The sequence below is a fragment of the Flavobacterium sp. genome, from assembly GCF_028689845.1.
In the GTDB taxonomy this organism is placed as follows: domain Bacteria; phylum Bacteroidota; class Bacteroidia; order Flavobacteriales; family Flavobacteriaceae; genus Flavobacterium.
Window position 1 is genome coordinate 57672 of record NZ_JAQVCH010000007.1, and the last position, 44061, is coordinate 101732.

32 protein-coding genes and 1 tRNA gene (1 of these 33 cut by a window edge) are annotated in these 44061 nt (G+C 34.4%); 25 read left to right on the forward strand and 8 right to left on the reverse strand.

Going from position 1 to position 44061, the window contains the following annotated elements; translation table 11 throughout:
* A protein-coding gene (locus tag PHR76_RS04525) for a DUF2723 domain-containing protein (RefSeq protein WP_300059006.1) crosses the window boundary here: on the reverse strand, positions 1-958 show its 5' end (the start). 2240 nt of this gene lie to the left of the window's left edge; the window shows 958 of its 3198 coding nt (coding positions 1-958); the start codon lies at positions 956-958; its stop codon lies off the left edge, out of view.
* A 235-nt stretch (positions 959-1193) separates the two neighbouring features.
* On the opposite strand from PHR76_RS04525, the gene PHR76_RS04530 reads away from it, so the two are divergent.
* Positions 1194-1264: transfer RNA gene (locus tag PHR76_RS04530), tRNA-Gln, on the forward strand.
* A 95-nt stretch (positions 1265-1359) separates the two neighbouring features.
* Here PHR76_RS04530 and PHR76_RS04535 read toward each other — a convergent pair.
* Positions 1360-2184: a universal stress protein gene (locus PHR76_RS04535; protein WP_300059008.1), complete on the reverse strand. Its 825-nt coding sequence runs from the start codon at positions 2182-2184 to the stop codon at positions 1360-1362.
* Positions 2185-2362: 178 nt separating this feature from the next.
* On the opposite strand from PHR76_RS04535, the gene rimP reads away from it, so the two are divergent.
* Genes rimP through infB form a run of 3 tightly spaced genes read left to right on the forward strand, consistent with a single transcriptional unit; the run spans position 2363 to position 6925 of the window.
* Positions 2363-2827 (forward strand): ribosome assembly cofactor RimP, encoded by a 465-nt coding sequence (gene rimP, locus PHR76_RS04540; protein WP_300059010.1) that lies wholly within the window; start codon positions 2363-2365, stop codon positions 2825-2827.
* Positions 2828-2846: 19 nt separating this feature from the next.
* A complete protein-coding gene (gene nusA, locus PHR76_RS04545) occupies positions 2847-4091 on the forward strand; it encodes a transcription termination factor NusA (RefSeq protein ID WP_300059012.1) in 1245 nt (414 codons plus the stop codon).
* A 35-nt stretch (positions 4092-4126) separates the two neighbouring features.
* On the forward strand, positions 4127-6925 hold the full coding sequence (infB, locus tag PHR76_RS04550) for a translation initiation factor IF-2 (RefSeq protein ID WP_300059014.1): 2799 nt from the start codon (positions 4127-4129) through the stop codon (positions 6923-6925).
* 234 nt (positions 6926-7159) lie between these two features.
* Here infB and PHR76_RS04555 read toward each other — a convergent pair whose 3' ends face one another.
* Entirely contained in the window at positions 7160-7549 is a 390-nt protein-coding gene (locus PHR76_RS04555; RefSeq protein WP_300059016.1) for an SPOR domain-containing protein, read from the reverse strand.
* Between the two features lie 221 nt (positions 7550-7770).
* Here PHR76_RS04555 and PHR76_RS04560 point away from each other — a divergent pair, with 221 nt between their 5' ends.
* The 11 genes from PHR76_RS04560 to queG all read left to right on the forward strand — a co-directional run bounded on the left by PHR76_RS04560 (position 7771) and on the right by queG (position 22494).
* The gene (locus PHR76_RS04560) at positions 7771-9042 is read left to right on the forward strand and encodes a c-type cytochrome (protein WP_300059018.1); all 1272 of its coding nucleotides are present in this window, start codon (positions 7771-7773) and stop codon (positions 9040-9042) included.
* Between the two features lie 26 nt (positions 9043-9068).
* Positions 9069-12134 carry a TAT-variant-translocated molybdopterin oxidoreductase gene (locus tag PHR76_RS04565; RefSeq protein WP_300059020.1) on the forward strand — a complete coding sequence of 1022 codons (3066 nt, stop codon included), beginning with the start codon at positions 9069-9071 and terminating at the stop codon, positions 12132-12134.
* A 35-nt stretch (positions 12135-12169) separates the two neighbouring features.
* On the forward strand, positions 12170-13567 hold the full coding sequence (gene nrfD, locus PHR76_RS04570) for an NrfD/PsrC family molybdoenzyme membrane anchor subunit (RefSeq protein ID WP_300059022.1): 1398 nt from the start codon (positions 12170-12172) through the stop codon (positions 13565-13567).
* Between the two features lie 21 nt (positions 13568-13588).
* On the forward strand, positions 13589-14113 hold the full coding sequence (locus tag PHR76_RS04575; protein ID WP_300059024.1) for a DUF3341 domain-containing protein: 525 nt from the start codon (positions 13589-13591) through the stop codon (positions 14111-14113).
* A gap of 9 nt (positions 14114-14122) precedes the next feature.
* The gene (locus tag PHR76_RS04580; RefSeq protein WP_300059026.1) at positions 14123-14686 is read left to right on the forward strand and encodes a cytochrome c; all 564 of its coding nucleotides are present in this window, start codon (positions 14123-14125) and stop codon (positions 14684-14686) included.
* A gap of 25 nt (positions 14687-14711) precedes the next feature.
* Positions 14712-16049: a quinol:cytochrome C oxidoreductase gene (locus PHR76_RS04585; RefSeq protein ID WP_300059027.1), complete on the forward strand. Its 1338-nt coding sequence runs from the start codon at positions 14712-14714 to the stop codon at positions 16047-16049.
* A 19-nt stretch (positions 16050-16068) separates the two neighbouring features.
* Positions 16069-17223, forward strand: a complete 1155-nt coding sequence (locus PHR76_RS04590) for a cytochrome c oxidase subunit II (RefSeq protein WP_300059029.1) — start codon at positions 16069-16071, stop codon at positions 17221-17223.
* Between the two features lie 23 nt (positions 17224-17246).
* Complete coding sequence (locus PHR76_RS04595) at positions 17247-19049, forward strand: cbb3-type cytochrome c oxidase subunit I (RefSeq protein ID WP_300059031.1); 1803 nt, start codon at positions 17247-17249, stop codon at positions 19047-19049.
* Positions 19050-19169: 120 nt separating this feature from the next.
* The gene (gene ruvB / locus PHR76_RS04600; protein WP_300059033.1) at positions 19170-20192 is read left to right on the forward strand and encodes a Holliday junction branch migration DNA helicase RuvB; all 1023 of its coding nucleotides are present in this window, start codon (positions 19170-19172) and stop codon (positions 20190-20192) included.
* Positions 20193-20228: 36 nt separating this feature from the next.
* A complete protein-coding gene (locus tag PHR76_RS04605) occupies positions 20229-21569 on the forward strand; it encodes a cytochrome P450 (protein WP_300059035.1) in 1341 nt (446 codons plus the stop codon).
* Entirely contained in the window at positions 21562-22494 is a 933-nt protein-coding gene (gene queG / locus PHR76_RS04610; RefSeq protein ID WP_300059037.1) for a tRNA epoxyqueuosine(34) reductase QueG, read from the forward strand. Before PHR76_RS04605 ends, queG begins: the two co-directional genes overlap by 8 nt.
* Before the next feature lie 132 nt (positions 22495-22626).
* Here the strand turns inward: queG and PHR76_RS04615 are convergent, their stop codons facing one another.
* The 5 genes from PHR76_RS04615 to PHR76_RS04635 form a co-directional block, all read right to left on the reverse strand.
* The gene (locus tag PHR76_RS04615; protein WP_300059038.1) at positions 22627-23046 is read right to left on the reverse strand and encodes a hypothetical protein; all 420 of its coding nucleotides are present in this window, start codon (positions 23044-23046) and stop codon (positions 22627-22629) included.
* Positions 23047-23056: 10 nt separating this feature from the next.
* Positions 23057-23449 carry a GreA/GreB family elongation factor gene (locus PHR76_RS04620; protein ID WP_300059040.1) on the reverse strand — a complete coding sequence of 131 codons (393 nt, stop codon included), beginning with the start codon at positions 23447-23449 and terminating at the stop codon, positions 23057-23059.
* An 18-nt stretch (positions 23450-23467) separates the two neighbouring features.
* Positions 23468-24748, reverse strand: a complete 1281-nt coding sequence (locus tag PHR76_RS04625) for a Glu/Leu/Phe/Val dehydrogenase (protein WP_300059042.1) — start codon at positions 24746-24748, stop codon at positions 23468-23470.
* A gap of 360 nt (positions 24749-25108) precedes the next feature.
* Positions 25109-26434, reverse strand: a complete 1326-nt coding sequence (locus PHR76_RS04630) for a sigma-54 dependent transcriptional regulator (RefSeq protein WP_300059044.1) — start codon at positions 26432-26434, stop codon at positions 25109-25111.
* A 6-nt stretch (positions 26435-26440) separates the two neighbouring features.
* Positions 26441-27532, reverse strand: coding sequence for a HAMP domain-containing sensor histidine kinase (locus tag PHR76_RS04635; RefSeq protein ID WP_300059046.1), 1092 nt, complete (start codon positions 27530-27532; stop codon positions 26441-26443).
* Positions 27533-27773: 241 nt separating this feature from the next.
* Between PHR76_RS04635 and PHR76_RS04640 the strand changes: the two genes are divergently transcribed.
* The 10 genes from PHR76_RS04640 (at position 27774) to PHR76_RS04685 (ending at position 43961) form a co-directional block, all read left to right on the forward strand.
* On the forward strand, positions 27774-30071 hold the full coding sequence (locus tag PHR76_RS04640; RefSeq protein WP_300059048.1) for an NADP-dependent malic enzyme: 2298 nt from the start codon (positions 27774-27776) through the stop codon (positions 30069-30071).
* A 79-nt stretch (positions 30072-30150) separates the two neighbouring features.
* Entirely contained in the window at positions 30151-30732 is a 582-nt protein-coding gene (gene ruvA, locus PHR76_RS04645) for a Holliday junction branch migration protein RuvA (RefSeq protein WP_300059050.1), read from the forward strand.
* 63 nt (positions 30733-30795) lie between these two features.
* Positions 30796-38004 carry a cell surface protein SprA gene (gene sprA, locus PHR76_RS04650; RefSeq protein ID WP_300059052.1) on the forward strand — a complete coding sequence of 2403 codons (7209 nt, stop codon included), beginning with the start codon at positions 30796-30798 and terminating at the stop codon, positions 38002-38004.
* Between the two features lie 68 nt (positions 38005-38072).
* Complete coding sequence (gcvH, locus tag PHR76_RS04655) at positions 38073-38453, forward strand: glycine cleavage system protein GcvH (RefSeq protein ID WP_300059054.1); 381 nt, start codon at positions 38073-38075, stop codon at positions 38451-38453.
* Between the two features lie 67 nt (positions 38454-38520).
* Entirely contained in the window at positions 38521-38820 is a 300-nt protein-coding gene (locus PHR76_RS04660) for a VanZ family protein (RefSeq protein WP_300059056.1), read from the forward strand.
* Between the two features lie 49 nt (positions 38821-38869).
* Positions 38870-39592 carry an energy transducer TonB gene (locus tag PHR76_RS04665; RefSeq protein ID WP_300059058.1) on the forward strand — a complete coding sequence of 241 codons (723 nt, stop codon included), beginning with the start codon at positions 38870-38872 and terminating at the stop codon, positions 39590-39592.
* A 153-nt stretch (positions 39593-39745) separates the two neighbouring features.
* Positions 39746-40489, forward strand: a complete 744-nt coding sequence (gene deoC, locus PHR76_RS04670) for a deoxyribose-phosphate aldolase (protein ID WP_300059060.1) — start codon at positions 39746-39748, stop codon at positions 40487-40489.
* A 17-nt stretch (positions 40490-40506) separates the two neighbouring features.
* Complete coding sequence (locus PHR76_RS04675; RefSeq protein ID WP_300059062.1) at positions 40507-42618, forward strand: gliding motility protein RemB; 2112 nt, start codon at positions 40507-40509, stop codon at positions 42616-42618.
* A 106-nt stretch (positions 42619-42724) separates the two neighbouring features.
* On the forward strand, positions 42725-43639 hold the full coding sequence (gene cyoE / locus PHR76_RS04680) for a heme o synthase (RefSeq protein WP_300059064.1): 915 nt from the start codon (positions 42725-42727) through the stop codon (positions 43637-43639).
* 4 nt (positions 43640-43643) lie between these two features.
* Positions 43644-43961, forward strand: coding sequence for a hypothetical protein (locus PHR76_RS04685; RefSeq protein ID WP_366143568.1), 318 nt, complete (start codon positions 43644-43646; stop codon positions 43959-43961).
* Positions 43962-44061: the final 100 nt, after the last annotated feature.

Genomic DNA, 44061 nt, shown 5'->3' on the forward strand with positions numbered 1-44061 from the left:
TAACAACATTGGCATTTGCACGTATTGGTAACATCATCCACGTTGAAAAACCGATAAAAACAAAAAGAATGCCTAGCAAAATCGTGTTAAATTGAGGCAATGCTTTTTTCTTGGTATATTTTAAACCAAAATAGAAAAATGCAATTAATACAAGAGCGGTAAAAATCGTCCCTGAATCAAAAGGCATTCCTAGACTGTTGACCATGAATACTTCTGTTTTTCCAAACAATGCCATCGTTAAAGGCAATAATAATTTGAAAATAAATAAAAGGATAGCGACTACGACTACATTGGCAAGAATGAAGCTCTTTATTGTAATGGTTTTATAATTTTTAAAGAAGTATAATAATCCAATAGAAGGAATGGTTAATAACGCCATAAAGTGAACACCAAAAGAAAGCCCAACCACTAGACAGATTAGCAAGAGCCATTTATTTCCGCGAGGCGTGTGCATTTCTTGTTCCCATCGTAATCCAAGCCAAAAAAGCAAAGCAATAAATAAACTGGCCATGGCGTATACCTCTGCTTCAACGGCATTATACCAGAAGCTGTCGGTAAAAGTAAAAGCCAATGCACCAATGAAGGAAGTTGCTAAGATGGCTATTTCTTCAATAACGGAAATCTCTTTTACAGCAAAAAGCACTTTTTTTAATAAAATGGTAGAAGACCAAAATAAAAACAAAATAGTAAAAGCACTAGAAAAAACGGACATCATATTGACCATTAGAGCCACTTTAGAAGCATCTGGTGCAAATAGTGCAAAAAATGCACCCATCATTTGAAATAATGGAGCTCCAGGAGGGTGGCCAACTTGCAACTTTGCAGAAGTAGCAATGTATTCTCCACAATCCCAGAAGCTTAGAGTAGGTTCAACGGTTAAGGTAAAAGTAATTAAAGCAATGGTAAAAACGATCCATCCTGTAATAGTATTCCATTTTTTGAAATCAAATGTCCTCATTTACGAAATTTGTTTGTGCATAGTATAAGTTACAAAGAAACTATTTTTTTATGGAAAGAACATTGGGTTAACAAAATATTCTCATAATGCTCAGTTCTTTTTAAAAGGCTTAAAAAAATCAACTGATTGAGATTGAGCATTTATGAGGTGTTACTAAAAAATATTCCATAAAAAACGAAGAAATATTTGTATTAAATAAAAAAAGGTATAAATTTGCACCCGCATTCAAGCATATTGGTCTATGGTGTAATGGTAACACAACTGTTTTTGGTGCAGTCTTTCTAGGTTCGAGTCCTAGTAGACCAACAAGCAAAGCCACTCTTAGGAGTGGCTTTTTTGTTTTTAGACCAAAAAAAATCCCGATTTCTAGAACCGGGATTGATATAATATAGAGAGCGTGCTTATATTTTGAAAGTCACCACTGGACGAACTGCGTGATTTACTAAGTCTTCACTGATGCTTCCGTTAAAGAAGTGAGCTAGTCCTTTTCTACCGTGTGTACACATTCCAATCAAATCAGCATTGATACTATTTGAGAAATTTAAAATTCCTTTTTCAACGTTAGCGTCATTAAAAATATGAGTAGAGAATCGTTTAATATCAAACTGAGCGGTAAAGTTATCCATGATTTCTTGAGCCACTAGAGTTGATTTAAAGCTATTTGGAGTATTAATCATCACCAAGTGTAATTTTGCATTGAATTCATTGGCAAAATTAACAACTTTAGCAAAAGGAGCTTTTATTTCGTCTGAAAAATCAGAAGCGAAAACAAATTTTTCTACCTCAAAATTCTCAATCTCTTTCTTGATGATTAAGACGGGTACTTCAGAATATCGCACTACTTTTTCGGCATTTGAACCAATAAACATATCCTTGAATCCGCTTGCACCATGTGAGCCCATTACAATTAAGTCAATGTCATTTATCTCAATTAATTTAAGGATGCCTTCAAAAGCTAATTCAAATTGAACAATTCTAGACACGTTTAGTCCGTCTAAAAAATCAGAGTCCATAATGCTTTCTAGCTTTGCTAAAGCAGCATTTTTGAAAAACATAATTTCTGGCAAAGCATGTCCGCTTGAAACAGCATCACCCGTTTGATTGGGCAATTCTAACATGTGAAGTAAAATAATTTCGCCATCATGTTTTCTGGCAATTTGAGCAGCCACTTTTAGAGCATGTTCTGCATGTTCAGAAAAATCGGTAGGAATTAAAATTTTTTTCATAAAAAAAGTAGTATAAATAAGTTTATTATTTGTTAGTTTTTTAAGAATATAAAGATACAAATATTTTCATCATTTTTCAATGTATTTTCAAATATAAAAAAAATCACTATATTTGCACCGTTATTTGATTAAAATGTGAATAATGAGGGGAGCTGTGCTCCCCTCTTTTTATAAAAATATGATATTCAGAGAAAAAGTAGAAGCATTGGTAAGCCAAGGTATAGCAGACAAACCTGCTATTTTCCTGATTGATTTAACGATTTCGGAAAGTCAAAAAATAATGGTAACTTTAGATGGTGATCAAGGGGTTTCCTTGCAAGATTGTATTGATATAAGTAAAGTAATTGATAACAATCTTGATCGCGAAGAGCATGATTATTCATTAGAAGTTGCTTCAGCAGGTGTTTCAACACCCTTAAAATTAGTTAGACAGTACAAAAAAAATATAGGCAGAGTGCTCAAAGTGAAAACAAACGCCGAAAAATTTGAAGCAAAATTGGAAAACGCAAATGACGAGTTTATTACTTTAACGTGGTCTGCGAGAGAGCCCAAAAAAGTTGGAAAAGGAAAAGAAACGGTTGAAAAAAAAATCGACATTCCTTATTCAGAGATTAAAGAAGCAATGGTAACAATTACATTTTAAATTATATAAGATAGATTACATGGAAAATATAGCATTAATAGAATCATTTTCAGAATTTAAAGACGATAAATTAATCGATCGTGTGACCCTTATGGCCATTTTAGAAGATGTATTTAGAAATGCCTTGAAAAAGAAGTATGGTTCAGATGATAATTTTGACATCATTATCAATCCTGATAAAGGAGATATGGAGATATGGAGAAATAGAATCGTAGTAGCGGACGGAGAAGTAGAAGATGAAAATTCTGAGATTTCTTTAACTGAAGCTAGAAAAATTGAACCGGATTTTGAAGTAGGTGAAGACGTTTCTGAAGAAGTGAAATTAATTGACTTAGGAAGAAGAGCAATTTTAGCCTTACGTCAAAATTTAATTTCTAAAATCCACGAACATGATAGCACCAATCTTTACAAACAATTTAAAGATTTAATTGGTGAAATTTATACGGCCGAAGTACACCATGTTCGTCCAAGAGTTGTAATTTTGGTAGATGATGACGGAAATGAAATTGTTTTGCCAAAAGAAAACCAAATTCCATCTGATTTTTTCCGTAAAGGCGATAATGTAAGAGGAATTATTGAAAATGTAGAATTAAAAGGAAATAAACCTCAAATTGTGATGTCTAGAACTTCGGAGAAGTTTTTAGAAAAATTATTTGAACAAGAAATTCCTGAGATTTTTGACGGATTAATCATGATTAAAAAAGTGGTTCGAATTCCAGGAGAAAAAGCAAAAGTTGCTGTAGATTCCTATGATGACCGAATTGATCCTGTGGGAGCATGTGTTGGAATGAAAGGATCTCGGATTCACGGAATTGTTCGTGAATTGGGTAATGAAAATATTGATGTAATTAATTACACGAGTAATATTCAATTATTAATTACAAGAGCATTAAGTCCGGCCAAAGTGTCAAGCATTAAAATTGATGAAGAACGTAAAAGAGCCGAGGTTTATTTGAAATTAGAAGAAGTATCTAAAGCAATCGGAAGAGGTGGTCATAACATTAAATTAGCAGGCTTATTAACGGGCTATGAATTAGATGTAATTAGAGAAGGAAACGTTGCCGAAGAAGATGATGATGTTGAATTAACAGAATTTTCAGATGAAATCGATGGCTGGGTCATTGATGAATTTGCTAAAATTGGATTAGACACCGCTAGAAGTATCCTTAAACATTCGGTAGAAGATTTAGTTAGAAGAACAGATTTAGAAGAAGAAACCGTACAAGAGGTAATGAAAATATTAAAGTCTGAGTTTGAAGGCTAATTTACAAACAAACAAGAACACACTAAAAAAGGTATATGTCTGAAGAAAAGAATATAAGAATTAATAAAGTTTTAAGGGAATTAAATATTTCTTTAGAAAGAGCTGTCGAATTTTTAAAAGACGGTGGTATTTCTATTGAGGCAAGTCCAAACACCAAAATTTCTGAGGATGTATATTCAACTCTTTGTAACGAATTTGCTGGTGATAAAGGCAAAAAAGACGCTTCAAAAGAGGTAGGTGAAGAAAAAAGAAAAGAAAAAGAAGCTTTGCGAATTGAGAGAGAGAAAGAACTTGAAGCAATCAAAAAGCAAGAAGAAGATCTTCAAAGACAACAAGAAGTAATTAAAGCTAAAGCAGTAATTTCAGGGCCAAAACAAATTGGTAAAATTGATTTAAACCCTAAAAAAACAGTGGTTCCTCAACCGGAAAAACTAATTGAAACAAAGCCAGAGCCTGTTGCTGAAGTAGAAAAAGTGGAGCCTGTAATAATAGCTAAGCCAGAGGTTAAAGAAACTAAACCAGTTGTAGAAACCAAGGCAAGTGAACCAAAAATTGTGGCTCCAAAAGCAGATGTTCCCAAAAAAGTAGAGCCAAAACCTGTTGTTGAAACTCCTGCTCCAATTGCCGACGAGAAAATTAAAACTCAATATCAAAAGTTATCTGGTACAACTGTAACGGGTCAAAAAATTGACTTATCGCAGTTTGAAAAGCCAAAAAAGAAAAAGGAAGAACCAAAAATTCAACCTCGATCGGCTACGCAAGGTAACAATGCAGATGCTAATAAAAATAAGCGAAAACGAATTCCGACTAAACCAGGTGCTCCAGGTGCACCGGGTGCTCCACAAAGCGGTGGTGCTAGATCCGGACAAGTAATTAGACCAGGTTTTAATAAAGGTACTCGACCAGCTATTGTTGCAAAAGTAGAGCCAACGGAGGAAGAAGTTCAAAAACAAATCCGTGAAACCCTCGAAAAATTACAAGGAAAAGGAAGTAAAAGTAAAGCGGCTAAGTACCGTAGAGATAAAAGAGATTCGCATCGTCAACGTTCTGATGATGAATTAAAAGCAATTGAAGAAGGAAGTAAAATCATCAAAGTAACAGAATTTGTTACAGTTGGTGAGGTTGCAACGATGATGGATGTGCCAATTACAAAAGTGATCGGAACGTGTATGTCCTTAGGAATCATGGTTACGATGAACCAACGTTTAGATGCAGAAACCTTATCAATTGTAGCAGATGAATTTGGTTTTGAAGTCGAATTTATTACTACTGATATTGAAGAATCTATTCAGATTATTGAAGATAAAGCAGAAGATTTAACACATCGTGCTCCGATTGTAACCGTAATGGGTCACGTCGATCACGGTAAAACCTCTTTATTAGATTATGTTCGTAAAGCAAATGTAATTGCTGGCGAATCAGGAGGAATTACACAACATATTGGTGCTTATGGTGTTACGCTAGAAAACGGTCAAAAAATCGCCTTTCTAGATACGCCTGGTCACGAAGCATTTACCGCGATGAGAGCCCGTGGTGCTCAGGTAACTGACATCGCAATTATTGTGATTGCGGCCGATGACGACATTATGCCACAAACTAAAGAAGCCATTAGCCATGCTCAAGCAGCCGGTGTTCCAATGATTTTTGCTATCAACAAAGTGGATAAACCAAATGCTAATCCAGAAAAAATAAAAGAAAGATTAGCGGGCATGAACCTTTTAGTTGAAGATTGGGGTGGAAAAATTCAATCACATGACATTTCTGCTAAAACAGGAATTGGAATGAAAGAATTATTAGAAAAAGTATTACTAGAAGCAGAATTATTAGATTTAAAAGCTAATCCAGATAAAGCTGCCGTAGGAACTGTTGTTGAAGCGTTCTTAGATAAAGGAAAAGGTTATATTTCTACCGTTTTAGTACAAGCAGGAACACTTAAAATAGGTGATTATGTATTGGCAGGAAAAAATCACGGTAAAATTAAAGCCATGCATGACGAACGCGGAAATAGTGTATTGTCTGCTGGACCTTCTACGCCAATCTCTATTTTAGGATTAGATGGAGCTCCAACAGCAGGTGACAAATTTAGTGTTTTTGATGACGAAAGAGAGGCAAAACAAATCGCTTCAAAACGTTCGCAATTAATGCGTGAGCAATCAGTTAGAACGCAAAAGCACATCACGCTTGCAGAAATTGGACGTCGAATTGCTTTGGGTCAATTTAAAGAATTAAACATTATCCTAAAAGGTGACGTTGATGGTTCCGTAGAAGCACTTTCGGATTCGTTCTCTAATTTATCAACAGAAGAAATCCAAATTAAGATTATTCATAAAGGTGTAGGTGCGATTACTGAATCTGACGTTTTGTTGGCTTCTGCTTCTGACGCCATTATTATCGGATTTAATGTTCGTCCTGCTGGAAATGCAAAACAACTTGCCGATAAAGAAGAAATTGACATCAAAACATACTCCATTATTTATGATGCCATCGATGATTTAAAAGATGCTATGGAAGGAATGTTGTCGCCAGAATTGAAAGAAGAAATTTCTGGAACAGCCGAGATTCGAGAAACCTTTAAAATTTCAAAAGTAGGAACAATTGCTGGATGTATGGTAATTGAAGGAAAAATTATTAGAAGTTCTAAAATTAGATTAATTCGTGAAGGTGTGGTCATTTACACAGGTGATTTGACTGCTTTAAAGCGTTTTAAAGACGATGTAAAAGAAGTTTCTAAAGGATATGATTGTGGTATCCAAATTAAAGGTTACAACGACATTGAAGTGAACGATTTAATAGAATCTTTCAGCCAAGTAGAGGTGAAGAAGAAACTAAAATAAAATTCTCTTTTAGACTGAATGTTCTAAATAAGGATGGTTATATAAAAATGAGCTCGATACTATATCGAGCTCATTTTTTTTTTGAAGATTGTATTTATTTCGATTTCTAAAATTTAAAAGACCGAAAAAGAAAACGGCATTCCAAAATCTTTCTATCTTCTTTAAAAGTTTACTCAAAAAAATTACGAGAATAAAGCAATCTTTTTTGAGTAAATAAAATATAAAAAAAGTTGACTATTTAACAGGTTTGATTAAAAAAGAATTGGGGTATTTTAATTTAATTTCTTTTAAATTTCGTTCAGCTTCAACACGGGTTTTAAAATTTCCAACCCAAACTTTATAAACGGGCGTGTGAAAAAAAATAGAAGCATCTATATCTTTATATTCTTTTTTAAAAGCAATCAATGTTTTTTTAGAATTTTCATTATCACCCGTAAAAATTTGAATTTTCCATCGGTCATTCGTGATGACAGAAGCGTTTACCTTTCTTTTTTCATTTAACAGCTGTTCAAATTTTGGATCTTGCTCAATACTACTGTTTTGAGCCAAAAGCGTTAAATTTGAAACAAATAGAACTATTATTAATAAGGACTTAAACGGTTTTTTTCTTTTTAGAAACAGCATAATGAATTGATTTTAATGCAAATGTATGTGATATAAAGTAAAACAAAAAGCATAATATTATTTAGAATTAATATAAATTACTATTTAAGAGTATTTTAAGGTTTTTAGAATAGTTCATAAATCGTATTTTTGTCCGAAGTTTAAAATAAGCCTAATAGTTTATTGTTTTAAACTATAGAAAAAATCATACCAAATCAAAGGACAATTTATATTCTATATATATGAAAAAGGTGGGTAACCCTAATTCGATTTCAAGAATTTTCAAATTCAGCTTAGCATTTGTGCTAGCTTTCTCATTTCAACTTTTTGCACAAGATGCAGCTGCTGGTAAAGCATTATTTAACGCTCAATGTGCGGCTTGTCACAAGTTAGACGGAAAAATGACAGGTCCGGCCTTGAGAGATGTTGGTAATAAGTATGAAAAAGAATGGTTGTATAAGTGGATTCGAAACAGTGCAGACTTGATTAAGTCGGGTGACGAAAGAGCAAACAAGATTTTTAATGAGTACAATAAGTCGCCAATGTCTGCTTTTCCGCAGTTGTCAGATGCCGATTTAGACAATATCATTGCGTATACAGTTGAGCCAAAAGCAGAGCCAGTAGTGGCAGTAGCTGCTGGTGGTGCTGCTAATGCACAAGGTTCGGGTGGTGGAATTTCAAATGAAGTAATTCTTGGTGCTTTAGCCTTAGTTTTAGCAATGTTGGTCGTAATGTTGTTCCTAGTGCGAAATGTACTTGAGAAAATTGCAACCGCAAACGGACTTGATGCATTAAGAAAAGAGCCAAGTATGCCAATTTGGAAAGCTTTTGCTAAAAATCAATTTTTAGTTTTAGTGACTTCAATCTTCTTATTATTAGCTAGTGCTTTTTTTGCTTATGGTTGGATGATGCAAATTGGAGTAGATCAAGGATATGAACCAATTCAGCCAATTCATTATTCGCACAAAATCCACGCAGGTGACAATGGTATTGATTGTAAATACTGTCACTCTGCAGCTCGAGATAGTAAGCATTCTAATATTCCTTCGCTTAATGTTTGTATGAACTGTCATAAAAACATTGCTGAAGTTGCAGAATCGACTGCGACAGAGGAGTACAGCAAAGAGTTTTATGATTTAGAAATTCAAAAATTATATGATGCGGTTGGTTGGGATAAAGCAAATCAAAAATATACAGGTAAAACTAAGCCAGTAAAATGGGTTCGCATTCACAATCTTCCAGATTTAGTTTATTTTAACCATTCACAACACGTTACAGTGGGTGGAATTGAATGTCAAACTTGTCACGGTCCTGTTGAGGAAATGGAAATCATGAAACAACATGCACCTTTGACTATGGGATGGTGTATCAATTGTCACCGAGATACAGAAGTGAAGTTAAAAGACAATGATTATTACAAAAAAATACACGAAGAACTTTCTAAAAAATATGGCAAAGACAAATTGACTGTTGCCGATATGGGAGGTTTAGAATGTGGAAAATGTCACTATTAATTAATTAAGAAGCTAATATATACAGTATGTCATCAAACAAAAAATACTGGAAAAGTGTTGAAGAACTAAATGAAAATAGTTCTGTTGTTGAGGCGTTAAGAAATAACGAATTCGTAGAGCCAATTCCTACAGATGAATTTTTAGGAGATAAAGAAAATTTGTCGAATTCCTCTACTTCAAGACGTGATTTCTTAAAGTACGTTGGTTTTAGCACGGCAGCTGCCTCATTGGCTGCATGTGAAGGACCGGTTATCAAATCAATTCCATACGTTGTTCAACCTGAGCAAATAATTCCAGGTATTGCAGATTATTATGCAACATCGATGTTTGACGGTTTTGATTTTGCTAACATTCTAGTAAAAACACGTGAAGGTCGTCCAATTAAGATTGAGAACAACACTATTGAAGGAGCAAAATTTGCAGCTAATGCCCGTGTTCATGCGTCGGTTTTATCGATGTATGATAACTTGCGTTTAAAGCAACCTAAAATGAACCAAAAAGAAGTTACTTGGTCTGAGGTGGATGCCAAAGTAAAAGCAAGTTTAGCTGAAGCAGCCGCAACGGGTGGTCAAATCGTTTTGGTTACAGGTACGTTGGCAAGCCCTTCTACAGAAAAATTAATAAACGAATTTATTACAGCTAATCCAACCGCTAAACATGTAATATATGATGCGGTTTCTTCGTCAACAGCTTTAGATGCTTTTGAAGCGACTTATGGAGAAAGAGCCTTAGCAGAATATAACTTTGACAAAGCAGCAACTATCGTTTCAATTGGAGCTGATTTTCTTGGTGACTGGCAAGGTGGTGGTTTCGATAAAGGATATACGCAGGGCAGAGTTCCTAAACAAGGAAAAATGTCTAAGCATATTCAGCTAGAAGCCAACATGACTTTGTCTGGTGCCGCTGCTGATAAACGAATTCCAATGTCTGTAGCACAACAAAAACAAGCTTTATTAAAAATTTTCAGTATTATTACGGGAACACCTGTTTCTGTTGGGAAATTAGCAAATGAAGCTGAAATCGTAAATATTGCAGAACAATTAAATCAATCTGGATCTAAAGGTGTTTTAGTTTCAGGTATTGATGATACCAATGCTCAATTATTAGTTTTAGCAGTAAATGCAAAATTAAATAGTGAAGCATTTGATCCAAATCATACAAGACAAATTCGCAAAGGTTCCAACCAAGCAGTAACTCAATTAGTGGCTGACTTAAATGGGGGAAAAATTCATACACTTATCATGAGTGGCGTGAATCCTGTATATACTTTAGCAGACGGGAAAGCCTTTGCTGATGGATTGAAAAAAGCAAAACTATCGGTGGCAATCTCTATGAAAGAAGATGAAACGGCTAGTTTAACCAACATCGCTGCTCCAGCACCACATTATTTAGAATCTTGGGGTGATGTTCAGTTTATTAAAGGAACATACGGAATAACGCAACCTACAATTCGTCCTCTATTTAATTCGAGACAACTTCAAGATAATCTTTTGGTTTGGACAGGTAATCAACAAATGTATTTTGATTATTTGAAAGAAATGTGGTCTACTTCAATTTTATCAGGTAAATCATGGAATCAAATAGTCCACGACGGATTATTTGTAACCGATGCATTGTTAACCAATACAGCTACAACTGTTGATTTTTCTGCTGCAGCTTCTGCATTAAGTCAGTCAAAAGGAAGTGGTTTAGAATTAAATTTATATACAAAAACTGGAATGGGTGATGGTCAGCAAGCCAATAACCCTTGGTTACAAGAATTTCCAGATCCAATCACAAGAGCTTCTTGGGATAATTATTTAACCATTTCAAAAGCAGATGCTGAGGAATATAAGATAATCAACCATAATGTAGCAAACGGTGGTTTAAATGGTAGTTATGTTACAGTTACTGTTGGTAGCACCAAAATAGAAAAGGTTCCTGTTATGATTCAACCGGGTCAAGCAAAAGGAACGGTCGGTTTAGCTTTAGGATATGGTAAAAAAGCTGCTTTAAAAGAGGCCATGCAAGTTGGTGTAAATGCTTATGCTTTTTATAAAGGATTTAATACTACGCAGTCGGCTACTATTGCTTTAGAAAGTGGAGAGCATGAATTTGCTTGTGTTCAGTTGCAAAAAACATTGATGGGTCGTGGAGATATTATTAAAGAAACTACTTTAGCTATTTTCAATTCAGAAACCGATGCTAAAATTTGGAATCCACCACCAATGGTTTCAATTGATCATAAACCAATTGAAGCAACAAAAATAGATTTATGGGATAGTTTTGATAGAACCATAGGTCATCATTTTAACTTATCTATCGACTTGAATTCTTGTACAGGTTGTGGAGCCTGCGTGATTGCATGTCATGCAGAAAACAATGTGCCAGTTGTTGGAAAATCAGAAGTTAGAAGAAGTAGAGATATGCACTGGTTGCGTATTGATAGATACTATTCTTCTGAAGATACTTTTGCTGGAGATAATAAGAAGAAAGATGAATTTGATGGTTTAACAGGTGAAAAAGGATCATTAAGTGGGTTTGGCGAATTAGAGCATCCTGCAGATAATCCGCAAGTTGCTTTCCAACCTGTAATGTGTCAACATTGTAACCATGCACCGTGTGAAACAGTTTGTCCCGTAGCGGCAACTTCTCATGGCCGACAAGGTCAAAATCACATGGCTTATAACAGATGTGTGGGTACACGTTATTGTGCAAATAACTGTCCATATAAAGTACGTCGTTTTAACTGGTTCTTATATAATAAAAATGAAGAATTTGATTTCCATATGAACGATGATTTAGGTCGTATGGTAATTAATCCAGATGTGAATGTTCGTTCAAGAGGGGTTATGGAAAAATGTTCTATGTGTATTCAAATGACACAAGCAACTATTTTGAAAGCGAAAAAAGAAGGTCGTCCTGTGAATAATGACGAATTCCAAACCGCATGTTCAAGTGCTTGTTCAACAGGAGCTTTAGCTTTTGGTGATGTGAATAACAAAGAAAGTGAAGTAGCTCAACTTGTTGAAGATGATCGGATGTATCATTTACTAGAACATGTTGGAACAAAGCCAAATGTATTCTATCACGTAAAGGTTAGAAATACATAATTAAAATATATTAATAAGAAATACTATAAAGGATTATGTCGTCTCACTACGAAGCACCCATTAGAAAACCTTTAATTATTGGTGATAAATCTTATCACGATATTACAGTAGATGTTGCTGCCCCTGTTGAAGGGAGAGCCAATAAACAATGGTGGATTGTTTTTTCAATCGCATTAGCCGCTTTCCTTTGGGGAGTTGGTTGTATGATATACACTATTTCTACCGGTATTGGAACCTGGGGATTAAACAAAACAGTCGGTTGGGCTTGGGATATTACTAACTTCGTTTGGTGGGTTGGTATTGGTCACGCTGGAACACTGATTTCTGCCGTACTTTTATTATTCCGTCAAAAATGGAGAATGGCCATTAACCGTTCTGCAGAAGCAATGACCATTTTCTCGGTTATGCAAGCGGGATTGTTTCCAATTATTCACATGGGTCGCCCTTGGTTAGGATATTGGGTATTACCAATTCCAAATCAATTCGGATCATTATGGGTGAATTTTAACTCGCCTTTACTATGGGACGTGTTCGCAATTTCTACCTATTTATCGGTATCCTTAGTTTTCTGGTGGACAGGCTTACTTCCTGACTTTGCGATGTTAAGAGACCGTGCGATTACTCCTTTTACCAAAAGAGTTTATTCAATTTTATCCTTCGGATGGAGTGGTAGAGCTAAAGATTGGCAACGTTTTGAAGAAGTTTCTTTAGTTTTAGCTGGTTTAGCCACACCTCTTGTACTTTCTGTACATACAATTGTATCTTTTGACTTTGCTACGTCGGTTATTCCAGGATGGCATACAACTATATTCCCTCCTTATTTTGTGGCCGGTGCGGTATTCTCAGGATTTGCAATGGTAAACACCTTGTTGATTATCATGCGTAAGGTATCTAATTTAGAAGCTTATATTACCGTTCAACATATTGAATTAATGAACATTGTAATTATGATTACAGGTTCTATTGTGGGCGTTGCCTATATCACCGAGTTATTTGTGGCTTGGTATTCTGGAGTAGAATATGAACAATACGCTTTCTTAAACAGAGCAACAGGACCTTATGCATGGGCATATTGGGCAATGATGACCTGTAATGTTTTTTCCCCTCAATTTATGTGGTTCAAAAAATTAAGAACGAGTATTATGTTCTCTTTTGTTATCTCGATTGTGGTAAACATCGGAATGTGGTTTGAACGATTTGTAATTATCGTTACTTCGTTACACCGTGATTATCTTCCATCTTCTTGGACAATGTTCTCACCAACATTCGTAGATATCGGAATTTATATCGGAACTATTGGATTCTTCTTTGTGTTATTCTTATTATACGCTCGTTCATTCCCAGTGATTGCTCAAGCAGAGGTTAAGACAATTTTGAAATCTTCTGGAGAGTTTTATAAGAAAAAGAGAGAAGCTGAATCACACAATCATTAAGATAATTAGTAGCAAGAAATTATGAGTACTAAAGTTATACAAGCACTATATAATGATGATGATATCCTGATGGATGCCGTTAAAGCATCGCGTAAAGCCCATCATCATATTGAAGAAATATACACTCCTTTTCCCGTACACGGATTAGATAAAGCGATGGGACTAGCTCCAACTCGCCTTGCAATTGCCTCTTTTATGTACGGTGTAGTGGGTCTAGCATTTTCTGTTTGGATGATGAATTATATTATGATTCAAGATTGGCCACAAGATATTGGAGGTAAACCAAGTTTTAGTTACCTTGAAAACATGCCTGCGTTTGTTCCAATTATGTTTGAGCTTACCGTCTTTTTTGCAGCTCACTTAATGGTCATTACTTTTTATATGAGAAGTAAACTTTGGCCATTCAAACAAGCAGAAAATCCAGATGTAAGAACAACCGATGACCATTTTTTAATGGAAATTGTAGTGAATAACAATGAGGATGAATTGAAATCCTTTTTAGAACAAACCGGAGCAGTAGAAATTAAAGTAGTTGAAAAGCATTAATATAAAACTATGAAAAGCTTAGTTAAAATAACATTATTATTTGGTTTAGCCGTTTCGGTGACTTCTTGTTTCGACAAGAAGAGTCCAAATTATCAATTTTTTCCAAATATGTATGAATCTGCTGGATATGAAACCTTTGCAGAATCGGAATCATTTAATGGAATTCATCAAATTCAAGGTCAAACTGCACAATTGCCACCGGATGGTACTGTAAAAAGAGGTTTTGAAATCTATGATTATGAAAACTCAACTGCTGGTTATGAATTGGCTAAAGCTAATTTAGTTTCGCCTATTGATAGTATTTCAGAGAAAGAATTAGCCAAAGGAAAAGAATTATACGGAATTTATTGTGCCATTTGTCACGGGGATTCAGGAAATGGTAAAGGAAAATTAGTAGAACGCGAAAAGTTTTTAGGTGTACCTAGTTATGCTGATAGAGTAATTACGGAAGGCAGTATATTTCATGTAATCACTTTCGGATTAAATTCAATGGGTTCACATGCGAATCAACTATCTCAACACGAGCGTTGGTTAGTAACTGATTACGTTCTCCAATTAAAAAGCAAATTATAATTATTGACAACTAGATTGTATAGATATGTATACCCTTTCAAGTAAATTAAAAGTTTTTTCCATTGTACTCATGTTAGTTGGGTTATTGGGAATTGGATATAGTTTTATTTCTGCACCCAAAACAATTGCAGAGGTAGAAAACATTCTTAAAGCGGATGAACATGCAAATCACGACGCTGCTCATGCAACTCCTGCACATGGTGCAGATTCGCATGATGCAAAAGCTCATGAAGCAGAACATCAAGAACATTTAGAACACGTTTTGCACCAATTGCAAAATAAACCTTGGGCTGCATTATATGTTGCTGCAATTTTCTTCATGTTAATTTCACTTGGAGTGTTGGCTTTTTATGCCATTCAAATCGTATCTCAAGCAGGATGGTCTCCCGTTTTATTTCGTGTTATGCAAGGAATAACTGCTTATTTGCCAGTAGGTTCAATACTATTTTTTGTATTGTTACTGATGTCTGCCTTCCATTTTAATCATTTGTTTGTGTGGATGGATCCTGAATTAGTTGATGTTACTAGTCCAAAATTCGATAAATTACTTGCTGGTAAACAAGGCTATTTAAATGAATATGCTTGGTTAATTCGTGCGGCCATTTTCTTAATTGGTTGGAATTTATACCGATATTTTTCTAGAAAAAATTGTTTAGCTCAAGATGAAGCATCTGATAATTTATATTACAAAAAGAATTTTAAAATTTCTGCTGCATTCTTAGTGTTTTTCATTGTTACCGAATCTATTATGTCGTGGGATTGGATTATGTCGGTTGACCCTCACTGGTTTTCAACTTTATTCGGATGGTATGTGTTTGCATCCTTCTTTGTAAGTGGCATTACTGTTATCGCATTAGTTGCTTTATATTTAAAATCTAAAGGTTATTTAGAGTATGTTAATACTAGCCATATCCATGATTTAGCTAAATTTATGTTCGGAATGAGTATTTTCTGGGCTTATTTATGGTTTTCTCAATATATGTTAATTTGGTATTCTAATATTCCAGAAGAAGTAACTTATTTTGTAACTAGAATTGAACAATACAACCTTCCATTTTTTGGAATGTTAGCAATAAACTTTATTTTCCCATTTCTTATTTTAATCAATACTGATTTTAAACGAATCACTTGGATTATTGTAATGGGCGGTGTTGTGATTTTATTTGGTCATTATGTCGACTTCTTCACCATGATTATGCCTGCAACTGTTGGTGACCAATGGTTTATTGGAGTTGGAGAAATAGGTTCCTTATTATTCTTCTCCGGATTGTTTATTTTAGTTGTATTCACTGCTTTAACTAAGGCTCCGTTACTTCCAAAAAGAAACCCTTTGATAGAAGAGAGTAAACATTTTCATTATTAATATTTAAAGATTTAAACAGATGACAAGTTTGTTAGTTCTAATTGTTTTAGTTTTTGTATCGGTTGCTATTTGGCAATTAACCAAGATTTTTGATTTAACTCAAATTGGTAATAGTGCGAATAATACTCAAGTAGCAAATGATAATGATAATAGTGTCAATGGTTATTTAATGTTTGCCTTTTTGGTATTCATCTATTTAACTACTATTTTCTGTGTTGTAGAATATGGTCATTTTCCATTAATGAGTAATGCCGCTTCAGAACATGGAGAGGATGTTGACCGTTTGATGTGGATTTCGATGATTTTGATTTTTATCGTTCAGACCATAACACAAGGATTATTGCATTATTTTGCTTTTAAATATCGTGGGAAAAAAGGGAAAATAGCTCTTTATTTTGCAGATAATAATAAATTAGAAGCGGTTTGGAGTATTATTCCTGCGATTACTTTAGCTGGTTTAATTCTTTATGGATTATATGCATGGACAAATATTATGTTTGTTGATGAGGAAACAGAAAACCCAATGGTAGTTGAAATTTATGCAAAACAGTTTGGATGGGAAGTTCGTTATGCTGGGGAAGATAATGTGTTAGGAAAAGCGAATGTACGTTATATTGAAGGAATCAATACTTTAGGGGTTGATTTAGCCGATCCAAATGCTCAAGATGATAAACAAGCTTCCGAATTACACTTGCCAAAAGGAGTAAAAGTAGTTTTTAAAATTCGTTCACAAGATGTTTTGCACTCTGCTTATATGCCTCATTTTAGAGCACAAATGAACTGTGTTCCAGGTATGGTTACCCAATTTGCGTTTACACCTACGGTGACTACAGACGAAATGCGTAACACCAAGGAAATGAAAGAGAAAGTTGATGTTATCAATAAAATTAGAGCAGATAAAAGCAAAGAATTAGTAGCTCTTGGCCAAGAAGCTTTAGATCCTTATACTTTTGATTACTTGTTGCTTTGTAATAAGATTTGTGGAAAATCACATTATAACATGCAAATGAAAATTATAGTAGAAAGCCCAGAAGATTTCAAAAAATGGCTTAAAGGACAAACGACTTTAGTACAAAATATTAAAGCACAAGAAAAACCAGTAGAAACTGCTCCTGTATTAATGGATTCTACTGCGACTATTAAAGATTCAACTTTGGTTGCACAAATAAAATAATTAGAAAATTATAATTTAATACTATGTCAGCACAAGATCACTCAAACGAATTAGATCACGGACACGAGCACGAACATCACCATAAAGATACTTTTATCACAAAGTATATCTTTAGTATTGACCATAAAATGATTGCCAAACAATACCTTCTTACTGGTATGATAATGGGTATCATTGGTGTGAGTATGTCGTTGTTGTTTAGAATGCAATTGGCATGGCCAGAAGAGTCTTTTCAAATATTTAATATTCTTTTAGGAGATAATTATGCTCCAGGAGGTGTGATGCGTAACGATATTTATTTAGCGTTAGTAACCATTCACGGAACAATCATGGTTTTCTTTGTGTTAACCGCGGGACTCAGTGGAACATTTAGTAACCTCTTAATTCCATTTCAAATTGGAGCTAGAGATATGGCCTCAGGATTCTTGAACATGATTTCATATTGGCTATTTTTCTTATCAGCCGTAATTATGTTGAGTTCATTGTTTGTTGAATCTGGACCTGCATCTGCAGGATGGACAATTTATCCTCCGTTAAGTGCCTTGCCTCAAGCAATTCCAGGCTCTGGGACAGGTATGACTCTTTGGTTAATTTCAATGGCTATATTTATTGCTTCTTCATTAATGGGGTCTTTAAATTATATCGTTACCGTAATTAACTTAAGAACAAAAGGAATGTCTATGACTAGACTTCCGCTTACAATTTGGACATTCTTTGTTACCGCTATAATTGGTGTGGTTTCTTTCCCAGTATTATTATCTGCTGCATTATTATTAATTTTTGATAGAAGTTTTGGTACTTCTTTCTTCTTGTCTGATATATATATAGCCGGTGAAGTATTACATTATCAAGGTGGTTCGCCTGTTTTATTCGAGCATTTATTCTGGTTCTTAGGTCACCCTGAGGTATATATTGTAATTTTACCTGCAATGGGTATCGTTTCTGAAGTGATGGCAACTAATTCTCGCAAACCAATTTTTGGTTATCGAGCGATGATTATGTCCGTAATTGCAATTGCATTTTTATCTACAATTGTTTGGGGACACCATATGTTCGTTTCTGGGATGAATCCATTCTTAGGTTCTGTATTTACATTTACCACTTTATTGATTGCTATTCCATCTGCGGTTAAAGCCTTTAACTGGATAACTACACTTTGGAAAGGGAATCTGCAATTAAACCCTGCAATGTTATTCTCTATTGGTATGGTTTCTACTTTTATTACTGGAGGTTTAACTGGAATTATTTTAGGAGATAGTACTTTAGATATTAACGTTCATGATACTTATTTCGTAATTGCTCACTTTCACTTAGTAATGGGTATTTCTGCTCTTTATGGAATGTTTGCAGGAATCTATCATTGGTTCCCAAGAATGTTCGGTAGAATGTTAAATAAAAATTTAGGATATGTTCATTTCTGGATAACAGCGATTTGTGCTTATGGTGTTTTCTTTCCAATGCACTTTATCGGAATGGCTGGTTTACCAAGAAGATATTATACCAATACAGCATTCCCATTGTTTGATGATTTACAAAACGTAAATGTCATTATTACTTTGTTCGCCTTAGTGGGTGGAGCTTTCCAATTGGTGTTTATCTGGAATTTTTTCCACAGTATGTTCTATGGAGAAAAAGCCGTTCAAAACCCTTGGAAATCTAATACGTTAGAATGGACTGCACCAGTAGAACACATACATGGAAACTGGCCTGGAGCTATTCCAGAAGTACACAGATGGCCTTATGATTATAGTAAGCCTGGTTTTGAAGAAGATTTTATTCCTCAAACAGTACCAATGGGTCCAGATGAAGAAAAATTACATCATTAATCTATATTTTATTAATTCATATTTAAAGTCCTTTCATCTTCTTGAAAGGGCTTTTTTATTTATCTTTATCCAAGTAGATAAATCAATCCATTCTCTTATAACTATTCCTATCTTTGTGACATGAATGAAAATTTAGACCCTTCCAAAAATAATTATAACCCAGAAGAGTTAGATATTGAGAGAAAGCTTCGGCCTCTCTCTTTTGACGATTTTTCCGGACAAGATCAAGTACTCGAAAATTTAAAAGTATTTGTTGAAGCCGCTAACCAAAGGGAGGAAGCGTTAGATCATACTTTATTTCATGGTCCGCCCGGTTTAGGAAAAACTACTTTGGCAAATATTCTTGCCAATGAATTAGGAGTTGGAATTAAAATCACTTCTGGTCCTGTATTGGACAAACCGGGTGATTTAGCAGGATTATTAACTAATTTAGAAGAAAGAGACGTCCTTTTTATTGATGAGATTCATCGATTAAGCCCAATTGTAGAAGAATATTTATATTCTGCTATGGAAGATTTTAAAATTGATATTATGATTGAATCGGGTCCAAATGCTCGAAGCGTTCAAATCAACCTCAATCCGTTTACTCTTGTTGGTGCGACTACTCGTTCTGGTTTATTAACCGCTCCTATGAGAGCTCGATTCGGAATTCAAAGTCGCCTACAATATTATAATACCGAACTACTAACCACTATCGTTCAACGAAGTGCTTCAATTTTAAAAGTTCCCATTTCGATGGAAGCTGCTATTGAAATCGCTGGAAGAAGTCGTGGAACACCTCGAATTGCCAATGCACTATTGCGTCGCGTTAGAGATTTTGCTCAAATTAAAGGGAATGGAACTATTGATATTGAAATAGCACGCTATGCTTTAAAAGCCCTGCATGTTGATGCCCATGGTTTAGATGAAATGGATAACAAAATTCTAATTACAATCATTGACAAGTTTAAAGGAGGACCAGTTGGATTATCTACTTTGGCTACTGCCGTTTCTGAAAGCGGCGAAACTATCGAAGAAGTTTATGAACCTTTTTTAATTCAAGAAGGATTTATTATGCGAACACCTAGAGGTCGTGAAGTGACTGATAAAGCGTATAAACATTTGGGTAAAATAAGAACAAATATACAAGGTGGATTATTCTAGCCTGGAGTATTTTTCGGCTAAAAATATGCTTTAACAATGAATGAAAGTCAAAAAATACCTGAAGTTTCGTTTTTAAAGTTTCTCAATCATGCCGGTAGTATTTTAAAAAATCCTTTGCCCTTTCATGAAAAAAACTTTAATAAATTGGGAGATATCTTCCGATTAAAAATTGGTTTTGGAAAGTCCGTTTTGTTTTGTCGAGATGCTATTTTGCTCAACCATGTTTTACAAAAAAATCAAAAGAACTATACAAAATCTTCTATTCAAACCAAAGACGTTGCTAAATATGTAGGAAAGGGTTTGCTAACGGCAGAAGGTGAAGTATGGCAAAAACAACGGAAACTTATTCAACCCGCTTTTCATAAAAGTCAATTAATGCTTTTGTTGGATACCATCCAAAATACAATTAGTGCAGAATTAGAAAATATTCAAACAGATAGACCAATTGATATTTTTCCAGTTTTTAATGACCTAGCTTTTCAAACGGTAGTGAAATCTATTTTTAATATCGAGATGGAAGCCAAAGACGTCAAAGTATTACAACATACAACAGAGGCAACTCAAAGTATGTTGGTACAAGAATTGAGACAGCCATTTCTAGTTTGGTGGTTCGAGCTTTCTGGCAAAACCAAACGTCATTTAGATATGACAGATAATTCTCGAGCTATTTTAAGACGATTAGTTGCCGAACGAATACAGAGCAAAGATAGACGTGATGATTTATTAGATATGCTTTTAGATGCCAAATATGAAGATGGCTCTACCATGGAAGAAAGTCAGTTAATCGATGAAATTCTTATTCTTTTTGCAGCTGGACATGAAACCACCTCTAACGCATTGACGTTTTGTACTGAACTTTTAGCAAGACACCCAGCGGTTCAAAATAAGATTTTTGAAGAAGTAAGAAACATCAAACAAGAAACGAATAATTTAATGGAACGCATTAAAATGGCTTCTTATACTAAACAAGTGATTGAAGAAGCAATGCGGCTCTATCCACCGGCTTATTTTATAGATCGGGTGAATAAAGAAAATGACGAATGTAATGGTGTTTTCTTACCAAAAGGCTCTAATTTGTTATTTTCGGTTTATGAAATTCATCGGCATAAAGATTTTTGGGAGGATCCTACTGCTTTTAAACCTGAACGCTTTGCAAAAGAAAATGCATTAAAACTTTCTAAACATTATTATCCTTTTGGAGCAGGTCCACGGATGTGTATTGGTAATAATTTTGCCATGTATGAGATGGTTCTTGCGATACTCTCGCTTGTAGAAAAATATGAAATTGTTGAGAAAAAAAGCCCAATTGAAATCAAGCCCTTAATTACTTTAAAGCCTAAAAATGCTATTTTAGAATTTAAGTTGCGTTATGAATAGTAAAGAACAATATACTTATTTAATTAAACAAGAGGCCAAACGGCTTGGGTTTTTGTCGTGTGGGATTGCTAAAGCAGGTTTTTTGGAAGAGGAAGCACCTCGTCTAGAAAATTGGTTAAATCAACAAATGAATGGTAAAATGCAGTACATGGAAAACCATTTTGACAAACGGTTAAACCCTACTTTGCTTGTAGATGATGCCAAAAGTGTCATTTCGTTACTCTTGAACTATTATCCTTCTGATTTTCAGAATGAAGAAAGTTATAAAATTTCGAAATATGCATATGGAGAAGATTATCATTTTATAATTAAAGAAAAATTAAAAGAACTTTTGTCGTTTATTCAAACTGAAATTGGCGAAGTTTCTGGACGAGCTTTTGTTGATTCAGCTCCAGTTTTAGATAAAGCTTGGGCTGCCAAAAGCGGCTTGGGTTGGATAGGAAAAAACAGTAATCTCATCACACAAAAAGTTGGTTCATTCTATTTTATTGCAGAGTTAATTGTGGATATTGAACTTGATTACGATGCTCCAACTACCGATCATTGTGGTTCGTGTACCGCTTGCATTGATGCGTGTCCTACCGAAGCTATTGTTTCTCCGTATGTGGTTGATGGTAGCAAATGCATTTCTTATTTTACAATTGAATTAAAAGAAGCTATTCCATCAGAAATGAACGGAAAATTTGACGATTGGATTTTTGGTTGTGATATTTGTCAAGATGTTTGTCCTTGGAATCGGTTTTCTAAAGCACATCAAGAACCGCTTTTTCAGGCCAAACCAGAATTGTTATCCTATACCAAGAAAGATTGGGAAGAAATTACCGAGGATGTTTTTAAAGCCGTTTTTAAAAATTCTGCCGTTAAACGAACAAAATTAGAAGGTTTTAAAAGAAATGTTTCGTTTTTATTGAACACTAAAAAATAGGAATAAAAAAACACCGGCGAACCGGTGTTAAAACTGCAATTGTATCAAACGAAAATAGTCTATGCCTTACAGATTACAAAGCATGAAAAATTTTCAATTGCTTTTTTTTGAAGTGAAAAAAATGAAAAAAAACTAAATAGAATCTGTTTTCTTTAATTCCTTATTAATTTTGGAAATCATATTTTTCTTAAGTTTTCTGTATTGAGATAAAAAAGACTCCATCAGAAACTTAAATTCAATGTAATCGTTTAAATAAAACGTTTCACATTCTAGATTATCACATTCATTAATGCCTTGTAATTTTACAGTATAGTTGGTCAGTTTAGATATAAAGGCATTATTTTCTAACTGTTTAGCATCTAATTTTAGAATAAGTTTCTTTACAGATTCTTGTTCTTTTTCGGAGTGTTTCTGCTTTTTTAGCAATGTCTTAAAGAAACTTACTTCTTCCTTTATGACTAATAATTCTTCTCTCCAATGTTCAATATCACGGAAAATTAGTAATTTTTGAACATCTTCTTGATTTTGATGCTTTTTAAGAAATAAATCCATACTGTTTGTATTAAACGGGTTGTTCTACTTTGGTAATCGTTATCGTGTTAACACCGGATGGAAATTCCCATTGAATTTCATCATTTTCAGCATAGCCATATAAGGCCAAGCCCATTGGAGCTAACACAGATAATTTGTTTTGAGACAAATCGCTTTTTTCAGGAGTGACCAATTGAAATTTCTTTTCGTCACTTAAACTGGTTTTTATTGTCACAATAGAATTAAGGCGAATTACATCTTCTGGCATTTTAGAACTATCTAATAATTTGGCCATTTTTAATTCATCCATCAACTTTTCAAAAGACAACCGATATGTTTTATCTCTTCCATTTTGAATAGTTGAAAAAAGTGTTTTCAATTTTTCTAATTCTTTTTTATCAACTACAACCTTATCGTATTTCATAATTTTTTTTGTAAAATATTAAGGAAAAATTCCTCTTTGAATATAGGCAGTTTCAATTCTTCTAATCGCTAAAATATAAGCGGCAGTTCTGAAATCAACTTGCTCTTCATTCATTAAATTGTAAACTTTTTTGAAATTTTCAGTCAATTTCTTTTCGATTTTAACCATCACTTCATCTAATGGCCAAAGCTCTCCATTTCTGTTTTGTAGCCACTCAAAATAACTTCCAATAACACCACCAGAATTACACAAAATATCTGGAATGATGGTCACGCCATTGGCTAATAAAATTCGTTCGGCTTCATTATTTGTTGGGCCATTAGCACCTTCAGCAATAATTTTCGATTTGATTTGATTAGCGTTTTTCTCCGTAATTTGATTGCCTAAAGCGGCAGGAATAATGAAGTCACACTCTAATCCGAAAAATTCTGCGGGCTCCATTTCTGCAGCTCCTTCAAAACCTTTTACCGAACCTTTTCTTGGTTTACAATGTTCATACAAATCGGCCACATTAATACCGTCTTTATTATAAAGTGTTGCATGCGCATCTTGTACAGCAAGTAAAATAGCTCCATCATCATTTAAGAATTTAGAAGCCCAATATCCAACATTTCCAAAACCTTGAACAATGAATTTTTTGCCTTTTAAGGATTCATTATTTTTTTCAAATAACAAACGCAAGGTAATGTAAACACCAAAACCTGTAGCTCTATCTCTTCCGTCTAGGCCTCCCGAACCTACTGGTTTTCCTGTAACTACATGTTTGTTGTTTGCCCGGTCGCTAGGAGATTTAGTCGACATAAAAGTATCTGCCATCCAAGCCATTGTTTGTTCATTGGTGTTCACGTCTGGAGCTGGAATATCATATTCTGGTCCGATATTTTCACCTAAAGCATAAGTAAAACGACGCGTAATACGCTCTAATTCTCCAATAGAATAGTTACGAGGATCTATTTGAATTCCTCCTTTTGCTCCACCATAAGGCAAACCTGCTAGAGAAGTTTTCCATGTCATCCACATTGCTAAAGCTTTGGCATCATCCACATCAACGGTTGGGTGATATCGCAATCCGCCTTTGTAAGGTCCTAATGCATTGTTGTGTTGTACACGGTATCCTGTAAAGATTTCAACCGAACCATCGTCCATTTTTACTGGAAAATGAATGATAATTTCATTGTTCGTTATCGAAAGAATTCTTCGAATATTCGGGTTTAAATTCATGGAATCGGCAGTTTTGTTAAACTGCTCGAGTACATTGTCAAGCATTGTTTTTGGTTTCTGATCTTTTAAAATTTCCATTTATATTTAGTTTATTTATAAATTCTTTACATACAGTTTTGAGTTTCTGCCTCTAAACCTCGTTTTTGTAAACTTCAAAAACTTAAATAAGTCAAACCAGAAAAAGTAATAACTTCTGAAAATAAATTTATTTTCAGAAATGATTTAAACTTTTTCTTAGACAAAGATGTTTTTTTAAAGTTGCCTCTTCATTCATGCGTAAGCATATTTCAAAACATTACAAAGCAAGAGGCGTGCCAATCTTAATATAAAAGAGTAACATTACTAAAAATCAGCTGTTTGAAGTAAAAGCCATTTCAAAATCTAAATAAATACTGGGTAAAAAAGCATCAAACGGGGATAATTTACCCGAATTTTAAATTATAAAAGCTTTTGACGAAGTGTTTTTCTATCAATCTGCAAAATTTCAGCTGCTTTGGTTTTGTTGTTATGAACTGCTGCTAAAACCTTTAATATATATGCTTTTTCTATTTCTGATAAAGGTTTCAAGCTGAAATCATCGTCGGGTTGCTTGTATTTTAATTGATTTGGAATCAACGAAACGTCAATTTCATGATCGCATAAAATAATTAAGCGTTGCACCATGTTTTCTAATTCCCGAACATTTCCTGGCCAATAATGACGCGTGAGAATCTCCAAAGCTTTAGGAGTGATAGTAATATTGGATTTGTTGTATTCTTTTTCGTATTTATGAATAAAGGTTTGTAATAAAGGAGAAATATCTGCTTTGCGGTTTCGCAGTGGAATGGTTTCAATATTTACTACATTTAATCGATAGTATAAATCTTCTCTAAATGTTCCGTTTTTAATCATGTTTTGCAAATTACTATTGGTGGCCGAAATAATTCGGACTTCAATTTTTTCTGCGATTAGAGCTCCAACCATGGTAATTTCCTTTTCTTGTAAAACCCGCAAAAGCCGACTTTGAACAGCTAATGAAGCGTTGCCAATTTCATCCAAAAAAATAGTTCCACCTTCTGCCGCATGAAACAAGCCTTTTTTGGTTTCATTTGCTCCTGTAAAGGCACCTTTTACATAGCCAAATAATTCTGATTCAAGTAAAGTTTCAGGAATACCGCCGCAATTAACGGTAATAAACGGATTATTAGCAAATAGGCCTTGGTAATGGATAGCTCTAGCAATTAACTCCTTTCCTGTTCCGCTTTCTCCTTCAATTAAAACCGTCACTCGATTGTCTTTAACGCGTTTAATTACATCGATTAATTGATAATGTTCTTCTGAATTGCCGACGATTCCCATCGAAAAATTTTCAGAATTAGACTGGTTTTCTATCGTTTCAGACTTAATTTCTTGTTTGTTGTTTAAATAATTATCTATCGCTTTTCGCAACTCATCTCTTGTAAAAGGTTTTGATAAATAATCTATCGCCCCCGATTTTACTGCATTAATAGCCGTGTCGACTGAAGGAAAGCCTGTAATTACTAATTTTGGAATGGAAGGAAAATGTTCTTCAGCATATTTGATAAGTTCAATGCCATTAATTTCAGGCATTTGTAAATCGGTTATAATTAAGTCGATTTTAGAGGATTTTAACACCTCAATCGCTTCTGAAACAGAAGAAGCTTTGTAGGTGTGAAAATGAAATGTTTTTAAATGACGTTGTAGCAATTCTAACATGTCATAATTATCATCTACAATAAGAATATTTTCCTTTTTGAGCTTCATGCCTTTTTATTTTAAGGGTAATTTTATTTTGAAATTTGTGCCTTTTGGAGAATTATCAAGTGCTTCAATATCGCCACGATGACTTTTGATTATTCCGTGAACCACACTTAGTCCTAATCCAGTTCCCTCTCCAATAGGTTTTGTAGTAAAAAATGGATCAAAAATTTTGTCTTTGATGTCCGATTGAATACCCGGGCCGTTATCTTTTATTTCTATCACAAAATCGGTAGCTGTTGCATAAACAGCTATCTCTATCACACTATTTGCTGGTGAAACATGAATAGCGTTTAAAACAATATTAAACAAAACTTGTGTAAGTTGAATGTCATCAATTTGAGCTTTAATTTCATCATCGGCAAAAGTTACTTTATAGTCTAAGTTGCCTTTGCTAAAATTTGGACCAAGCAAAGCTAATGCTCTTAAAATAATTGGTTTGACAAGAAGTACGGTTTTATTCTGAGGCATCTCGCATGAAAAAAACATCAAATTTTTTACAATTTCACGAGAATAAATTGCGGCATTGATGATTTTTGTAATGTCTCTTTCAATTTGTGGGTCGCTGTTTTGTTGTTTAATCAACTCGGCAAAACCTAAAATATTACCTAAAGGCGTGTTGAGTTCGTGGGCAATGCCAGCCGTAATCTCGCCTAAAATGGATAATCGGTCAACCCGTTCTGCACTTTTTTTAAATAAAGCAACTTTTACTTTGCTTTCTTTTTTTTCTAAAAACACACCTATTTCATAAGAAACTTTTCTTAAAAGCTTTATTTCATCAACTAAAAAGTCACTTTCAATGTAATCTGAAGCGGGATAATGTACTTTGATTTCGCCCGAAAGTTGGTTGTCAATTATTAAATCTTCTTTTAAAAAAACTGTATTTTCTAGTGTTTGTGAGGTAAAATAATTAAAATCATGGTAGCGTATTTCTACAACAACTCTATCGGTAAATCGCCAGGCTTCTTTTAATATAGTTGCAATATTTTTTAAAACTTCAAAAACAGAATATTCATCATGATTAAGAATATTAGTGACTTCATACAAGCAAGCTAACTCTTTAATTCGTTCACTTAATTTCTCTTCAGCGGAATAAGTCTTCATAATTTCTATTTTTAATAAACTTTAGAAAGCGGGTAAAAATTACCCAATTCAAAGATATTCATTTATTTGGTAGTTTCTTAAAGTTAGCCTTTATAAATAATTATTGGTTATTGTTTCGATCTTTTTTACTTTCCAATTTAAAAAATAGTGGTGAAAAATAATAACGAAAAATGAATTTTATATTTTGATTTCACTTCAACTCTGTTACCTTTGTAAGTAAATCTTTAGAAGAAAAAATCTCATGCACAAAGACAGCAAACGTAGAGAAGCTTTATTATATCATGCCAAACCAAGCCCAGGAAAAATTCAAGTAGTTCCTACTAAAAGATATGCTACACAACGCGATTTATCTTTGGCCTATTCACCTGGTGTCGCCGAACCTTGTTTAGAAATTGCCAAAGACGTAAATAATGTTTATAAGTATACCTCCAAAGGAAATTTAGTTGCCGTAATTACCAACGGAACAGCCGTTTTAGGCTTGGGAGATATTGGTCCTGAAGCTTCAAAACCTGTGATGGAAGGAAAAGCCTTGTTATTTAAAATATTTGCAGATATCGATGTGTTTGACATTGAAATTGGAACAAAAGATATTGATGCATTTATTGAAACGGTAAAAAATATTGCTCCAACCTTTGGCGGAATTAATTTAGAGGATATTAAAGCTCCAGAGTCATTTGAAATTGAACGACGATTGGTAGAAGAACTCAACATTCCAGTCATGCACGATGACCAACACGGCACGGCTATCATTTCTTCTGCGGCATTAATTAACGCATTAGAATTAGCAGATAAAAAAGCAGAAGACATCAAAGTTGTCGTTTCTGGAGCCGGTTCGGCAGCCTTGGCTTGTATAAATCTATACTTGCTTTTAGGTGTGAAACTTGAAAATGTAATTATGTTTGATAGCAAAGGAGTTTTGCATCAACAACGGGACAATATTTCAGTTTTACAACGAAAATATGCAAACGGTAGAGAAGGAATGACTTTAGCTGACGCTTTGGATGGAGCCGATGTCTTTTTAGGACTTTCTACAAGTAATATTTTAACGCCAGAAATGCTTTTATCGATGGCTAACGATCCTATCGTTTTTGCGATGGCGAATCCAATTCCGGAAATTGATTACAATCTAGCTATGCAAACCCGAAAAGATATCATTATGGCAACAGGTCGTTCAGACCATCCTAATCAAGTGAATAACGTTCTTGGGTTTCCTTATATTTTTAGAGGAGCTTTAGATGTTCGAGCGACTAAAATAAATGAAGAAATGAAAATGGCAGCAGTTCAAGCCTTAGCTGAATTAGCTAAAATGAATGTGCCAGAACAAGTGAATATTGCTTATGGCGAAACCAAACTTATTTTTGGACGCGAATATATTATTCCGAAACCATTTGATCCTCGTTTAATTACGATTGTAGCTCCTGCTGTTGCCAAAGCCGCAATGGACTCTGGGGTAGCTCAACATCCGATTCTAGATTGGGAAAAATATGAAGAAGAATTAGCAGAACGGTTAGGTTCAGATAATAAAATGGTTCGTTTATTGGCCAACCGAGCAAAAACCAATCCGAAACGAGTTATTTTTGCCGAAGCCGATCATTTAGACGTGTTGAAAGCAGCTCAAATTGTTTGGGAAGAAGGTATGGGGTCACCAATTTTATTAGGCAACAAAGAAATTATCTTAGAGCTCAAAAAGGAAATTGGTTTCGATGTAGAAGTGCCAATTTTAGATCCTAAAACAGCTGAATGTGACGAAAAAAGAATGCATTATGCCAATACGTTTTGGGAAAGCAGAAAACGAAGAGGAATTTCTTTATTAGATGCTCAAAAATGGATGCGAGAACGTAATTATTTTGCCGCGATGATGGTCAATGAAGGAGAAGCAGATGCATTAGTTACTGGTTTTTCTAGAAGTTATCCCTCTGTTGTAAAACCAATCTTAGAGTTGATTGATAAAGCTCCAGGCGTTGATAAAGTGGCTACGACCAATATGATGATGACCAATCGAGGACCGATGTTTTTATCAGACACAGCGATAAATATTAATCCCTCAGCTCAAGATTTGGCTAAAATTGCTTTAATGACCGCCAAAACAGTTAAAATGTTCGGGATGGAACCGATTATCGCAATGGTATCTTATTCTAATTTTGGCTCCTCTAATAATGAAGGAGCAATAAAAGTGAGAGAAGCAGTAGCCTATTTGCATAAATATTATCCCGATTTAATCGTAGATGGTGAGATTCAAACCGATTTTGCTTTGAATCCAGAAATGCTGAAAAATAAATTTCCTTTTTCTAAATTAGCTGGAAAAAAAGTAAACACCTTGATATTTCCAAATTTAGATGCGGCAAATATCAATTATAAAATGTTAAAAGAGCTCTATAAAGTTGATTCTATAGGCCCGATAATGTTGGGGTTAGACAAGCCGGTGCATATTTTCCAATTAGGAGCCAGCGTAGAGGAAATGGTCAATATGGCTGCGGTTTCTATCGTAGATGCCCAAGAAAAAGAAAAGCGTTATAAATCAATAAAAGTTAGTCTCTAACAAATATTTACGTAATTCATCGCTTTTTAGCTTTGTAATTAAAGATTTTTGTTACTTTTGAAAATTAACATGTTCATTTATGATAGCTCATATTCAAGGACGACTTGTAGAAAAGAACCCAACCGATGTAATTATTGACTGTAACGGGGTTGGCTATCAATTGCATATATCCTTACATACTTATTCGTTGATACCAGACACAGAAAACATTAAACTGTTTACTTTTCTTCAAATCAAAGAAGATGCACATTCTTTATTTGGATTTGTTGAAAAATCAGAGCGAGAAATCTTTAAATTATTACTTTCTGTTTCTGGAATTGGTGCTAATATCGCTAGAACGATGCTTTCTTCGATGGAACCAAAACAAATTCTGCAAGCGATTGCCACTGCAGATGTAGTTACGATTCAGTCAATCAAAGGAATAGGTTCTAAAACGGCCCAACGTGTCATTTTAGATTTAAAAGAAAAAGTGTTAAAGGTGTATGATTTGGATGAAGTTTCAATGGCTTTAAACAATACAAACAAAGATGAGGCGTTATCTGCTTTGGAGGTCTTGGGCTTTAACAAAAAATTGGCAGAAAGAGTGGTTGAAAAAATTGTTAAAGAAACACCAGACGCCAGCATAGAATCAATTATTAAACAAGCTTTAAAAAATTTATAATACTTGAAAACGGAGTGTCATTATAATTTTATACCAAATCTTAAAATTAACCTCCTTTGGTTAATGTTATTTTCGACTATTTTAGTTTTTTCTCAAGAAGATGAAACGCCAACGGATTCGGTAGGGTTCAATAAAGGTAAAGTAGAATTAGGCAATCCGCCTAGTATTGTTTCTGCCTATACCTACGACCCAGTTACCGATCGTTATATTTATAATAGTTCTATAGGTGAATTCAATATTAACTATCCTGTTATTTTGACACCAAAAGAATACGAAGAATTAGTTCTAAGAGAGTCCATGAGGTCGTATTTCAAACAGAAATTAGATGCGATGGATGGTAGAAAAGCAGGGGCAGAAGAGGGTAAGAAAGATTTGTTACCCCGTTTTTATGTCAACTCTGGTTTTTTTGAAAGTATTTTTGGAAGCAATACTATTGATGTTCAACCTAGAGGATCGGTTGAAGTCGATTTGGGTATTCGATACACTAAACAAGATAACCCTTCTTTTTCTCCTCGAAACCGAACAACCACAACGTTTGATTTTGAACAGCGAATCAATATGAGTTTATCGGGTAAAGTCGGTACACGATTGAATGTGAATGCTAATTATGATACACAGTCTACTTTTGCTTTTCAAAACTTAATCAAATTAGAATACACACCCGATGAAGATGCGATACTTCGCAAACTAGAAGTGGGTAACGTAAGTATGCCTTTGAGCAATACTTTAATTCGTGGAGCACAAAGTTTGTTTGGTGTAAAAGCAGAATTGCAATTTGGAAAAACTACGGTAACGGGAGTTTATTCTGAGCAAAAATCACAAACCCGTTCGGTGACCGCTTTGGGCGATGGAACCCTTCAGGATTTTGATTTATTTGCGTTAGACTATGATTCGGATAGACACTTTTTCCTTTCACAATATTTTCGAGATAATTATGATTTTGCACTTAAAAACTATCCATTAATTAATAGTCGAGTTCAAATTACACGCATTGAAGTTTGGATAACGAATCGACAAAATCGCGTGAATACTTCTCCAGAAGGAAATAATTTACGAAACATTATTGCTTTACAAGATATAGGAGAAGCACAAATAAACGGATTGGACGACAATGAAGTCGTGGGGATTTCGCCAATTCCAGGAGGTTTTTTTAATGTCAGTTCCAACACACCTTCTAATAATGCAAACAACGATTTTAATCCAGGATTAATTCAAACTGGTGGAGGCTTGTTAAACCCGAGTATCCGAGAAATCGTTACTTCTGGTTCTGGATTTAATTTTCCAGCAGTGGAAGGATTGGATTATTCTAAATTAGAAAATGCTAGAAAATTAACCAATAGTGAATTTACCTATAATGCACAATTAGGGTACCTTTCTCTTCAACAGCGATTAGCGAATGATGAAGTGGTAGCAGTTGCCTATGAATATACGATTGGAGACGAAGTATTTCAAGTTGGTGAATTTGGAAACGGTGGTGTAGAATCTACGGTTGTAGATCCGGCTACTCAAATTCCTGTTACCCAATGTTTGATTTTGAAAATGTTGAAAAGTAACTTGACAAATGTTGAAAAACCGATTTGGAACTTGATGATGAAAAATATTTATCAAATTCCACAAGCATTTCAATTAAGTCAAGAAGATTTTAGATTTAATATTTTATATACCGATCCTTCCCCTTTAAACTATATAACGCCCGCAGGAAATCCTCCTTTGCCACTTCCGGCAGATGTAGCAGAGACACCTTTATTAGAAGTGTTCAATACAGACCGATTAAATTATACCAATGACCCACAAGTTGGCGGAGATGGATTTTTCGATTTTGTGCCAGGAATTACTGTGGATACTCAAAATGGCCGTTTGATTTTTACGACGGTAGAGCCTTTCGGAAAGCATTTATTTAATAAGTTGAAAACATCGAATCCGATTGAAGATTATGATAATCCAACCACTGGTTATAATGCCAATCAAGGAAAATATGTTTATCGAACGATGTATAAAAGCACACAAGCTGCCGCTTTGCAAGACAGTGATAAAAACAAATTCTTATTAAGAGGGCGATTTAAATCCACGGGTGGAGACGGTATTCCAATTGGAGCGTTCAACGTGCCAAAAGGTTCGGTTGTAGTAACAGCGGGGGGTAGAACATTGGCAGAAGGAATAGATTATACGGTGAATTACCAGTTAGGAAGAGTTCGAATTCTTGATCCTTCATTACAAGCTTCAGGTACACCAATTAATATTTCGGTAGAAAATAATTCCGTTTTCGGACAACAAACCCGACGCTTTATGGGCTTTAATGTAGACCATAAAATTTCTGAAAATTTTCAGGTGGGAGCTACGTTATTGCGAATGACAGAACGACCATTTACACAAAAATCGACTTTTGGTCAAGAATCAGTGAATAATACTATTTTCGGATTTAATACAAATTATTCATCAGATCTGCCGTTCTTAACCCGATTAGTGAATAAACTCCCAAACATTGATACCGATGTGGCATCTTCTATTTCAGTACGTGGTGAGGTAGCCTTCTTAAGACCAGATTCGCCAAAAGCAGATAATTTTGAAGGAGAATCTACTTTATATATTGATGATTTTGAAGGTTCACAGAGTACTATCGATGTTAAGTCGGCTTTGTCTTGGAGTTTATCAAGTGTACCTGAGCGAAACACATCTAGTTCCTACGATTTCTTTGGTAGTTCTGCTGGGCTAGATTATGGTTTTAGAAGAGCTAAATTGTCATGGTATACAATTGATCCAATTTTCTATACTTCACAAAGACCAGGCGGAGTATCTCCACAAGACATGGCTTTAAACAAAACGAGACGAGTTTATATTAATGATATTTTTCCGGTTACTGATATTGCTCAAGGACAACTGCAAGTAATTAATACCTTAGATTTAACCTATTATCCTGCAGAGCGAGGGCCCTATAATTTCAATCCATCTTCAACAATTGATAATCAATTGCCTAATCCTACACAAAATTTTGGTGGAATTACACGTGCAATTAACTCTACAAATTTTGAACAAGGAAACGTAGAATATTTTCAACTTTGGGTTTTAGACCCTTATTATGGAGCAGATGAAACCGCACCAACCAATATTGGGGAATTATACATCAATCTAGGAGAGATTTCAGAAGACGTATTAAAAGATGGAAGAAAGCAGTATGAAAATGGTTTGCCTGAAGTAGGCAGCACTACGCCAACTGTTCCTTCTATTTGGGGAAAAGTTCCTGCTTCACAATCGCTAATCTATGCATTTGATACCAACGAAGGAAACAGAGCATTACAAGATGTTGGTTTAGACGGTTTGTCCGATGCAGAAGAAGCCGCTTTATATCCAGCTTTTGCCGCTTTTCCAGATCCAGCTCGTGATAATTATGAATTTTATCTGGCTGCCAGTGGTAATGTAATCGAACGCTATAAAAACTACAATGGATTACAAGGAAATTCACCCGTAACCGTTTCAGATAATAATCGAGGAAATTCTACTTTGCCTGATGTTGAAGATATTAATCGTGATAATACTATGAATACGATTAATGCCTATTATGAATATAAAATTAATATTGCACCAAATTTACTAGTTGGCGATAATTTTATTACCGACGAGGTATTAGTAGCTGAAAAAACAGAGCCTAGTGGCGAGACTTATCCTGCGGCTAGATGGTTGCAATTTAAAATACCTGTGTCACAATATCAAAACAAAATTGGTAGTATTTCCGACTTTAGAACCATTCGTTTTATGCGGATGTTTATGACCGGATTTACAGAAGAAGTTACTGTTCGTTTTGCCGCAGTGGAATTGGTTAGAGGAGAATGGAGACAGTTTACCGGCACTTTGGATCCGAATGAAACAGAAGCTCAAAACCAGGATGATAATACGGTTTTAGAATCTATTGCTGTTAATGTGCAAGAAAACAGTAATCGGACACCGATAAATTATGTGCTGCCTCCAGGCGTTCAACGGGAACAATTATATAACAACAATACTGTAATTAATCAAAACGAACAATCTTTAGCACTTCGGGTTACGCCAAAAAACAGTAATATGCCTGGCGGATTAGAGCCTGAAGATTCAAGAGCGGTATTTAAAAATGTAGAAGTGGATTTACGGCAATTTGAAAAACTGAAAATGTTTCTTCATGCCGAAGCTATTGAAAATAATTTAGATCCCAATCGATTACTTGACGATGAAATGGTCGCTTTTATTCGATTTGGAAATGATTTCACACAAAACTTCTACCAAGTGGAGATTCCACTTAAAGTAACGCCGCATGGAACGACATCTCCCGATGAAATTTGGCCAGAAGATAACGAAATTGATTTAAAACTATCCTTATTAACACAATTAAAAGTGTTAAATATTAACGGTGTAAATCCTAATCCAGATGAAATTTATTTTTTAAATGAAGACGAATTAGACCCTTCTTTAGCAAATAAACCCAATAAACTTCGTTTAGGTATTAAAGGAAATCCAAACTTTGGTTTAGTCAGAACCTTAATGTTAGGTTTAAGAAATAGCAGAACAGGTCAAGTGGAATTAGAAAGTATTCGTGGTGAAGTTTGGTTCAACGAATTGCGTGTAGCTGGAATGAAAAACAAAGGTGGAATGGCCGCTATTGTTAGTGTAGATGCGAATGCCGCTGATTTTGCTAACGTATCCGCAACAGGAAGAATTGCAACCATCGGTTTTGGTACTTTAGAACAAGGTCCAAACGAAAGAAGTCGCGAAGATATGCGTCAGTATGATATTGTAACTAATTTTAATTTCGGAAAGTTATTGCCACAACGTTGGGGCGTAACCTTACCTTTTAATTATGGAATCGGAGAACAAACTATTACGCCAGAATATGATCCGTTTTATCAAGATATAGAATTAGATCAATTAATTGATGTCACGCCAGACGAAGCAGAAAAACGAAACATAGAAGACCGGGCAATTGATTATACTAAACGAAAAAGTATCAATTTCATTGGTGTAAGAAAAGAAAGAGCTCCTGAGCAAAAAGCTCGTATTTATAATGTTGAAAACTTGACACTTTCGCATTCTTTTAACGAAGTAGAGAAACATAATTATGAAATAGAGAGTTATGTAGACCAACAAGTCAACTCCGCTGTAGATTATTCCTATTCGTTTACTCCAAAACCAATAGAGCCGTTGAAGTCTAATGCATTCATGAAAAAATCTCAATATTGGAAACTTTTAAGCGATTTTAATTTTAACTATTTGCCTTCTAGTATTAATTTTAGTACCAATGTTGTTAGACAATATAACCGTCAACAATTCCGACAAGTAGAAGTAGAAGGAATTCCGTTAGATGCCTTGTATCGAAGAAATTACCTCTTCAATTATTTGTACGGTTTTAACTATGATATAACGAAATCATTAAAAATTAATTACAACGCAAACCGAAGTAATCTTGTTAGAAATTTTATTGACGAAAACGGCGTGCCAGATGATTCCAATCGAATTTATGATAGTTATCTAGAAGTAGGTGAGGCCAATCAATTAAATCAGCAATTGATTTTAAACTACGATATTCCACTTTATAAATTGCCATTTTTAAGTTTCTTAAAAGCAAATTATTCTTATACCGGAACCTATAGCTGGATGCGTTCTTCCATTGCTCTTTCTTCGGTTGAAGCGGAAGATGGTACAATATACAATCTTGGAAATACTATTCAGAATTCAAGTTCACACCGTTTGAACACAACGCTGAATATGGATTTATTTTATAAATACATCGGTTTAACCAAGACGAAGAAAAAACCAACTCAAGCAAAAGTAGCCCCTCCTAAACCTGGAGAAAAAGTTACAAATACTAGCGTCCCGCAACAAACTGAAGGAAACGTGTTTTTAGACGGATTAATTGGGGTAGTTACTAGTGTGAAAAACATCCAATTAAATTATACTCAAAACCAAGGAATATTATTACCTGGTTATACCCAATCACTCGGGTTTTTTGGGTCGTCTAAGCCTACTTTAGGTTTCGTGTTTGGTGTACAAGATGATGTGCGTCAAGAAGCCGCCAAGCGAGGATGGTTAACCGCTTATCCTGAATTTAACCAAAGTTATACAGAAGTTAAAACAACACAATTAAACGGTTCAGCCAAAGTTGATTTATTCCCCGATTTAACGATTGATTTAACCGCCGATCGAAATTATATGGAAAGTTTTTCTGAGCAATATGATGTTACAGACGGATTTTATAATTCTCGTTCGCCTTATACGATGGGTAATTTTACAATATCTACGGTTTTAATTTCGACTTCTTTTAGCAAAAGTGATGAGGTTAGCTCTGCTGCTTTTCAAGATTTTAGAGATAACCGACTAGTTATTGCCGACCGTTTAGCAGCTAGTTATTATGGAGGAGCAGTTCCGCGTTATGGAGATGCTCTAAATCCAGTTCCAACCGACCCTGCCGATCCGAAATACAATTTCTATTCCTCTAATGCGGGTTATCCAATTGGTTTTGGAAAAAACAACCAAGCCGTTTTAATTCCAGCTTTTTTAGCTGCCTACAGCGGTAAAGATGAAAATAAAGCATCGACAAGTTTGTTTAGAGATGTGCCAATCCCAAACTGGACAGTGAAATATAATGGGCTAATGCGATATACTTTCTTTAAAGAACGCTTTAAACGTTTTTCTTTACAACATAGCTATAAAGCAGCATATACCATAAATTCGTTCCGTTCTAATTTTGAATTTGATAAAAACCCAGGCGGTCAAGATAATGAAGGGTTTGGAAACTATTATAACCAAACAATTGTACAAAACGTGAATTTATTGGAGCAATTTAATCCATTAATCCGAGTGGATTTTGAGATGAAAAACTCCTTTAAAGTTTTAGCGGAAATGAAAAAAGACCGTGCCTTATCAATGAGTTTTGATAATAATTTATTAACAGAGGTGCAAGGACATGAATATGTGGTGGGATTAGGGTATCGTTTAAAAGACGTTGTAATTACTTCTTCTTTAGCAGATAACCCGCAAGGAATTATTAAAAGTGACATTAATTTTAGAACGGACTTGTCTTTTAGAAATAACAAAACAATAGTGCGTTACCTAGATTATGATAATAACCAATTGGCTGGCGGACAAGATATATGGTCAGTAAAATTAACGGCAGATTATGCATTTAGTAAAAACCTAACTGCAATTTTTTATTATGACCATACGTTTTCTAAAGCAGTGATTTCAACAGCTTTCCCGCTGACGAACATTCGTTCTGGATTCACACTTCGATATAACTTTGGAAATTAATTAAAAAATTAAATAAAAAAGATTTTAAAATCAAATCATAAAAATTACATTTGCTAAAATTATTTAAAATGAATATACCATCAAATTTAAAATATACAAAAGACCATGAATGGGTGAGTATGGAAGGTGAAATTGCCACGATTGGAATTACAGATTTTGCTCAAAAAGAATTAGGCGATATTGTTTACGTGGAAGTAGAAACAGTAGACCAAACCCTTGACAAAGATGAGGTTTTTGGAACCGTAGAAGCTGTGAAAACAGTATCTGATTTGTTTTTACCACTTGCGGGAGAAATTGTTGAGTTTAATGAGGGTCTAGAAACTAATCCTGAAAATGTCAATACTGATCCGTACGGAAAAGGTTGGATGGTAAAATTAAAAGTTTCCAATCTCGCTGATGTGGAAGAGCTTTTAGATAGTGAGGCTTATAAAGCTTTAATCGGTGCTTAAAAAGAACTTGTTCCTGTTGCTTTTGTTTTTGTGGTTTGTTTTTATTACCACATTAAGTCTAGTGAGCATGAACAATTTTTCTAAAGTATCCATTAAAGGAGCAGATAATTATGTTCATTTCTGTTTTTACTTTGTGCTTACTGTGTTGCTGGTAATTAATTTTATCACCCATTTCAAGCTTAAAAAAACGTTCATTCTTTCTGTTGCTTTCGCCATTTTTTATGGCATGATAATTGAAGTATTGCAAGGCGTACTTACTAGTAACCGAGAGCCAGAAATAAAAGACGTTTTATTCAATTCATTGGGGAGTTTAACAGCAGCTTTTTTGCTGTTTCTAAACCGTGAAAGGTTAAATTTTTTAAAATAACTTTAAAGTTTTTAATAATTTGCTACTTTAGCAACTCAAATTATAAATTATGGAACCAAAAAAGAATCCTAATGTTGATCCAAAAAGGAATAGTGCAATTTTTTTCCAATTAGGATTGGCTGCTATAGTTGTTCTGACCTATTTTGCGATAGAGTTAAAAACATACGAAAAAGATTTGTCTGGACTTACTTCAAAAATTGACAATAGTTTTTTAGATGAAGAAGTGCCAATTACGCAACAGTTAAATCAACCACCGCCACCGCCACCGCCACCGCCACCAGCGGCTCCAGAAATCATCAAAGTAGTGGAGGATAAAAAAGAAATTATAGAAACCAAGGTTCAATCGACAGAAACTAATCAAGCAGAAGTAGTTGTTAAAGCAGAAAAAGTTGTTGTAGCAATTGAAGATGAGCCAGAGGTAGATGTTCCTTTTGCGATTATCGAAGACGTACCTTTATTCCCTGGATGTGAAGGTGTGCCAAAAGATAAACGTAAAGATTGTTTTCAAGAAAAAATTCAAAACCATATTAAAAAGAATTTTCAATATCCAGAAGCTGCTTTAGATGCTGGTCACCAAGGAAGAGTTTTTGTGAGTTTTGTAATTGAAAAAGACGGAAGTGTAACCATTGCAAATATGAGAGCACCTTATCCAACACTTGAAAAAGAAGCACAACGAATCATGTCTAAATTGCCTAAAATGATTCCTGGAAAACAAAGAGGAAAACCAGTTCGGATGACCATGAGTATTCCTATTACTTTTAAATTAAATTAAAAAAGTATCCCAATATCAAAATCCGCTCTTAATGAGTGGATTTTTTTTTGTTTGGTTATTAAAATTTATTTAAGTCATTTTTGTCATTATTTTTTATAATATTTGCTTAACAAAAAAACCTAAAAATTAGGGTTTTTTTTATATTTTTACGTTATGATTATCACACAATATTTAGATTCGACCTATTTAAAAACGCCTTCTCAGGCTGGATTGTCTTTTGAAGAGAATAAAAAAATCGTAGAAAGTTTTATTGCAGAAGCTATTGAAGAAAACTTCAAATTAATCATGATAAGACCCGACATGGTTGCTTTGGCTAAAAAGATGATTCTTGAAGCTCAGTCAAAAGTATTAATCGGAACAGTGATCGGTTTTCCAGAAGGAACCGCTTCTATCGAAGAAAAATTAGACGAAGCAAATCAAGCAGTCATAGACGGAGCTGACGAGTTGGATTTTGTTTGCAATTATGAAAAATTTAAACTTGGCGAAATTCAAACCGTAAAACACGAAATTTTACAAGGAACTAAGTTTGGATTAGACCATAAAAAAACCGTGAAGTGGATTATTGAAATCGCAGCTTTAACCGACCAGCAAATTATTCAACTTTCGGTTTTAATTAAAAATGTGGTGATGGCTAATTTTAAAGAAGAAAATTACCAAGACGTTTTTGTTAAATCATCAACGGGTTTTTATAAAACTGAAAACGGAAAGCCAAATGGAGCTACCGTTCCGGCAATCATCATGATGTTAGAAAACAGTTCGCCTCTTCCAGTAAAAGCTGCGGGTGGCGTTCGTACGCATGCAGAAGCTTTGGAAATGATTTCGCTTGGCGTTAAACGAATTGGTACTTCAGCTGCAAAAGCTATTGCTCACGGACAAATTTCGGATAGTGCATATTAATTAGGAATTGATTGTAAATGAAAAATTATCTTCATCATCTCGTATTGCTTTTATTGACATTCAGCTCTTGGGCTCAAACGGCTACAACCGAACAATTTCCGGTTTTTCCATCCTGTGAAGGAAAATCTAATCAAGAATTAGCGACGTGTTTTTATTCGCAAGTGCAACAAGAAATATTTTCTCGTTTTAAAGTGCCAGAAAATGTTCAAAATTTAAATTATAAAGGAAGTTTCTTTGTTTTATTTGAAGTTAATAATCAAGGTAAATTTGTTTTGCAATATGTAAACGCTCCTTATCCAGAACTGAATGAGGAATGTAAACGTGTTTTTGAAGAGATGCCACAAATTAATCCTACAACTTATGCCGGAAATCCTACCTATTCTCGCTATTCAATCAAAATTTCGATTCCGTTAAAAGACAGTGCATCTATTTCTAACCTAGCAGCAGAGAATTTAGAAAATTCTGAAACAAAGGCTGGACTAGAAGATAAAGTGAAACTAAATGAATTGGATAGTATTCAGTATCATCAATTTAAAAATCCGCAATTTAAAAGCAATTTAAATATTCCGTTTTCCCACAGTTATTATGCTCAATTTGATAGGGAAATGAATCAAATGGGAGCGAATAGTCATACGGCTTCTAAACCATTTACTTATGCAGAAGTTAATCAATATTATGATTTTGAAAATAAAAATCAAGCCATTCTAAAAGATAAAACGAGTTGGTGGGGAAGAAAATTCTGGAATGAACATTTAGTAGATATTCAAGGCGATAATTATTGGTTTACCATTAATCCGATTTTAGATCTTCGCGTAGGGAAAAGCGACCCAAGTAAAGCCGATTATACTTATCAAAACACGCGTGGAATTCAAGTGCAGGGTGGGATTGGAAAAGAAGTCAGTTTTACCACTTCTATTTATGAAAGTCAAGGCCGGTTTGCCGATTATTACAATCGTTATGCAGAAAGTATTCGTCCGTCAGGCGGAAATCACGCCATTATTCCCGGAGTTGGTATAGCCAAGGAATTCAAAACCGATTCGTATGATTTTCCTTTATCTGAAGCAAATCTAACCTATTCTCCCGGAAAATTCTTCGACTTTCAACTAGGATATGGTCGTAATTTTATTGGCGATGGATATCGTTCACTGTTTACGAGTGACGGAGCAAGTCCGTATCCCTACTTTAAAATTAATACAAAATTCTGGAAAATTAAATATACCAATACCTATATGTGGCTAAAAGACGTTTCGCCTGAAGCTACGGTAGACGGAACGTATGGTTCAAAATATATGGCCAATCATTATTTAAGTTGGAATGTTTCTAACCGATTAAATATTAGTTTTTTCGAATCGGTGGTGTGGACAAACACAAATAATCGAGGGTTTGATTTTAGTTTTGTAAACCCACTTATTTTTTATCGTTCGGTAGAATTTAATTCTTCTTCTAAATCAGGAAATGCATTATTAGGAATCGCTACTAAATATAAATGGAACAATCGAATCAATTTATATGGTCAGTTTTTAATTGATGAATTTTCTGTAGCTGATGTAAAAGAAGGAAATAAAAGTTGGAGGAATAAATTTGGTTATCAAATTGGAGCCAAGTATTACAACGCGTTTAAGGTAGATAATTTGCTTCTTCAAATTGAATATAACCGCATACGTCCGTATGTGTATTCGCATAGCACACCGATTACAAATTACGGGCACAACAATCAAAGTATTGGCCATCAATGGGGCGGAAATGCTTCTGAATTATTGGCTATTGCTCGTTACCATAAAGGACGTTGGTTTGGAGATATTAAAGTGACCTATGGAATTCGCGGTTTGGATTTTAACACTGTAGAAGATAATTCTAATTATGGAAGCAATATTTATTTGAGTTATAATGAAGACCGACCTTATGATACCAATGTGAAAATTGGACAAGGAAATAAAACCACGATTTTTATTGCCGATGTTCAAGCGGGGTATTTAATTAATCCTACGAATAATTTAAAGCTTTTTGGTAGTTTGATTTATCGCAATTTTGATCCAATGCAAAATACGGTTACTGCATTTAAAGAATCAACAAATTGGTTTTCGGTTGGCGTAAGAGCAGATTTATTTAATTTCTATTTTGATTATTAATCGTCTAATTTCTATTTATATTTAACAACTTATTTCTAAATTGTTCGAATCTATTTCCGAAATCTAATTTGTATCTTTGCCGAAGTTTTAAAAATAAAAAAACTCCTTGACTACTACCGAAAATTCAATTGTTGTTCAAACACCTTTCGTCGATTTTAAACAAATCACCAAAGCAGGGTTATCCATTAGCGTTGTTTTTTCATCGATTGCAGGATATTTTTTAGGAATTTTAGATATTTCGACATTCAGTTGGACTACTTTTTTAATGTTGGTTGTCGGCGGCTACTGCATGGTGGGTGCATCAAATGCATTTAATCAAGTGATTGAAAAAGATTTAGATAAGTTAATGGAAAGAACTAAAAACAGACCACTGGCTGCGGGAAGGATTTCTGTTAATTTTGGGTTGTTTATTGCTTTTACCTTGACAATAATTGGGTTGATACTTTTATACCTAATCAATCCTAAAACAGCCATGTTTGGTGCGATTTCTATTTTTTTATATACCAGTGTCTACACTCCTTTAAAAACCATAACGCCACTTTCTGTTTTTGTTGGAGCTATTCCGGGAGCGATACCATTTATGTTGGGATGGGTTGCCGCTACCGATGATTTTAGTTTAGAAGCGGGAACGTTATTTTTAATTCAGTTTTTTTGGCAATTTCCACACTTTTGGGCTATTGGATGGTTTTTATATGAAGATTATGAAAAAGCAGGATTTTTTATGCTTCCAACAGGAAAAAGAGATAAAGGAACCGCTCTTCAAACGATACTCTATACCTTTTGGTTAATTGTGGCTTCACTATTGCCAGCAATCTTTCCTTACATTGGCATTGTAGGAAGTCGATTATATTTATCTCCAATTGCTGCAATTGTTGTACTTTTGCTCGGAATTTGGATGTTGTATTTTGCTTTTGAATTATATAAAAAAAGAGATAAAAAAGCCGCACGAAAACTAATGTTAGTCAGCGTGAGCTATATAACCTTACTGCAATTAGTATATATTGCCGATAAATTTTTATGATAAAATGGAAATGACAGCTCAAGAACACTCGAATAGAAAAGGACAGTCTTATAAATTATTATTATGGTTTGCCATGATAAGTATGGTCATGATGTTTGCCGGATTAACCAGTGCGTATGTGGTGAGTTCAAGTCGAAAAGATTGGCTAATTGATTTCGAAATGCCAAATGCTTTTATTTTAAGCACGTTGGCCATAATTTTAAGCAGTATTACTTTTCATCTAGCTGGAAAATCAATCAAACAAAATAACCGAAAATTAACATCAATTTGGTTATTTGCAACCTTAGGCTTAGGTGTTTATTTGTTATTTTACAATTTTTAGGTTTTAATCAAATTATTGAAAATGGCTACTTTTTTACAGGAAGCGAGAGTAATGTTACAACCTCATTTTTGTATATTGTCGTGATTTTGCACTTGGCACA

Bases quoted from the DNA above. Each gene is read 5' to 3' on its own strand.
- PHR76_RS04535 (WP_300059008.1), bottom strand. From the start codon at position 2,184: ATGAAAAAAATTTTAATTCCTACCGATTTTTCTGAACATGCAGAACAT.
- rimP (WP_300059010.1), top strand. From the start codon at position 2,363: ATGATATTCAGAGAAAAAGTAGAAGCATTGGTAAGCCAAGGTATAGCA.
- nusA (WP_300059012.1), top strand. From the start codon at position 2,847: ATGGAAAATATAGCATTAATAGAATCATTTTCAGAATTTAAAGACGAT.
- infB (WP_300059014.1), top strand. From the start codon at position 4,127: ATGTCTGAAGAAAAGAATATAAGAATTAATAAAGTTTTAAGGGAATTA.
- PHR76_RS04555 (WP_300059016.1), bottom strand. From the start codon at position 7,549: ATGCTGTTTCTAAAAAGAAAAAAACCGTTTAAGTCCTTATTAATAATA.
- PHR76_RS04560 (WP_300059018.1), top strand. From the start codon at position 7,771: ATGAAAAAGGTGGGTAACCCTAATTCGATTTCAAGAATTTTCAAATTC.
- PHR76_RS04565 (WP_300059020.1), top strand. From the start codon at position 9,069: ATGTCATCAAACAAAAAATACTGGAAAAGTGTTGAAGAACTAAATGAA.
- nrfD (WP_300059022.1), top strand. From the start codon at position 12,170: ATGTCGTCTCACTACGAAGCACCCATTAGAAAACCTTTAATTATTGGT.
- PHR76_RS04575 (WP_300059024.1), top strand. From the start codon at position 13,589: ATGAGTACTAAAGTTATACAAGCACTATATAATGATGATGATATCCTG.
- PHR76_RS04580 (WP_300059026.1), top strand. From the start codon at position 14,123: ATGAAAAGCTTAGTTAAAATAACATTATTATTTGGTTTAGCCGTTTCG.
- PHR76_RS04585 (WP_300059027.1), top strand. From the start codon at position 14,712: ATGTATACCCTTTCAAGTAAATTAAAAGTTTTTTCCATTGTACTCATG.
- PHR76_RS04590 (WP_300059029.1), top strand. From the start codon at position 16,069: ATGACAAGTTTGTTAGTTCTAATTGTTTTAGTTTTTGTATCGGTTGCT.
- PHR76_RS04595 (WP_300059031.1), top strand. From the start codon at position 17,247: ATGTCAGCACAAGATCACTCAAACGAATTAGATCACGGACACGAGCAC.
- ruvB (WP_300059033.1), top strand. From the start codon at position 19,170: ATGAATGAAAATTTAGACCCTTCCAAAAATAATTATAACCCAGAAGAG.
- PHR76_RS04605 (WP_300059035.1), top strand. From the start codon at position 20,229: ATGAATGAAAGTCAAAAAATACCTGAAGTTTCGTTTTTAAAGTTTCTC.
- queG (WP_300059037.1), top strand. From the start codon at position 21,562: ATGAATAGTAAAGAACAATATACTTATTTAATTAAACAAGAGGCCAAA.
- PHR76_RS04615 (WP_300059038.1), bottom strand. From the start codon at position 23,046: ATGGATTTATTTCTTAAAAAGCATCAAAATCAAGAAGATGTTCAAAAA.
- PHR76_RS04620 (WP_300059040.1), bottom strand. From the start codon at position 23,449: ATGAAATACGATAAGGTTGTAGTTGATAAAAAAGAATTAGAAAAATTG.
- PHR76_RS04625 (WP_300059042.1), bottom strand. From the start codon at position 24,748: ATGGAAATTTTAAAAGATCAGAAACCAAAAACAATGCTTGACAATGTA.
- PHR76_RS04630 (WP_300059044.1), bottom strand. From the start codon at position 26,434: ATGAAGCTCAAAAAGGAAAATATTCTTATTGTAGATGATAATTATGAC.
- PHR76_RS04635 (WP_300059046.1), bottom strand. From the start codon at position 27,532: ATGAAGACTTATTCCGCTGAAGAGAAATTAAGTGAACGAATTAAAGAG.
- PHR76_RS04640 (WP_300059048.1), top strand. From the start codon at position 27,774: ATGCACAAAGACAGCAAACGTAGAGAAGCTTTATTATATCATGCCAAA.
- ruvA (WP_300059050.1), top strand. From the start codon at position 30,151: ATGATAGCTCATATTCAAGGACGACTTGTAGAAAAGAACCCAACCGAT.
- sprA (WP_300059052.1), top strand. From the start codon at position 30,796: ATGTTATTTTCGACTATTTTAGTTTTTTCTCAAGAAGATGAAACGCCA.
- gcvH (WP_300059054.1), top strand. From the start codon at position 38,073: ATGAATATACCATCAAATTTAAAATATACAAAAGACCATGAATGGGTG.
- PHR76_RS04660 (WP_300059056.1), top strand. From the start codon at position 38,521: ATGAACAATTTTTCTAAAGTATCCATTAAAGGAGCAGATAATTATGTT.
- PHR76_RS04665 (WP_300059058.1), top strand. From the start codon at position 38,870: ATGGAACCAAAAAAGAATCCTAATGTTGATCCAAAAAGGAATAGTGCA.
- deoC (WP_300059060.1), top strand. From the start codon at position 39,746: ATGATTATCACACAATATTTAGATTCGACCTATTTAAAAACGCCTTCT.
- PHR76_RS04675 (WP_300059062.1), top strand. From the start codon at position 40,507: ATGAAAAATTATCTTCATCATCTCGTATTGCTTTTATTGACATTCAGC.
- PHR76_RS04685 (WP_366143568.1), top strand. From the start codon at position 43,644: ATGGAAATGACAGCTCAAGAACACTCGAATAGAAAAGGACAGTCTTAT.